The organism is Acidocella aminolytica 101 = DSM 11237, from assembly GCF_900129125.1.
In the GTDB taxonomy this organism is placed as follows: Bacteria; Pseudomonadota; Alphaproteobacteria; order Acetobacterales; family Acetobacteraceae; genus Acidocella; species Acidocella aminolytica.
The window spans coordinates 1-55,719 of record NZ_FQVJ01000011.1 but is presented as its reverse complement, the minus strand read 5'-3'; the positions used below and the strand labels follow the sequence as shown (position 1 = coordinate 55,719).

At 59.5% G+C, this 55,719-nt stretch carries 58 protein-coding genes, 1 other RNA gene and 1 pseudogene (1 of these 60 only partly in view); 18 read left to right on the top strand and 42 right to left on the bottom strand.

The window, feature by feature from the left end:
- Window positions 1-243: the 5' portion of a cysteine desulfurase family protein gene (locus tag BUB54_RS07875; protein ID WP_048878664.1), read on the bottom strand. The gene continues 849 nt to the left of window position 1, outside the view; 243 of the gene's 1,092 nt are visible here — the first part of the coding sequence; the start codon lies at window positions 241-243; its stop codon lies beyond the left edge, outside the window.
- Complete coding sequence (cysE, locus tag BUB54_RS07870) at window positions 240-917, bottom strand: serine O-acetyltransferase (protein WP_048878663.1); 678 nt, start codon at window positions 915-917, stop codon at window positions 240-242. The genes BUB54_RS07875 and cysE overlap by 4 nt, the downstream gene beginning before the upstream one ends.
- A 285-nt stretch (window positions 918-1,202) precedes the next feature.
- Here cysE and BUB54_RS07865 point away from each other — a divergent pair, with 285 nt between their 5' ends.
- Window positions 1,203-1,868 carry an alpha/beta hydrolase gene (locus BUB54_RS07865; RefSeq protein WP_048878662.1) on the top strand — a complete coding sequence of 222 codons (666 nt, stop codon included), beginning with the start codon at window positions 1,203-1,205 and terminating at the stop codon, window positions 1,866-1,868.
- 91 nt (window positions 1,869-1,959) lie between these two features.
- Window positions 1,960-2,811: pseudogene (locus BUB54_RS07860) on the top strand (transposase); the annotation flags it as partial.
- A 134-nt stretch (window positions 2,812-2,945) separates the two neighbouring features.
- Here the strand turns inward: BUB54_RS07860 and BUB54_RS07855 are convergent.
- From BUB54_RS07855 to BUB54_RS07790, 14 genes are all read right to left on the bottom strand, one after another.
- A complete protein-coding gene (locus tag BUB54_RS07855; protein WP_048877683.1) occupies window positions 2,946-3,434 on the bottom strand; it encodes a chemotaxis protein CheW in 489 nt (162 codons plus the stop codon).
- 84 nt (window positions 3,435-3,518) lie between these two features.
- Complete coding sequence (locus BUB54_RS07850) at window positions 3,519-3,857, bottom strand: hypothetical protein (RefSeq protein ID WP_139284834.1); 339 nt, start codon at window positions 3,855-3,857, stop codon at window positions 3,519-3,521.
- 122 nt (window positions 3,858-3,979) lie between these two features.
- The gene (locus tag BUB54_RS07845; RefSeq protein ID WP_048877681.1) at window positions 3,980-4,555 is read right to left on the bottom strand and encodes a chemotaxis protein CheD; all 576 of its coding nucleotides are present in this window, start codon (window positions 4,553-4,555) and stop codon (window positions 3,980-3,982) included.
- A complete protein-coding gene (locus BUB54_RS07840; RefSeq protein WP_048877680.1) occupies window positions 4,552-5,586 on the bottom strand; it encodes a protein-glutamate methylesterase/protein-glutamine glutaminase in 1,035 nt (344 codons plus the stop codon). Before BUB54_RS07840 ends, BUB54_RS07845 begins: the two co-directional genes overlap by 4 nt.
- Window positions 5,583-6,476 (bottom strand): CheR family methyltransferase, encoded by an 894-nt coding sequence (locus BUB54_RS07835; RefSeq protein ID WP_048877679.1) that lies wholly within the window; start codon window positions 6,474-6,476, stop codon window positions 5,583-5,585. Before BUB54_RS07835 ends, BUB54_RS07840 begins: the two co-directional genes overlap by 4 nt.
- Window positions 6,476-6,940: a chemotaxis protein CheW gene (locus BUB54_RS07830; protein ID WP_048877678.1), complete on the bottom strand. Its 465-nt coding sequence runs from the start codon at window positions 6,938-6,940 to the stop codon at window positions 6,476-6,478. Before BUB54_RS07830 ends, BUB54_RS07835 begins: the two co-directional genes overlap by 1 nt.
- Window positions 6,940-9,093: a chemotaxis protein CheA gene (locus BUB54_RS07825; protein ID WP_048877689.1), complete on the bottom strand. Its 2,154-nt coding sequence runs from the start codon at window positions 9,091-9,093 to the stop codon at window positions 6,940-6,942. Before BUB54_RS07825 ends, BUB54_RS07830 begins: the two co-directional genes overlap by 1 nt.
- Before the next feature lie 16 nt (window positions 9,094-9,109).
- The gene (locus tag BUB54_RS07820) at window positions 9,110-9,475 is read right to left on the bottom strand and encodes a response regulator (protein WP_048877677.1); all 366 of its coding nucleotides are present in this window, start codon (window positions 9,473-9,475) and stop codon (window positions 9,110-9,112) included.
- Window positions 9,472-9,771 carry an STAS domain-containing protein gene (locus BUB54_RS07815; RefSeq protein WP_048877676.1) on the bottom strand — a complete coding sequence of 100 codons (300 nt, stop codon included), beginning with the start codon at window positions 9,769-9,771 and terminating at the stop codon, window positions 9,472-9,474. Before BUB54_RS07815 ends, BUB54_RS07820 begins: the two co-directional genes overlap by 4 nt.
- Before the next feature lie 45 nt (window positions 9,772-9,816).
- A complete protein-coding gene (locus BUB54_RS07810; protein WP_052948295.1) occupies window positions 9,817-11,739 on the bottom strand; it encodes a methyl-accepting chemotaxis protein in 1,923 nt (640 codons plus the stop codon).
- An 85-nt stretch (window positions 11,740-11,824) separates the two neighbouring features.
- The gene (cobA, locus tag BUB54_RS07805) at window positions 11,825-12,550 is read right to left on the bottom strand and encodes a uroporphyrinogen-III C-methyltransferase (protein ID WP_048877675.1); all 726 of its coding nucleotides are present in this window, start codon (window positions 12,548-12,550) and stop codon (window positions 11,825-11,827) included.
- A gap of 148 nt (window positions 12,551-12,698) precedes the next feature.
- Window positions 12,699-13,556: a division plane positioning ATPase MipZ gene (locus BUB54_RS07800; RefSeq protein WP_048877674.1), complete on the bottom strand. Its 858-nt coding sequence runs from the start codon at window positions 13,554-13,556 to the stop codon at window positions 12,699-12,701.
- Between the two features lie 127 nt (window positions 13,557-13,683).
- Window positions 13,684-14,226 (bottom strand): NADPH-dependent FMN reductase, encoded by a 543-nt coding sequence (locus tag BUB54_RS07795; RefSeq protein WP_048877673.1) that lies wholly within the window; start codon window positions 14,224-14,226, stop codon window positions 13,684-13,686.
- Between the two features lie 94 nt (window positions 14,227-14,320).
- On the bottom strand, window positions 14,321-15,736 hold the full coding sequence (locus BUB54_RS07790) for an NAD(P)H-dependent flavin oxidoreductase (protein WP_048877672.1): 1,416 nt from the start codon (window positions 15,734-15,736) through the stop codon (window positions 14,321-14,323).
- A 140-nt stretch (window positions 15,737-15,876) separates the two neighbouring features.
- Here BUB54_RS07790 and BUB54_RS07785 point away from each other — a divergent pair, with 140 nt between their 5' ends.
- The 8 genes from BUB54_RS07785 (at window position 15,877) to BUB54_RS07750 (ending at window position 22,019) form a co-directional block, all read left to right on the top strand.
- The gene (locus BUB54_RS07785) at window positions 15,877-16,632 is read left to right on the top strand and encodes a HesA/MoeB/ThiF family protein (RefSeq protein WP_048877671.1); all 756 of its coding nucleotides are present in this window, start codon (window positions 15,877-15,879) and stop codon (window positions 16,630-16,632) included.
- On the top strand, window positions 16,614-17,135 hold the full coding sequence (locus tag BUB54_RS07780) for an SH3 domain-containing protein (RefSeq protein WP_048877670.1): 522 nt from the start codon (window positions 16,614-16,616) through the stop codon (window positions 17,133-17,135). Before BUB54_RS07785 ends, BUB54_RS07780 begins: the two co-directional genes overlap by 19 nt.
- Window positions 17,136-17,251: 116 nt before the next feature.
- A complete protein-coding gene (locus tag BUB54_RS07775) occupies window positions 17,252-17,704 on the top strand; it encodes a GcrA family cell cycle regulator (protein WP_048877669.1) in 453 nt (150 codons plus the stop codon).
- Between the two features lie 208 nt (window positions 17,705-17,912).
- Window positions 17,913-18,158: a cold-shock protein gene (locus BUB54_RS07770; protein ID WP_048877668.1), complete on the top strand. Its 246-nt coding sequence runs from the start codon at window positions 17,913-17,915 to the stop codon at window positions 18,156-18,158.
- Window positions 18,159-18,451: 293 nt separating this feature from the next.
- Complete coding sequence (locus tag BUB54_RS07765) at window positions 18,452-19,861, top strand: leucyl aminopeptidase family protein (protein ID WP_139284833.1); 1,410 nt, start codon at window positions 18,452-18,454, stop codon at window positions 19,859-19,861.
- Window positions 19,862-20,160: 299 nt separating this feature from the next.
- Window positions 20,161-20,541 carry a MarR family transcriptional regulator gene (locus BUB54_RS07760; RefSeq protein ID WP_048877667.1) on the top strand — a complete coding sequence of 127 codons (381 nt, stop codon included), beginning with the start codon at window positions 20,161-20,163 and terminating at the stop codon, window positions 20,539-20,541.
- 91 nt (window positions 20,542-20,632) lie between these two features.
- The gene (locus BUB54_RS07755) at window positions 20,633-21,187 is read left to right on the top strand and encodes a LolA family protein (RefSeq protein WP_244890758.1); all 555 of its coding nucleotides are present in this window, start codon (window positions 20,633-20,635) and stop codon (window positions 21,185-21,187) included.
- 31 nt (window positions 21,188-21,218) lie between these two features.
- Window positions 21,219-22,019, top strand: a complete 801-nt coding sequence (locus BUB54_RS07750) for an exodeoxyribonuclease III (protein WP_048877665.1) — start codon at window positions 21,219-21,221, stop codon at window positions 22,017-22,019.
- Window positions 22,020-22,237: 218 nt separating this feature from the next.
- On the opposite strand, the gene BUB54_RS07745 is transcribed toward BUB54_RS07750, so the two are convergent.
- The 3 genes from BUB54_RS07745 to BUB54_RS07735 all read right to left on the bottom strand — a co-directional run bounded on the left by BUB54_RS07745 (window position 22,238) and on the right by BUB54_RS07735 (window position 24,273).
- Window positions 22,238-22,801, bottom strand: a complete 564-nt coding sequence (locus BUB54_RS07745; RefSeq protein ID WP_048877664.1) for a histidine phosphatase family protein — start codon at window positions 22,799-22,801, stop codon at window positions 22,238-22,240.
- A gap of 2 nt (window positions 22,802-22,803) precedes the next feature.
- The gene (locus tag BUB54_RS07740; RefSeq protein ID WP_048877663.1) at window positions 22,804-23,421 is read right to left on the bottom strand and encodes a glutathione S-transferase family protein; all 618 of its coding nucleotides are present in this window, start codon (window positions 23,419-23,421) and stop codon (window positions 22,804-22,806) included.
- A 72-nt stretch (window positions 23,422-23,493) separates the two neighbouring features.
- Window positions 23,494-24,273, bottom strand: coding sequence for a tetratricopeptide repeat protein (locus BUB54_RS07735; RefSeq protein ID WP_073211455.1), 780 nt, complete (start codon window positions 24,271-24,273; stop codon window positions 23,494-23,496).
- Between the two features lie 220 nt (window positions 24,274-24,493).
- On the opposite strand from BUB54_RS07735, the gene BUB54_RS07730 reads away from it, so the two are divergent.
- The 3 genes from BUB54_RS07730 to BUB54_RS07720 are packed head-to-tail and all read left to right on the top strand — an operon-like array spanning window position 24,494 to window position 26,815.
- On the top strand, window positions 24,494-25,003 hold the full coding sequence (locus BUB54_RS07730; protein ID WP_048877661.1) for a type III secretion system chaperone family protein: 510 nt from the start codon (window positions 24,494-24,496) through the stop codon (window positions 25,001-25,003).
- Window positions 25,004-25,015: 12 nt separating this feature from the next.
- Window positions 25,016-25,822: a pyrroline-5-carboxylate reductase gene (gene proC / locus BUB54_RS07725; protein WP_048877660.1), complete on the top strand. Its 807-nt coding sequence runs from the start codon at window positions 25,016-25,018 to the stop codon at window positions 25,820-25,822.
- A gap of 60 nt (window positions 25,823-25,882) precedes the next feature.
- A complete protein-coding gene (locus BUB54_RS07720; protein WP_048877659.1) occupies window positions 25,883-26,815 on the top strand; it encodes a ribose-phosphate pyrophosphokinase in 933 nt (310 codons plus the stop codon).
- Window positions 26,816-26,875: 60 nt separating this feature from the next.
- Here BUB54_RS07720 and lpxC read toward each other — a convergent pair whose 3' ends face one another.
- Entirely contained in the window at window positions 26,876-27,781 is a 906-nt protein-coding gene (lpxC, locus tag BUB54_RS07715; protein ID WP_082075578.1) for a UDP-3-O-acyl-N-acetylglucosamine deacetylase, read from the bottom strand.
- 228 nt (window positions 27,782-28,009) lie between these two features.
- Between lpxC and BUB54_RS07710 the strand changes: the two genes are divergently transcribed.
- Window positions 28,010-28,330, top strand: coding sequence for a heavy metal-binding domain-containing protein (locus BUB54_RS07710; RefSeq protein ID WP_048877657.1), 321 nt, complete (start codon window positions 28,010-28,012; stop codon window positions 28,328-28,330).
- A 3-nt stretch (window positions 28,331-28,333) separates the two neighbouring features.
- Entirely contained in the window at window positions 28,334-28,612 is a 279-nt protein-coding gene (locus BUB54_RS07705; protein WP_199444659.1) for a hypothetical protein, read from the top strand.
- A gap of 48 nt (window positions 28,613-28,660) precedes the next feature.
- Here the strand turns inward: BUB54_RS07705 and ftsZ are convergent, their stop codons facing one another.
- The 20 genes from ftsZ to BUB54_RS07605 all read right to left on the bottom strand — a co-directional run bounded on the left by ftsZ (window position 28,661) and on the right by BUB54_RS07605 (window position 49,962).
- On the bottom strand, window positions 28,661-30,136 hold the full coding sequence (ftsZ, locus tag BUB54_RS07700; protein ID WP_048877656.1) for a cell division protein FtsZ: 1,476 nt from the start codon (window positions 30,134-30,136) through the stop codon (window positions 28,661-28,663).
- Window positions 30,137-30,186: 50 nt separating this feature from the next.
- Window positions 30,187-31,497 carry a cell division protein FtsA gene (gene ftsA / locus BUB54_RS07695; protein WP_048877655.1) on the bottom strand — a complete coding sequence of 437 codons (1,311 nt, stop codon included), beginning with the start codon at window positions 31,495-31,497 and terminating at the stop codon, window positions 30,187-30,189.
- Window positions 31,494-32,501, bottom strand: coding sequence for a cell division protein FtsQ/DivIB (locus BUB54_RS07690; RefSeq protein WP_048877654.1), 1,008 nt, complete (start codon window positions 32,499-32,501; stop codon window positions 31,494-31,496). The genes ftsA and BUB54_RS07690 overlap by 4 nt, the downstream gene beginning before the upstream one ends.
- Window positions 32,489-33,391 carry a D-alanine--D-alanine ligase gene (locus tag BUB54_RS07685; protein ID WP_175556483.1) on the bottom strand — a complete coding sequence of 301 codons (903 nt, stop codon included), beginning with the start codon at window positions 33,389-33,391 and terminating at the stop codon, window positions 32,489-32,491. The genes BUB54_RS07690 and BUB54_RS07685 overlap by 13 nt, the downstream gene beginning before the upstream one ends.
- Window positions 33,391-34,284 (bottom strand): UDP-N-acetylmuramate dehydrogenase, encoded by an 894-nt coding sequence (murB, locus tag BUB54_RS07680; protein ID WP_048877685.1) that lies wholly within the window; start codon window positions 34,282-34,284, stop codon window positions 33,391-33,393. Before murB ends, BUB54_RS07685 begins: the two co-directional genes overlap by 1 nt.
- Window positions 34,281-35,717 carry a UDP-N-acetylmuramate--L-alanine ligase gene (murC, locus tag BUB54_RS07675; RefSeq protein ID WP_048877652.1) on the bottom strand — a complete coding sequence of 479 codons (1,437 nt, stop codon included), beginning with the start codon at window positions 35,715-35,717 and terminating at the stop codon, window positions 34,281-34,283. Before murC ends, murB begins: the two co-directional genes overlap by 4 nt.
- Complete coding sequence (gene murG / locus BUB54_RS07670; protein WP_048877651.1) at window positions 35,714-36,820, bottom strand: undecaprenyldiphospho-muramoylpentapeptide beta-N-acetylglucosaminyltransferase; 1,107 nt, start codon at window positions 36,818-36,820, stop codon at window positions 35,714-35,716. The genes murC and murG overlap by 4 nt, the downstream gene beginning before the upstream one ends.
- Window positions 36,817-37,932, bottom strand: coding sequence for an FtsW/RodA/SpoVE family cell cycle protein (locus BUB54_RS07665; protein WP_048877650.1), 1,116 nt, complete (start codon window positions 37,930-37,932; stop codon window positions 36,817-36,819). Before BUB54_RS07665 ends, murG begins: the two co-directional genes overlap by 4 nt.
- Window positions 37,932-39,221: a UDP-N-acetylmuramoyl-L-alanine--D-glutamate ligase gene (gene murD / locus BUB54_RS07660; protein WP_048877649.1), complete on the bottom strand. Its 1,290-nt coding sequence runs from the start codon at window positions 39,219-39,221 to the stop codon at window positions 37,932-37,934. Before murD ends, BUB54_RS07665 begins: the two co-directional genes overlap by 1 nt.
- Window positions 39,218-40,306, bottom strand: coding sequence for a phospho-N-acetylmuramoyl-pentapeptide-transferase (gene mraY / locus BUB54_RS07655; RefSeq protein ID WP_048877648.1), 1,089 nt, complete (start codon window positions 40,304-40,306; stop codon window positions 39,218-39,220). Before mraY ends, murD begins: the two co-directional genes overlap by 4 nt.
- Complete coding sequence (locus BUB54_RS07650; protein ID WP_048877647.1) at window positions 40,306-41,640, bottom strand: UDP-N-acetylmuramoyl-tripeptide--D-alanyl-D-alanine ligase; 1,335 nt, start codon at window positions 41,638-41,640, stop codon at window positions 40,306-40,308. Before BUB54_RS07650 ends, mraY begins: the two co-directional genes overlap by 1 nt.
- A complete protein-coding gene (locus BUB54_RS07645; protein ID WP_048877646.1) occupies window positions 41,637-43,019 on the bottom strand; it encodes a UDP-N-acetylmuramoyl-L-alanyl-D-glutamate--2,6-diaminopimelate ligase in 1,383 nt (460 codons plus the stop codon). Before BUB54_RS07645 ends, BUB54_RS07650 begins: the two co-directional genes overlap by 4 nt.
- Complete coding sequence (locus BUB54_RS07640) at window positions 43,006-44,973, bottom strand: peptidoglycan D,D-transpeptidase FtsI family protein (protein WP_052948294.1); 1,968 nt, start codon at window positions 44,971-44,973, stop codon at window positions 43,006-43,008. The genes BUB54_RS07645 and BUB54_RS07640 overlap by 14 nt, the downstream gene beginning before the upstream one ends.
- Window positions 44,974-45,050: 77 nt before the next feature.
- Complete coding sequence (ftsL, locus tag BUB54_RS07635) at window positions 45,051-45,869, bottom strand: cell division protein FtsL (protein WP_073211449.1); 819 nt, start codon at window positions 45,867-45,869, stop codon at window positions 45,051-45,053.
- Window positions 45,866-46,801, bottom strand: a complete 936-nt coding sequence (gene rsmH, locus BUB54_RS07630; RefSeq protein ID WP_048879585.1) for a 16S rRNA (cytosine(1402)-N(4))-methyltransferase RsmH — start codon at window positions 46,799-46,801, stop codon at window positions 45,866-45,868. The genes ftsL and rsmH overlap by 4 nt, the downstream gene beginning before the upstream one ends.
- Complete coding sequence (locus BUB54_RS07625) at window positions 46,798-47,259, bottom strand: division/cell wall cluster transcriptional repressor MraZ (protein WP_139284832.1); 462 nt, start codon at window positions 47,257-47,259, stop codon at window positions 46,798-46,800. The genes rsmH and BUB54_RS07625 overlap by 4 nt, the downstream gene beginning before the upstream one ends.
- A 192-nt stretch (window positions 47,260-47,451) precedes the next feature.
- Window positions 47,452-47,839, bottom strand: an RNA gene (gene rnpB, locus BUB54_RS07620) — RNase P RNA component class A.
- A 13-nt stretch (window positions 47,840-47,852) separates the two neighbouring features.
- A complete protein-coding gene (locus tag BUB54_RS07615; RefSeq protein ID WP_048879583.1) occupies window positions 47,853-48,533 on the bottom strand; it encodes an N-acetylmuramoyl-L-alanine amidase in 681 nt (226 codons plus the stop codon).
- Between the two features lie 2 nt (window positions 48,534-48,535).
- Complete coding sequence (locus BUB54_RS07610; RefSeq protein WP_048879582.1) at window positions 48,536-49,174, bottom strand: LysE family translocator; 639 nt, start codon at window positions 49,172-49,174, stop codon at window positions 48,536-48,538.
- Between the two features lie 8 nt (window positions 49,175-49,182).
- Window positions 49,183-49,962 carry a TerB family tellurite resistance protein gene (locus BUB54_RS07605; protein ID WP_048879581.1) on the bottom strand — a complete coding sequence of 260 codons (780 nt, stop codon included), beginning with the start codon at window positions 49,960-49,962 and terminating at the stop codon, window positions 49,183-49,185.
- 121 nt (window positions 49,963-50,083) lie between these two features.
- Between BUB54_RS07605 and BUB54_RS07600 the strand changes: the two genes are divergently transcribed.
- Window positions 50,084-52,909, top strand: coding sequence for an AsmA family protein (locus tag BUB54_RS07600; protein WP_048879580.1), 2,826 nt, complete (start codon window positions 50,084-50,086; stop codon window positions 52,907-52,909).
- 56 nt (window positions 52,910-52,965) lie between these two features.
- Here the strand turns inward: BUB54_RS07600 and BUB54_RS07595 are convergent, their stop codons facing one another.
- Window positions 52,966-53,292, bottom strand: a complete 327-nt coding sequence (locus tag BUB54_RS07595) for an FYDLN acid domain-containing protein (RefSeq protein ID WP_048879579.1) — start codon at window positions 53,290-53,292, stop codon at window positions 52,966-52,968.
- Between the two features lie 100 nt (window positions 53,293-53,392).
- Between BUB54_RS07595 and aroA the strand changes: the two genes are divergently transcribed.
- Window positions 53,393-54,727, top strand: coding sequence for a 3-phosphoshikimate 1-carboxyvinyltransferase (gene aroA / locus BUB54_RS07590; protein WP_048879587.1), 1,335 nt, complete (start codon window positions 53,393-53,395; stop codon window positions 54,725-54,727).
- Window positions 54,724-55,350, top strand: coding sequence for a (d)CMP kinase (gene cmk, locus BUB54_RS07585; protein WP_048879578.1), 627 nt, complete (start codon window positions 54,724-54,726; stop codon window positions 55,348-55,350). The genes aroA and cmk overlap by 4 nt, the downstream gene beginning before the upstream one ends.
- 99 nt (window positions 55,351-55,449) lie before the next feature.
- Here the strand turns inward: cmk and BUB54_RS07580 are convergent.
- A partial coding sequence (locus BUB54_RS07580; RefSeq protein WP_175556480.1) for a transposase occupies window positions 55,450-55,719 on the bottom strand: 270 nt, incomplete at its 5' end.

Here is a 55,719-nt window from a genome sequence, read left to right as displayed (position 1 = left end):
AGCACCAAGCGCATGGATCGCCAGGGCGTTCGCCTCGGTTGCGCCGGCACAAAAAACCACATCCGCCGGGCGAGCATGGGTCAGGTCGGCCACGCGCTCACGCGCCGCTTCCAGGATTTTCCGGGCGGCGCGCCCGGCTTGATGCACGGAAGACGGGTTTCCACCTGTTTCCATGGTGGCCAGAGCAGCATCGCGCGCCTCTGGGCGCAAAGGCTCGGTGGCATTGGCGTCGAGATAAATCATTTGTGACCGGAAACAGGTTCCTCAACTTGCGGGGTGCGGGCCTGCACGCGCTCTTCCAGCGCCGTCAACTCGCCGCGCAGCAGCTCAATTTCATGGAAAAGCGGGTCGACGCAGGGGTCACAGGGGGTGCCATACGCATCGAAACGGGGTTTGCTTCTGCCGCGTTCAACCGGGCGGGCGGGAATGCCCACCATGGTCGTGCCCGCCGGAACCTCCGCCACCACCACGGCATTGGCGCCAATACGCGCGCCTTCGCCTACATTGATGGCACCCAGTACCTTCGCCCCGGCACCGATAATGACATTATTGCCAATGGTCGGGTGGCGCTTGCCCTGGGCGGAACTGGTGCCGCCAAGCGTAACCTGATGATATATATAGACGTCATCGCCAATCTCAGCCGTCTCTCCAATCACCACGCCCAGCCCGTGGTCAATTACGAAACGCCGCCCCAGCTTGGCGCCGGGGTGGATTTCAATGCCCGTTAGAAACCGCCCGATATGAGAAATAACGCGTCCAGACGTGTCAAACCCCGCCCGCCAGAGCCTCCCAGCCAGGCGATGGATAAGCACCGCGTGCAAGCCAGGATAGCACAGCAGAACCTCAAGATTCGACCGGGCGGCGGGGTCCCGCTCCCGGTAGGCTCGTATCGTCTCGCGCAAAAACATAAGGGGCATGCGAATTTCCGTGGATAAACAGCCCAGAAGCAGTCTATATTAAGAGACCTGAAGAGAATGACGATGAAACAGTGATCCGCGATGTCAGTCACAGTCTTGAAGGAGCATTTAAGTATCTGGACCTTTAGGGTCAACTTTTTCGGCTGAAAACAACAGGTAGATATTTTTTGTCCCGCAGACTGTCCGCACAAAAATTGTTCACTAAATATGCATCCTTGCAAGAGATGAGGGACCCCTATCCCCTTGTTGGGCTGCATTATTAAGCGATGAAAGACGAGTTCGAGTATGCCTGAAGTGATGTTTGCCGGCCCGGAGGGCCGTCTTGAGGGCCGTTATCATCACGCCAAGGAGCGTGGTGCCCCGCTGGCCCTGGTGCTGCACCCCCACCCGCTGCATGGCGGCACCATGAATAACCGCATCACCTATACTATGTACCAGGTGTTTCAGCGCCTTGGCTTTTCGGTCATGCGGTTTAATTTCCGTGGTGTTGGCCGCAGCCAAAGCAAGTTCGACGGCGGTATGGGCGAGATCAATGACGCCGCTGCCGCGCTGGATTGGATGCAGGCGCTGAATCCTGGCCATGGTGGGCTGTGGATTTCCGGCTATTCCTTCGGTGCCTTCGTGGGTATGCAATTACTTATGCGCCGCCCGGAGGTCTCCGGCTGGGTTTCCGTGGCGCTGCCCGCCGCAGGCTATGATTTCGGCTTCCTGGCCCCCTGCCCCACTGGCGGGCTGATTATCCACGGCGACGCAGACGAGCTGGTTCCGGAAAACTCCGTGCGCAAGCTGGTGGACAAGCTGAACCAGCAAAAAGGTGTAGCCATTGACTACCGCGTGTTTGAAGGGGCGGACCATGTGTTCGCCAACCATGCGGAAAAGGTTTCCGAAGCAGTGGAAAGCTATGTCAGCCAGTCCCTCGCCCGGAAGCAAATGGCCTTAGCCGCGGACTAAGAGGCTGCGGCACCAATCAAAAAAGGCGGCCTAAAAAGCCGCCCAGACTGCTGACAAACCGCTGGCGTAAGCCGGGGGGCGGCGGCTGACGGACGCGGCGATTGACGCCGACCGCGCCGCACACGGCAAGTCGCCGCTGAAACGAAACCGAAGGAGCACAAGCCCGAAGAGAAGGAGACCAAAAATCTCCCGCACCGATCCGCAGAGTGGCTACATAATGCGCAACGGTAAGCCCACGGGCTTCTTCTACCTCAATCATCGCACGGAGGATGGGCGCCACGCCATCATCACCGACACCTACACCACGCCGGCAAATGTGCATGACAGCATCGCCTATCTCGGCCGGCTTGATCGCCAGCGTCAACGTTTTGACTTTGATGTGAAGGCCGTGGGACTGGATGCCGGCTATGCCACCGCGGGCATCGCCAAGGGGCTTGAAGACCGCAATATTCCCGGCGTTACCGGCTATCACCGTCCCACCCCGCCCAAGCCGGGGATGCTGGGGCCGAAGGATTTTGTCTATCACGACAACCCGGAGGGCTATATTTGCCCGCAAGGCCAAGTGCGGACCTATGCCACGACGTATCGTGACGGCTACCGACACTATAAATCAGCCCCCGCCATTTGCCGAAGCTGCCCGCTGCTGGCTTCCCGCACGGCCAACGCCAAGTGCACGCGCAGCATCAACCGCTATGTCTGGCGCGGCGCCCGCGAGCGTACCGACGCCAACCGCCTCACCGCATGGGGCAAGGCCGTCTATAAGCGGCGAAAAGAGACAGTCGAGCGATCCTTCGCCGATGCCAAGCAGCTTCTCGGCCACTGCTAGGTCAGGTTCAGAGGCTTGATCGGCGTCACCTGCCAATGCCTCCTCGCCGCCGCCACACAAAATATCAAGAAAATCGCAATGGTGCTCACCAAAAGGCCACATCCAACCATGGTATGAGGGCAGGCCCCCCCCTCACAAATCAGACAATCCACAGCGTCAGATCGGAGATAAAACAAAACCCCGCTCGAAAACGAGCAGGGTTTGTCAGCGGTCTGGCTGGCCTAAAAGGCTGCCTTTTTTGTGTCCTGCGTTCAGGCCGCAGCTTTTTCGGCCATGTCCTGAAGCTGCTCATCCGGGATGACCGACGGAACGGAGAGGATGCTGATAATGCGGCTCTCCATCATAACCAGCCCTTCAACAAAGGATTTCGGCATCTCACTGCCGGTTTCAGGCGTATGTTGGCGCATTTCTTCTGTCACGGTGATGATGTCGCAAACCGCATCAACCAGCAGCCCGGCCGCCCGGTCGCCATATTCAACCACTACCACAACCGAGGCCGGGTTGGGCTCGGCTGCGGGCAAGCCAAGGCGACGGGCAAGATCAACCACCACCAGAACGCTGCCCCGCAGATTGATCATGCCTTTAATGAAATCCGGCGCATAAGGCAGGTGGGTGGAGGCAATCCAGCCCCTGATTTCACGGATGGAGCGAATATCGATCGCATATTCCTGACTGCCCAACCGAACGGACAGAAATTCAGCGCGATGTTCAGTGCCCTTCAAATCAGTCCTGTGCGGCATGGTTTGTTAATCTCCCATTTCAATAAGGCAAGCCAGCTCTGATTTACCGCCCAAGGGCTTAAGATTTGGTAGCCAGCATCACGGCTAGAACAATTCCAACTCACCCGAGATATGCCCTTGCTCCTGCGGCAGAGGTGCGCCTTTCAAACGATATTGCAGCTCAGATAGCGTAATGGAAGCCAGCGCGCGGCGTGAATCCAGCAGCAGATCCTCCGGGAGAAGATCACTGATTTCAAGGATATAACCAGACAATGCCGCCAGTCTTTGCGCGAGCAGATCCAGCGACTGCACGTCACGATGGCATTGTTCATCCAGCGCCAAGCGGCGCACGGCTGGGCTGAGGGTCAGTTGAAAACGCTCTGTAAACTCTCCTAGCTCCCTGAACTCGTCACCAATCGCTGAAAGTATCAGGCGCAGCGGCATGTGATGATCCTTCCCGCTTTTCATGGTTTGCGTCATGCCAGCCCCTTTCCAAACAGTCAGCGTATAAGATGCAGTTTCTATCCTGCCGGTTTATAAAACCTTTCTAAAAATAGGCAGGAAATTTAAAATAGCTCCACTTGGCCAGCCGCGGGCTGAATCGCCGGACGACGAGCAGATTCCTCGCGCATGATGGACTCAGTTTCTTGCGTCAGCAAAGCCTGCCGGGCGCGTCCCCCAACAGGCCAAAACTGGACACGCCGCCCATGCACACCACGCAAACTGCCCCCGACAAGCTCGATACCTTCTTCTTTCAGGAAACGCTCGGCAAAAATGGCGTTGAGTGCGCCAATATCCGTTAGCCCCTTAATCATCGCAGCACCGCCAAAGAGCTTTGCTTTCAACCGCGACTTCACCGCGCCGTGAGACAGCAGATCGTTGATGAGCAACTCCATCAAGTTCACGCCATAACGCTGCGCATCTGCCTTTGGCGCCTGCCCTTTCGCAGTGCTGTCTCCTGGAAGAAGAAAATGGTTCATCCCGCCAACGTTGGCGACAGGGTCCCACAAACAAGCCGCGATGCAGGAGCCTAAAATCGTCGTCAGAACAGTGTGCGGATTATTATCAACATAGTGATGTCCCTGCACAATATTAACGCGCTTATCAGCCGCTAACGGAGAATAAAGCTGAGAGGAATTCATGCGATAGGCACCTTTTGCCGCGCATTAGTTAAATTGAGAATTTGTAGTCCAATCTTTTCTAACGGCCACTGCCGCATAACGGCCCCCAACTCAAATGCGGCACGAGGCATGCCGTAAACAACAGAACTTGCCGCGTCCTGGCCGATTGTTTGCGCCCCCGCCTCACGTAGCGCCAACAAGCCTTGCGCGCCATCGGCCCCCAGCCCGGTAAGAATTACCCCCAAAGCCTGCGCCCCCGCTACTCGAGCCACCGAATAAAACATCACATCCACGGAAGGACGATGCCCATTCACTTTTCCCGCATGGCTTAGATTGATACTATGCAAAGAGCGGCCTGTGATTTCGAGATGCTGATCGCCAGGGGCCAAATAAATATGCCCCACCTCAAGCCGTTGCCCTGTTTCCGCCTCCCGCACACTTGGATGGCAAAGCTTGTCCAGTCGCGCGGCAAAGCTTTTTGTGAATGTAGGCGGCATGTGCTGGCTAATGATCGTCGGCGGACAATTTCTTGGAAATTTCGAAAGAATTTCAATGAGCGCCTCAACTCCACCGGTCGAGGAACCAATTGCCACAATCCGTCCATCTGGGGCATAATTTTGCAATCCAGCCGCTTCACGCGGGCGAGCCAGCGGACGCGGCTTCCGACCCGCCTGCGCAGCAGCTTTTACCCTATCCGCCAATACTGTGAAACTATCCGGTACAGCAGCGGAGGGTTTGGCAACACAGTCAAAGGCGCCAATTTCCAACGCACGCAGGCTGGTTTCAGCCCCAGCTTGCGTTAAGGTCGAGACCATAACAACAGGAGTGGGACGCAACCGCATGATCTTCTCCAAAAAGGATAGACCATCCATATTCGGCATCTCTATATCAAGCGTGATAACATCAGGAGAAAGCAACTTGATAAGTTGCCGCGCTTCATGTGGGTCGGCTGCCTCTCCCACAACTTCAATCTCGGGGTCTGAGCGCAACGTGGCGGAAATGACCGCACGCATGGTGGCTGAATCATCAACAATAACGGCACGGACTGTCATTTTAAACTTCGTCCTCCAGATTTTTTATAGACGGTGACGCCGTCATTCACGACGCAAGACGCCGCTGCACCAGATACGCGCTCCGAATGTCCGATATAGAGCGCCGCGTCATCTTCCAGAAGTGGCATGAAACGAGACCAAACTCGTTCCTGCATCTGATTATCAAAGTAAATAACGACATTCCGACAGAAAATAACCCAAAATTTTCCTTTCATTGGCCAATTACCGATGAGATTTAAATGGCGGAAAGCAATAAGACGGCGTAGTTCGTCCTTAACCTGAAACCGGTCCGTACCGTCATTCAACGGCTTGAACCAGCTACGCCGCATGCCCTCAGGAACAGGCTCCAGCAATGCTGGTTCGTAAATACCTGATGCCGCAACAGCTAAAACATTCGGATCTATGTCTGTTGCCAAAATACGAATATCATATTTGCTGGCATCCGGCATCTCCTTCAACAAAGTCAACGCCATTGAATATGGCTCAGGCCCTGTCGAGCATGCCGCAGACCACATGCGAATACGCTCTCCCGCCTTCGCACGTTCAATAAGTTGTGGCAGAACCTTCGTACGCAGATGTTCAAAATGGTGGGGCTCACGGAAAAAACTGGTCACGTTAGTTGTTAACGCAGCAACCATTTCCTTGCATTCGTCTACTCCGGCGGACGATTGAATTAGCGAACAATAATCATGAAAGCCGGATAGACCAAGTTTGCGAATGCGTTTTGCAAGCCTTGAGTAAATCAAGCTAGCCTTGGCCTGCGACAATGCGATGCCAGCTTCTTGCATCATAATCTCTGAAATAACCTTTAGATCATCTACCGTAAGCCGAAATTCTGCATTCTCAATCAAGCTTCCAACATTTCTCGTTTTTGTAACGCCCGGCGGCATCAAGCCGCCTCCAACTCTTCAGGCGGAAGAACACGATCCAGGGCAATCAGACTAACCATGCGGCCATCCATTGGCAGCAATCCTTTGACAAAGCTTTTCACAAGATCAGACGTAACATCTGGCAAAGGCTGAATAACCGCGCCATTCGCCGCAAGAATATCAGAAACCGCATCAACCAGGATACCAACCTGACGATGCGACAACTGCACAACGATAATAACATTACGTGCCGTTGGCTCACTACCGGGCATACCAAGCCGAATGGCAAGATCAATAATTGGCAACACCGCACCACGCAGATTGATAACGCCTTTCACATATCGCGGTGCTCTCGGCAGAGTGGTCGCAGCTGTCCAGCCTCTAATCTCCCGAACCATCATGACATTGATACAAAATTCCTGCCGCCCTACGCGGAACGCGATCAGCTCATGCCCATCTGAAAGGCTTTGCACCACATCTTCCATCAGGCAGCTCCCCCGCTTATTTCGAGATTGTTCAGTTCTGCCGTATGTGCATTCGATTCAGCACCAGCATTTTGTACCACCGCATCCACATCCACAATCAAAGCCACACGCCCATCACCCATCACTGTTGCAGCGGCAATGCCGGGCACGGCTCTGTAATTTGCCTCCAGACTCTTGATAACAACCTGCCTCTGGCCATGAATGGCATCTACCAAAAGCACGGCGCGGGCACCGCCTTCACCTTCCACCAGCAAGGCAACACTCTGTTCCGGTTCGGCGTGTTGAACGCTGTAACCTAGGCAATGTGCCACATCGACAACTGGAACATACCCACCTCGCAAAGCCAACATGTTTAGGTCTCCATCAAGGGGAAATACGTCTTCAGCGCGCGGCTTTAGAGTTTCCATGATCGCGCCGAGAGGAATAATCAGCGTGTGGTTGTGGGCCGACACCACCATGCCATCCAAAACCGCCAACGTCAGCGGCAAAGACAAAGTGAATGTTGACCCATATCCTGGCCTTGAGGAAATGGAAATGCGTCCACCGAGCGCTTGAATAGATTGACGCACCACGTCCATCCCAACGCCCCGTCCCGAAATATCAGAAACCTTTGCGGCCGTTGAAAATCCCGGCAGGAAGATTAGATTGTCAATCTCTTCATCGCTCAACTGAGCATCCGGCAAGATCAAACCATTTTCAACAGCCTTCTGCCGGACACGCGACCGGTTGATACCCCCGCCATCATCCGCTACCTCAAGTACAATCCGCCCAGAGCGATGCACCGCCGTCAACCGCACCGTTCCTTCCGCCGGTTTACCCGCGGCAATTCTCGATTCTGTAGATTCCAAGCCATGATCTATGGCATTACGAATCATGTGGGTTAACGGATCGGCAATGCGCTCAATAACCGTTTTATCAACTTCAGTCGCCTCGCCTTCAGTAACCAGCCGAACCTGCTTGCCCGTCATCGCGGCAACTTCACGCACAAGACGCGGCATACGCTGGAACACGGAGCGTACCGGCTGAGCGCGAATTGCCATCACGCTGTCCTGGATTTCTCTTGTTAAATGCTCAAGCTCTTCCAACGCCATCGCAACACCGGAAGCACGGTTTATCCCAGCCTCTAACACGCGCTGACTCAGCATTGCCTCATTGATGACAAGCTCGCCAACCAGATCGATCATCCTATCCACACGATCGAGATCGACACGGATGGTCGGCGCAACTGAGTTGGCGGTCTCGGCTTTTGTCACCATGGCCTGAACAGCCGACGCATGAACTAAAGCCTGCTCTACTGGCTTTGGTGCAGCTTCTTCTTTCTTTTTCTCAACAACCTTTACTTCCGTCTCTTCTTCAATTTCCTCCTCCATCGGGGGAAAAAACTCGAATTTAAATCCATTATCTCCGGTGATTACTGTCCCCGGCGCAAACCCTTCCGTTTCCGAGCGGCCAATTTCCAGGCGGCAATCATCTTCAACGAACTCAAATAGTTCGCGAATATCACTTTCTTCGCAATCACTCTTTAGAGTAATCAACCAAGTAAGATAAGCACCTTCGGGATCAAGCTCAAGCAGCTCGGGCAAAAGGCTAGTATCAAGCTTTATCTCTGTTTCACCCAAACGGTTCAATTCACGCAGTAAGAGCGCGGCTTCATTTGCCTTTGCATACAGTGCGGGATAAGGCGTAAACGTAACTTCCCAAACATTATCTTGAGCTTCAGACGGGTCAGCAACCATCTCCTCTTCATGAGACCCCGGTATTTCTTTCTGACCTTCAATTTCGTCGAATGCTTTGACAACATCGGCAACTCGTGCCTGGTCAACAGCACCACCGTCACGTGCGGCACGGACAAGATCAGCCAATATATCGGCAGCACGCAGGAAGATAGCGACGACTGGCGGTGTTGCCTCAAGAGAGCCGGACCTAACCTTATCCAGCGCCGTCTCAAATACGTGTGCGAAGCGAACCAGCTCATCCAACGCAAATATACCTGCACCACCTTTCATGGAGTGCACAGCGCGGAATACGGCGTTAACCGTCTCTGATTCCGCCGTGCCGTTTTCCATGGCGATTAGCCCGCTTTCCAACTCGGAAAGCTGTTCTTCACACTCTTGAAAAAATGTAACACGGATGGCGGCCAAAGGATCTTCCATGATGTCCTCCTTTGCTTCAGGCTGCGACGCGGCGAATGGCATCCACCAGCTTCACCGGATCAAACGGCTTCACAATCCATCCTGTCGCTCCGGCCTCGCGGGCACGGTTCTTTTTTTCGACATCAACTTCAGTAGTGAGAACCAGAACTGGCGTAGCGCGGCGTGCCTCATCCTGACGGACAGCTTGGATAAACCCAAATCCATCCATGCGCGGCATATTTATATCAGTAACAATAACATCAGGCGCTTCAGCAGCCAAAACTTCAAGCCCATGCAGGCCATCTTCTGCTTGGATCACCCGGAACCCCGCCGCAACAAGGGAATGACGAAGCATGTCCCGCATTGCGCGCGAATCATCAACAGTCAGGATCGTCATGCTCATTGCTCGGTCTCCCCGTTTTTGGCACTAACGTGATGCGTTAGCTCGTCGGGTGAAAGCCCCATCAGTGCCAACATATCAATGAAGGGTTCGGAAGGATTCTGCAGAAGCAGGTTATGTCCATCTGCTGCCCAGGCTGCGTGTGCCGCAAGCAGAACCTGCAAACACTGCCCACCCACGCGCTGCACTTGTCCGGCGTCCAAGATCAAATCATGCCCACGCCTTTGTAGAAAATTTTCTAGCAAGCCGGGTGCGGCAACAAGATCCAGTACCGAAGGCAATTCAATCGCGTCTGTCATATTTCCGACCTTCGCTGCCATTTCATAATGTTACGTTAAAAAATACTAGAACTCGTCCCAGTCATCTCCACTTGCGGCAACGGGGACCAGAGTTTTCACCGCAGGCACCTTATTGGCCAGCCTGGCCACAGCCTTTGTCTGACGCGGCACAACACTCCGCGCGGATTTTCTGTTTTCACCAATGCGAAACTGCCCAACCAAACGGGCCAATTCACCCGCTTCGGTTGCCAAGGCATGGCTGGCGGCCGTACTTTCTTCAACCATCGCGGCATTTTGTTGCGTCACCTGATCCATCTGATTCACCGCGCCATTCACTTCAGCCAAGGCTGTCGCCTGTTCCTGTGCGGAACCGGCAATATCGGAAATTAGCACGCTCAATCTGGTAACCTGCTCAACAATCCGGTTAAGCGACTGGCCTGTTTCATTCACCAAACGCACGCCACTTTGCACCTGCACACCAGAGGCACCAATAAGCGTTTTGATCTCCTTGGCCGCATCGGCGGAACGCTGCGCCAAGGCTCGCACTTCCGTGGCGACCACAGCAAATCCACGCCCGGCATCCCCAGCACGCGCGGCTTCCACCCCGGCATTGAGCGCCAAAAGATTGGTTTGGAAAGCAATCTCGTCGATTACGCCAATGATATTGGCAATTTTTTTTGAAGAACTTTCGATCTCTCCCATCGCGGTAACTGTTTCAGTCACCACCGCACCAGATCGTTCAGCATCGCCCTTGGCTTCATTGGCAAGTCCGCGCGCCTCATTCGCACCTTCTGAGGCTTTGCGTACCGTCGCTGTCACTTCATCCAACGCAGCGGCGGTCTGTTCAAGACTGGCCGCCTGCTGTTCCGTCCTGCGGGACAAATCATCAGCACTTTGCGTAATTTCACCAGCGCTGGAGCGTACCCCTTCTGCGTTGGAAGAAATCTGCCGCATGGTCTGCTGCAACACATCCATCGCCCGATTGAAGTCAGCCCGCAGCTTTTCATACTCCGCGGTAAATTCATGATTAATTCGGAACATTAGATCCCCAGAGGAGAGCCGCTCCAGACCATCCGCCAGACTTTCAACCACACGCGCCTGCACGGCGGCGGCGGCTTCACGCGCAGACTCATTACGGACCCGATCAGCCTCGGTTTCAGCCTCGGCGCGTTTGGCAGCTTGCTCTATCCGTTGCTTCTCAATTCCAGCATCTTTAAAAATTTGTAGAGTTCGCGCTATCTGGCCAATTTCGTCTTTGCGGTCCGCGTCAGGTACTGTGAGGGTTAACTCCCCTCCAGCCAAACGTTCCACAACAGAACGCAAGCGGTTAAGCGGAGTGGAAATCCAAAATTTTACGGCAAAGAAAGCTCCAGCCAAACCCAATGCCAAAGCCAAAACACTTAAAATAGAACTAAATTTTGCAACCCGTCTTCCTGCTTCATTAACAGCCATCTGTTTTTTCGCAGCAAACGCAACCAATGATTCTCGGAGAGCAGTAAAATTCTCTGAAATTTTGGGAATATTTGGTTGGCATGAATTTATAAATTCACTTTGCGCCGCAAAATTCCCGGCCAATGATGTTGCATTTTTTGCAAGCGTGATTGATTTGGCACAATCAACCGATATTAGCTTTTGAGTTCTGTTTAACAGATCATTTATTCTCGTCGAGAAATCGGGCGCCAATGGACTGGCTTGCGTCAGATTATATGTAATTTCTTTTCGCGCTGTCTGTATGTCGGCTTCCGCGATCTGATTTTGATCTCCCAATTGAGAAACAAATGTTCCATAAAGCCCCGAAACAAGCTCTCGTTCAGCAGCATAGGCATTTTCTACATTGGCCGCGGCCTGAAGGACGGTATGCTGCAATTTTTTGCTATTCGAAATAGCATCGTTCAGTTGTATTGCCATGAAAATAGTGACTGCAACTGAAATTAGTCCCACGCCCCCCAAAAGCGTCAGGATTTTTATAAAAATCGGTTGGTTTCGCATGGACGACCCTTCTGAACAGAACTGGCGGGGTCACTCGCCCCGCCACGCCCAGCTTGGGCGCTGCTGTTCTTATGGCCGTTGGAATTTAATGATTGGTTTCCAACGCCATGGCCTGCCCCACCAAAACTAACACCGGCCCACGCGGCCGCGCCGCCAAAACCACGCCCGGTAATGTGGCAAGCCCCGCCCGTAAAACTCTCATACCCGGCAGGCTAGCGGATTCCACCGCAATGGCGGGTACGTCTTCTGAAAGACCCGCCTGTAAAAGTTTTTCCACCAAGCCGGGGAGATATTTACTGCCCATATAAATCGCGAGTGTGCCTCCCGCTTGCGCCAAGGCCGTCCAATCATGGGTCGGCAGACCATGATCCGCGCCATGGCCGGTAATAATATGCACCCCGCGCGCAATCCGCCGCTGCGTCAAAGACAGAGACAACCCCGCCGCTGCCGCTGAGGCGGCCGTTACACCTGGCACCACATCAAACCCAACGCCCACCGCCCGCAGCGCCTCCATTTCCTCCGTTAACCGGCCGAAAATAACAGGGTCGCCGCCTTTGAGCCGCACTACCAGCTTGCCGGTCTGGGCATACGCCACCAGCAGGCGGCAAATCTCCGCCTGGGCGGTGGAGGCTTGGCCGCAACGCTTACCTACATCTACTATCTCTGCCACGGGATTGATAAGCGCCAAAATCTCGGGCCCCACTAGGCTGTCGTGCAGCACTACTTCCGCCGTCGCGAGAAGCCGCGCGGTTTTCAGTGTCAGCAGTTCAGGATCCCCTGGCCCGGCACCGGCCAGGAATACGCTCACCATCTTCACCCCCAAAGCAAAGACTGCTCATTGGCGAAACGCGGCGAACTTGCAAGCCTCTGATAACATATTGTGGGATAATCTAAACTTCAGAGACACCGCTTTCTGAACAAAGCCCTTCCATAAATCCCCGCAAATTTGGAAAAGCCTGTCAGGCCACCATCTCCGCCCCGGCTTCCTGCTTGCGCACAGGCGGCAGTTTAATGGCCGAGATCAAAGCCCGCACCTCATTACGCGCTGCGATGTGAGACAACCCCATGGCGATCCCCACATTCGCCTCCCGTACATCCATCAGCGTCAAGCCCTGCAGATATAGCTCGCGGAAAATCACGCGCTCGCCAAACCCTTTCAACGTCCGAAAGCCAATGCGCTTGGCCAGTGATTCCAGCGTTTCCCCAACATCGCGCTTATTCCGCGCCTCCACGGCGGCCAAACGGTTACGCATCACCATCCAGTCAATTTTGCCACGGTCCCGGGTAAAACGGCTCTTGCGGGCTTCCCAGACCATTTCAGAATAGATGCTCGGCTGAATGATATCGTGATTATCCGGGTCAACCTTCGCCAGCATGGAAAAATCGACAAAGCTGTCATTGATCGGCGTAATCAGCGTATCCGCGAAAGAATGACCGTAGCGGGACAGGAAATTATCCGAGCCCGGGCAATCCGCTACAATCACCTCGGCCCCGCCCTCCACCAATTCCGTGGCTGCTTCATCGAAGCGGGCGCGCTCCTCCTCCTCAGCCTCCTGGCGAGTATCCAGCGTGGAACGAAAAACGGGGCGGAAGTCCGGCACTGGCAATTCAATGCCCTTTCTCTCCACAAACGCCTTGCGCGCGGCCAGCGTACCCGCCAGCGTGCCCTGCCGAGCGTCGAGATCCATTGCGCCAACACGGTACCCATCACGCAGCAGCGAGACGATGATATGAATCGAGGTCGTGGACTTACCTGAGCCCCCCTTCTCATTTCCCAAAACGATGAAATACGGTTTCTGGGCCGTCTGCACCGTCATGTCTCGCTCTCCTGCGCGCTGAACTGGGTTACAAGATAGCCAGATTCGACGAGTCGCAACAAAGATTCTTCCCCTGCCACCGGCATCCGCCAAAGCGCAGCCAGTAGCAGGTCTACAGGCTCGTCAATCAGCCACGCCGCACCCGTTCCGCCAGCCCCACAAAAGCCGTGAGGGCCTTGCCCAGAAAATCGCGCGTCGCCTCGTCGGTCAGCTTGCCATCCTGAAATTTCTGCGCAGCCCCGCCAATAAAGACTTCCGGCTGGCAAAGCAGAATCACATTCAGCACGCCCAGCGTCTGGCGAAGCGGATATTGCGCGCGAGCCGTGCCCAGCGCCCCAGGCGACACACCAATAATGGCTGCCGGCTTGCCCGCAAGCGTATTGGCCGGACGGGAGGCCCAATCAATGGCATTTTTCAGCGGAGCCGGAATGGACGCATTATATTCCGGCGTGGCGAAAAGCAGCGCATCCGCTGCGCTAATCTGCTCACGCAGGCGTTCAACCGACGCTGGGAACTTGCCGTCCTGTTCCAAATCTTGGTTCATCAGCGGCAGATCGCCGATCTCGGCAATGGCCAGCTCATGCCCGGCCAGTAAATCCGCAGCAACATGCAAAACCGCCGTATTCCACGACGCTTTCCGCAGACTTCCTGAAATGCCCACAATTTTCATGAATACCCTCCGCTCATCATAAGCGACCACTCATCCAGCAGCACCCTGACTCTGGCTGGCGCGGGGCAGCTTCGCCAGTCTTGCGCAGGAGAGATCATTTACCTGTCAGAATCCGCGCAACCAGTTGCTTCACCGTCGGGATGAAGCCGTTGGAATAAAAAGGGTCCGTGGCAAAACGGTGCGCGTTATGCCCCGCGAACATCAAATTATGGTCCATCGCCGCCTCATCTTCTGGCGCGGCATGGGCAATGTCCTGCAGGGTCTTCTGGATGCAGAAGCTGCGCGGATCGGCCTTCTTGCCATTATCGAATGTGGGCTCATGCTGGGACCAGTTGGAAAAACGGCACTGGCTGAGACAGCCCATGCAGTTCACCTGATCCTGATGAATTTCATTCGCCCTTTCCGGCGTTACGAAAATTAGTGTGGAATCCGGCGTCCGCAGCGCCTCCGTGAAGCCCTCGGCTTCCCAGCCCTTCGCGCGGTCATAATCCGGCGCGGTGAGATACACGGAGCGGCGGCGTGCCCCCACGCCATATTCCACCACATGCTCGCCTACCGGCTCGGGGCTGTAGGCCACCTGACGCTCGCTGCGAGCACGCAACTCCTGCATGAAGCTGTTATTTACCGCCGACGAATAAAACCCCGTGGGCGAAAACCTGTTCAGGAACACGTCGCCCGGCTTGAGCTTAAGCAGACGATCCTTCCAGCTCTGTGGGATCGGGCTCTCCTTGGTCAGCAACGGCCGGGTTCCGAACTGAAACGCGATAGGCCCGATTTCCGGGTTGTTGATATAGTCTTTCCACTCATCCAGCGCCCAAACGCCGCCCGCCATGATAATCGGCGTTTCGTCCAGGCCAAACTGACGCATCACCTTACGCAGCGCGATGAGACGCGGATAAGGGCTTTCCGGCCTTTCCGGGTCTTCGGAATTAGAAAGGCCATTATGCCCGCCCGCAAGCCAGGGGTCCTCATACACCACCCCACCCAGCAGCTCCGATACCTTGGAATAAGCGCGCTTCCACAACGCGGAAAACGCACGGCCAGAGGAGACAATTGGGTAATAATGCACGTTAAACCGCGCGGCGATCTCAGAAAGCCGGTAAGGCATGCCTGCGCCACAGGTAATCCCGTTCACCAGCCCCTTCGTGCGCTCAAGAATACCGGTAATAACCCGTTCCGCGCCACCCATCTCCCACAGGATATTGGCGTGGATGCGCCCTTTGCCTCCAGAAATGTCCCAGGCACGCTGCGCCTGCTGAACCCCGCCCTCAATGGCGAAATTGATCAACTCCTCATGCCGGTCACGCCGGGTACGGCCATGATAGAACTGAGGCAGCAGCTGACCCTCCGCATCAAAGCTATCGGCATTCACGGCGGAGAAAGTGCCAACACCGCCGCTGAGCGCCCAATGGCCCGCGCTAACACCGTTGGACGCCGAAACGCCTTTACCACCTTCAACCAGGGGAAGAATTTCCTGACCACCCATACGGATGGCATTAATCACCGTCATATTAAGCAAACCTCAGAGCCGGGCCGTGCCCCCGCTGGAACACAACTTTACCATATCCCCCCTTATTACCAGATTGACACACGGCGTGAAGTGGTTTCTCGGTTTGGCCTGGGGAGCGGAACCATAATATAAGCTCTGCCATGGATTTAAATTTCTCGGAAGCGGAAGTCCAGCGTTATTCACGGCACATCTTGCTGCGTGAGCTGGGCGGCACCGGTCAGGCCAAACTCAAAGCCGCGAAGGTCCTGGTGGTCGGCGCCGGTGGACTGGGCTCGCCATTAACCCTTTATCTAGCGGCGGCGGGCGTCGGTACAATCGGGCTCGTGGATGCCGATTTGGTCGAACTTTCCAACCTGCAACGCCAGATCGCGCATGGCATGGCCAATCTGGGCCAGCTGAAGGTCGCCTCCGCTGCCGAGTCGCTGGCGCGGATCAACCCGCTGGTAAAGCTGGAAACACATGCCGAGCATCTGGGGCCCGATAATGTCAGCAGGCTGATCAACGGCTACGACATCATTTGCGACGGCACCGACAATTTCACCACCCGCTTCCTGGTGGCGGATGCCTGCGTGGCCGCGAAGAAAACACTTGTTTCAGCCGCCGTGCTGCGTTTTGAGGGACAAATCTCCACCTTCAAACCCCATGCGGGCGGCCCCTGTTACCGCTGCCTCTACCCTGAGCCGCCGCCCGAAGGGCTGGTGCCGCCCTGTTCCGAGGCCGGCGTGCTGGGGGCGGTCACCGGCGTTATGGGCACGCTGCAAGCTACGGAAGTCATCAAGGAAATCACCGGCATCGGTCAATCACTTTCCGGCTTTCTGCTAGTCTGGGATGCGTTGGCGGCAGAGTTCCGCAAGATCAGGCTGAGAAAGGACCCCTCATGTTCCGTCTGCGGCTGATTTTGCTGCTGCTGGCGCCGCTTCTTTGCGCCGCCGCTCCCGACCCCGGCACCGGCCCTGGCCCCGCGCGCGGCATTTCCACCGGCCTGCCGGTACCCCGCTTTGTCAGCCTGCGCTCAGACGAGGTGAATGTCCGGGCCGGGCCGGGTTTCCAATATCCGGTGAACTGGGTTTATCAGCGCAAGGGGCTGCCGATTGAAATTATAGGCGAATTCAATGTCTGGCGGCACATATTGGCGCCGGATGGCGGCACCGGTTGGGTTCATGAAGCCACCATCCGTGCCCAGCGAGGGTTTTACGTCACCGCCACGGAAGCGCCGCTGCGCAGCAGCCCAAATTCCGGCGCCAGTGTCGTGGCGTATCTAAAACACGGCGTCTCGGGTTTTCTGATGCGCTGCACCGCCACCAGCGCCTATTGCAAGGTCGCCACTGAATTCCATAGGGGCTATATCGCCCGCAGCGACTTCTGGGGCGCTTTCCCGGGTGAGACGGTAAAACCGTAAAAAACCAAAGAAAAAAGTTTTCCACAGAAAAGGACTCGGGAAAAGGCTGATACACATTGCCCGCTCGCCGCGCTGCAGCTACTTTATGTAGTAGTTTATAGAAGGAGCCCCACAAGATGGAGTGGACAGATGAGACAATCGCCCGCCTGCGGAGTCTGTGGGCGGAGGGATTGTCAACGGCGGAGATCGGCCGCCGCCTGAACATTTCCAAGAACGCCGTGGTTGGCAAGGCTCACAGGCTTAATCTGCCTGCCCGTCCTTCGCCCATCCGCCGGACAAGCGGAGAGGCTGTTCCACGTCCGGCCCAGCCCAAGCGCACGCAAGGCCCCACGTTGCCGCCGCTCTCATCCTCCGTGAATACCCCGGCCATGCCGGTGCTGCGCGCCATCATTCCCACGCCCAAGCCGCAGCAGCCTCGCGCAACCCCCTGCTGCTGGCCGATTGGCGAACCCGGTAAGCCGAGCTTTCATTTCTGCAATGCATCCGCCGTTGCCGGAAAGCCTTATTGTGAAGAGCACGCCGCCATTGCCTATGTCCGTGTACGGGACAAACGCGAAGACGTGGCCTGAAAAAATGCCAAAACCGAAAAGGCCGGGCCGAAAAAGCCCGGCCTTTTCTTTTGCTTTTTTGATTTTCCGCTGCAATGCAGCATAAACTTTCCAATTGATCACTACACTTAAATGCGCTTAAACTAATTTGCGCTGAATTTATATTCAGCAAAAACGACCTAAGTTCGGAAAACCGGACAAAAAAGACTGGGCAAAGAAAGGCGCTCAAATGGAAACGATCCAGGACAACAACCGTCAGGACGAAAATTCCCTCACTGGCATTGTGAAATGGTTCAACCCCGGAAAAGGTTACGGGTTCATCGCCCCAGACCAAGGGGGCAATGATATTTTCGTACATATCAGCGCGGTCCAACATGCGGGCTTACGCAAGTTGAACGAGGGTGAGCGGGTACGCTTCGCTCTCCAACAACGCGAGGGACGCGTGGCGGCTATCGGCATCGAGCGGCTGCATTAACCCTTCCTCCCAGCCTGCCTCATGGGCAAGCTAAGCATTTACTTTCAAAGCCAGACGCGTCTCACAGGACCGTCTGGCTTTTTATTGTGTCCCGAAAACGAAACAACTCATTGATAAGTAAACAGACTTCTACACCCTTCTCTTTTCCATGAACTTTTACGAAGGGGTTTCTTTATCTAATTCATTATTTTAAACACTGCTCTTAGAAAGCATCTTTTCACATCAAGGCGGGAAGTCTTTTATGTCTTTGAATGTCATGGTTTGGTGGGCCGAGTGGCTTTAAAGGCACAATCATGATTATTGACGCTCTGAATTTCCTAGACATTCCCGCAGGGCTGGCAGCGGACGCCTCCTTATCCCTGCCGCTTTTCGCCACACGCCCCTCCTCATGGGTTGAGGACCTCACCCACCTGCCCGTCAACGCGGCCTCTCAGGCTACTCTGCACGGCTTCAGCGGCGAGGCGGGACAAATTCTGTTGATCCCAGGGGCCAAGGGAGAGTTGAGTGCCGCTGTCATCGGCATGGGAACAGGCCCGGTCTTTTCCGCTTTCGGCGTGGCAGCAGCCGCACTGCCTGCCTCTAGCCTTTGGCATATTGCAGCCAACGAGATTCCCACGCAGGAAGCTGAACTCGGCTTTCTTCTCGGCGCTTACCGGTATCAAACACTCAAAGCGAAAAAGCCGAACTTCGCACGGCTTACACGTGCATCGGACCAAAGCCGGATCATCGCCGGCGCCATCCACCTGACCCGTGAACTCATCAACACCCCGGCCAATCTTCTCGGCCCATCCGAACTCGCTGATTTTGCAATGAGTTTGGCCGCGCGGTTTGGCGCGGCGGCGGAACGTGTCCGGGGCGAAACACTAACCACACGCTTTCCCACCATTCACGCTGTCGGCGCCGGGTCAAACCGCGCGCCGGAAGCTGTCATTTTCCAGTGGCGCGGTAGCAAGGCACAAGACGACGCTCCACTCGTCTCGCTTTGCGGCAAAGGCGTCTGTTTTGATACGGGCGGTTATAATTTAAAGCCCGGCAGCGCTATGCGTCTGATGCGTAAAGATATGGGCGGCGCCGCAATCACGCTCGGTCTAGCCTCCGCGATCATGTCGCTAGATCTGAACATACGGCTCGAACTTCGTATTGGCTGTGTGGAAAACAGCGTTTCGGGCAATGCGATGCGACCGTCTGATATTCTGCGTACCCGCGCAGGCTTAACCGTCGAGGTCGGCGATACAGATGCGGAAGGACGTCTGGTTCTCTGTGACCTATTGCACGAAGCCTGCGAGGCCCAGCCTGATTGGTTGATTGATGTTGCAACACTGACCGGCGCGGCACGCGTTGCTCTGGGTCCCGACATTCCCGCCCTCTTCTGCAATAATGACGACATGGCAGAGACCATTCTGTCCGCAGGACAACATAGCGGCGATCCTCTTTGGCGTCTTCCGTTACATGATGGTTACGCGCATTGGCTGGAAACCCCCTTTGCGGATCTCAGCAATATCTCCGCAAAGCCTTTTGCCGGCGCCATAACTGCTGCTCTGTTCCTGCAAAATTTCATTCCAAAACAAACCCGTTGGGCTCACGCGGACAGTTACGCCTGGAATGACGGCACACACCCCGGTAAACCTGAAGGCGGTGAAGCGCAAACTCTACGTGCTTTCCTGACAGCCATCACAGCCCTTGCAGAAGGTGCAAAAACCTAAATATTTATCCAGAAAGAAAAACATTGCGTTAAAAAAAAGAAACGCGGCTTTAAAGAGCTTTAGCTAAAACATCTGTTTTAATGCAGCTAGTAGTTTCATTTGGTTTCATGAAACTACAACGTAACAGCATGTAGATTTTTCTTACGTTTTGTTAGTGATACGGACAAATAATTTTACACAATCATATTGAAGTGGTTTTGAAACTTCTTATAATATCGTGTACTGATTGTTTGTCTGAACATGAATTTAGGTTTTCCTGAACTTCTGTTTCACGTTTTTCTATCCAAGGAATTTTAACTATGGCGTCTGCTCAACTCTCGTCAGACCAGCTCGTTGGCATCCTTCGAGATACCATTGTCTCGCTTGTGCGGCGGGACGGCGTTGATCTGTCCGCGCGTCAGCTTGGCGTGTTTCTCACCTGCTATCTAACCGAAGGCCCGCACACCGTTCGTGGTCTGGCACAGGAGCTCAACGTCTCCAAACCCGCCATCACCCGCGCGCTGGACCGCCTGACCGAGCTCGATTACGTGCGCCGTAAGGTTGATCCGGCGGACCGCCGCTCCGTGCTGGTGCAGCGCACCGTCAAGGGGGCTGCTTTTCTCCGCGAGACGCGCCATATTATGACTGATGCTCTTGCCACACATAAAACCGAGGCCTCCAGCCGCCGCGCTGCCGGTTAACACCACTCGCCGCCACGTCCTTGGCGTGGCGCTGTTGTGTATGGGGATGAGCCTGCTTGCGCCCACCTGGGCCCAAGCGGCTCCCTTAGCTTTGACACCAGCCGACAAAACGCTGGTCGCCAAGGTGGAAACCTATCTGAACGCACAAAAGGGGCTTACCGCCAACTTCCTCCAGGTGTCGGCTGATGGCGCGACACGGACGGGCAAAGCTTGGTTGCAACGCCCTGGAAAAATGCGTTTCGTCTACGACCCGCCAGACCCGCAACTGCTTGTCGCCGGATTTGGCCTGCTGGTTTATCATGATCCGGCTCTGAACCAGACAACCACCATCCCGCTTAGCTCCACACCGCTCAGCATCCTGCTGGCACCGCATGTAAATTTGGAATCGGCTGGTGTTTACATCACTGCCATCAATCGCCAGCCCGGTCAGGTGGATATTTCCCTGGCGCGGACACACAAGGAAGCCGCCGGATCACTGACGCTTTCTTTCTCGACCGACCCGCTGGAGCTGCGCGCCTGGGTCGTCACAGATGCACAAGGCAAACAAACCAGCGTGCATCTATACGATATTGCCCCCGCCGGACCGTTTCCAAACTCGCTGTTCCAGTATAACCAGCCCAGCGCCCCAAGCACGGTGGGGGGTTAGCCTGCGCGGCAAAACCTTGTAAAAGCCGCACATGCACCTGACCATCGCCACCTGGAACATCAACTCTGTGCGGCTGCGCCAAGCGCATTTGCATCAGCTCGCCGCGCGACTGAAGCCGGACGTCATCTGCCTGCAGGAAACCAAAGTACCTGACGATCTGTTCCCTGAAGCCATCGCCAGTGAGCTTGGGTTTCCTCACCTGCTCAAGCGCGGGATGAAAAGTTATAATGGTGTGGCCATTCTCTCCCGTCTGCCGTTAACCCTGGCAGAAGACACGCCCGACTGGTGTGGCAAGAGTGATTGCCGCCAAATCTCCGCATCCGTTGAATCCCCCGGCGGCCCCGTCACAATCCACGATTTCTACGTGCCCGCGGGCGGAGACATCCCCGACCGCACAGCCAACGAGAAGTTCGCCCACAAGCTTGATTTTCTGGCTGAAACCCGCGCGCATTTCCTGAAATACAAGCCCCGCCGCGCCGTGCTGGTGGGAGATCTGAACATCGCCCCGCTGGAGCAAGATGTTTGGAGCCACAAGCAATTACTGAATGTGGTCAGCCATACCCCTGTTGAGGTCGACGCGCTGAACTCCTGGCGCGAAACCGGGTTTCATGACGCAATCCGGCATTTCGTACCGGCGGATCAGAAGCTTTATACATGGTGGTCTTATCGCAACCGGGACTGGGCAGCCTCCAATCGCGGGCGCCGGCTGGATCATATCTGGGTCACGCCAGATCTGGTGCCCGCCTTGCACAGCCATGAGGTTCTACGAGAAGCCCGGAGTTGGGAGCAACCCTCGGACCATGTGCCTTTGGCCGTCACGCTGGCGCTGTAAAGTAGCGCCAAACGCACATCTCCCCGCCATCCGGCATGGGTGTGAAAATCTTATTTGCTGTCCATATCCCATTCGTGAATGGCTACCACCCGGCCTATCCCAACGGAGCCTTTTCACGAAGGAGTGCGTGGAAATGAAAAGCTTTATGCCCCCGTGCGCTATATTGCTGGTGGCCCTTTGCTTCGGAATCAGCCTCGCCGCTCTAACCAGTTGAGCGTTTAAAGTCCCGTTTCAGCCCCGTCGATTTGCCAGCCCTCATTCCCCGGCGCGCAATAAAGTGGCACGGCGTTACGGGTCAGCCCTTCTTTTGGCAGCCCCATCAGGTCGCGTATCGCCCTGAAGACACCGCCATGCGCGACAATCAGCACCGGCGCCGTTTGCGTCACCAAAACCTGGTTCAACGCCGCCTTCACCCTCAACGTCAGGTCAGGAAAACTTTCCGCCCCTTCCGGCGTATAACGTCCCTCCAACCATTCCGGGAACCAGGGCAAGAGCGGCTTGCCTTCCATGCCACCAAACATCACCTCGCGCAGATCCTGTTCATAGATCACTGGCAGGCGAAGATATTCGTTGATGATTTCGGTGGTCTCACGCGTCCGCAGCATGGGGGAAGAAATAATCGCCGTAATCCCCTGCCCCGCCAGCAATGGCCCGGCGCGCTCCGCCTGCGCCCGGCCTGTCTCGTTCAGCTCAACATCCAGCGCCCCTTGGCTCAAGCCAGCGGCATTGTATCTTGTCTCCCCATGGCGGAGAAACCAGAAGGGCGTTTCAGGCAGAGACACAATCAGACCAGCCCTTCCGCCGCCAGAGCGCGCTGCACCGCCGGGCGGGCACGCATACGTTCAAGATGCCCCTCAAGTGCAGGGGGAATTTGCACGGCGGCGCGCGTAACGGCCCAATGTTCCAGGAAAAACAACGCCGCGTCGGCAATAGAGTAATCACCAAGCAGATACGCCTTTGCCCCCAGCACCTGGGCCATAAGCTTCAGCCCGGTATCAATGATATCACGCCCGGTCTGCTTCACCGCGGGCTCGTCGGCAATGGTCGGCGTGAACATCGCGGGGCGGAAAATCCGCGTGAAGCCCCGCATATGCACGGTGGCGATCATATAATCCAACAATTCCAGGGTGCGCACTTCACCATCAATGGTGCTGGGCAGCAAATTCACCTCAGGGTTGGTTTTCGCTAGATACCAGGCAATCGCGGGCCATTCCGTCACCAGCACGCCATCATCTCGTAATAAAGCTGGCACTTTCGACTTCGGATTGAGTGAAACATAAGGCTCTTTGTATTGCGCGCCCTTGCTGAAATCGACCCATAGCCGTTCATAAGGCTTGCCGATCTCCTCCAACAAAACATGGATTCCCAGCGAACACGCATTCGGCGAATAAAAGAATTTCATGGCGTTCCTCAGATTTACGGCGCTGCCCTGAAATCAGAAACAGCACCGTAAGCGTTTGCGATGATTTGAGAATTACCAGCTATCGGTGTTCAGGTCATCGTTACCGCCGCCCATATCCCAGCTGGGGTCACCCATTAGCCCGTCATCCTGATTGGGCATGAAATCCTGCTGAGGCTGCGCGGCCTGGGCCTCGTTACCCCCCATCAACCCGTCAACAATTCTTTCACCCGCGGCAAACCCGGCCCCGGCCGCCAAGCCGGTGACAATGGAACTGCCAAGCCCGCCGCCCATCGGCCCATACCCGCCTCCAGGACCATAAGGCCCGTTAGGGCCATTGGGACCATAAGGCGCGTTCGGGTTACCAGGATAACGCCGATATCCCAGGTTCATGCCTCCCCGGCGGAAACCGGAGACCAAACGCAACAGAACAAACAATAAAAGCAGCCCACCAATCACCAGCAGCACGGGCGAAACCCCGCCCAGGGCATGGCTCACACCGCCCCCCGCCTTCAGGCCGCGATCAATATGGGTACGCAGCGCGGCCGCTTTTTGCGGGTCCGCGAACGGCAGGCCGGGCGCATATTGGTCAGCCTTGGCCAATGCCTGGGCCGCCGCATTCTCATTCCCGCGCGCATCCTGCGCCTCGGCCGCCAGATACCACGCCACACCGCTTTGCGGATGTTGGTCCAGCACGCCTTTTAGCGCCTGCAATGCCTGAGCGCTCTGCCCGGTATCGATCATTGTCTGGATTTGGCGCGGTGACGCTCCCTGGCTCTGGGCAAAAGCCGGCAAAGCGGGCGCCAGCGCCAGCGCCCCCGCGAGCGCCAGGGAGCGGAAAATATTTTTCGTCATAATCAGCAGTCCTCGAGGCATCCATGGGTGATATGGGGTTAACCCTCCAGAAATCCAATGCGGCCTATTGGTAACAGGTACCAGAAACAAAGCGTAACGGCGTTATTTTTTATATGCGCGGCGCACAAATCCGAATAAAATCCGAGTCGTGGGGAGAAACACTGCGCGGGAGGCCAGAATTGTCTCACCCAGCTTTCCATGGTGACAAGGAGGCCCTGATATGCCCAATCTCGCTCACCCCGAAGACGATGTGATCACCGTCTCCAATCCGCTTGATCTGGTGGAACAGGTCATTTCCGCGAATGAGTGGCTTTTCGACCGCCGCTCAGAATCGGACCTCGCCGCCGAGGCGCAGGGTAAATGGTGTGATTACGGGCTGTATTTCTGCTGGTCAGACGAGATTTCAGTCATGCATTTTTCCGCTGCCTTCGACATGAAGGCCCCGGTAAAACAACGGGCCGCGCTATATGAGCTGCTGGCCAAGGCAAACGAGCGGCTCTGGATCGGCCATTTCGGCATGGATGAGGAAACAGGCATGCCGGTTTACCGCCACGCCATGCTGTTGCGCGGCACCCCCAGCGCGGCGGCGGAATCGATCGAAGACCTGATCGACATCGCCATTACCGAATGCGAGCGCTTTTTCCCTGCCTTCCAGTTCGTGATCTGGGGCGGCAAGAGCGCCGAAGAAGCTTTGGACGCCGCGATGCTGGAGTGCGCGGGAGAAGCATGAGATAGAGCTTTTATGACGACTCTACCTTCTCTTCTGCTCGTCGGCGGCGGCCGGATGGGCAGCGCTCTACTTGCCGGATGGCGCGAGCAGGGCCTTTCCCAGGCCTTTGTTGTGGACCCTTCGCAGGGCGCACAGGCTCTGGCTGGCTCAAACGTTACAGTGCTGGCGGATATCAGCCAGCTTCCCGTTGATTTCACGCCCGAAGCCGTGATGCTGGCGGTAAAACCACAAAAGGCTGCCGAGGCCCTGCCCGCTTATGGGCGCTTCTCGGGAAAGGCTGTGTTCATTTCCATCATGGCGGGCAAAACCGCCCAGGGCATAGCCCAACTTCTGGGCGGCAGTCCCGCTATTGTCCGCGCCATGCCCAACACGCCAGCGGCCGTGCGCCAGAGCATTACCGTGGCCTTTGCCGGCAATGGCGTTTCAGAGGCCCAACGCCGCCTCGCGACGCAGCTTCTCTCCGCCGTGGGCAAGGTCGCCTGGGTTGAGACCGAATCCGCCCTGGCTCCCGTCACCGCCATTTCCGGCGGCGGCCCCGCTTATGTGTTCCTGCTCACTGAGCTGTTGGAACAAGCCGGTCTGGACCAGGGGCTGCCCCCGGAACTGGCCCGAATCATGGCCCGGCAGACCGTCATCGGCTCTGCCGCGCTTCTGGCGGCCTCCACGGAAACACCTGAAGCCCTACGTGTGGCTGTAACCTCCCCTGGCGGCACAACCGCCGAGGCCTTGAAACTGTTGCGCGCAGATGACGCTCTACCCAAAATTTTCAAGGCGGCCATTCAAGCAGCCACCGAACGGTCGAGAGAGCTCTCCGCTTAATTTACTTTACCCCCCCTGGTTGCTACACCCCGCGCGAGCAGAACTCTGGGAAGACCAAGCATGAAAATTGTCGCCTGCAACAGCAACCGCCCCCTGGCTGAGGCTGTCGCTGCTGGTTTGAACCTACCGCTGGCAAAGGCCTCCATCCGGCGCTTCGCGGATATGGAAGTCTTCGTGGAAATCCACGAGAATGTCCGCGGTGAGGATGTGTTCGTCATCCAGTCCACCTCCTATCCGACGAACGATAACCTCATGGAGTTGCTGATTACCTGCGATGCGCTACGCCGTGGCTCCGCCCGGCGCATCACGCCGGTGATCCCATATTTCGGCTATGCCCGTCAGGACCGCAAATCCGGCCCCCGTACGCCAATCTCCGCCAAGCTAGTCGCCAATCTGATCACCGAGGCCGGTGCAAGCCGCGTGCTGACCATGGACCTTCATGCTGGGCAAATCCAAGGCTTCTTCGACATTCCGGTGGACAACCTGCCCGCCGCACCGCTCTTCTCGCGCGATGTGCAGGAGCGGTTTGAGGGCCGTAACCCAATGATAGTCTCCCCGGACGTTGGCGGCGTGCTGCGCGCGCGTATCATCGCCCGGCGTCTGAACACCGACCTCGCGATTATCGACAAGCGCCGCGAGCGCGCTGGCGTGTCCGAGGTCATGAACATCATCGGCGACGTCAAAGACCGTCATTGTATCCTGGTGGACGACATCGTGGATTCTGGCGGAACGCTGTGCAACGCGGCCGAGGCGCTGCTGGCCAATGGCGCGAAATCGGTTGAGGTCTATGTCTCGCATGGCGTGCTGTCAGGCGGCGCTGTCGCGCGCATCGCCGCGTCGCCCATCGAAATGCTGACCATTACCGACTCGATCATGGCGACGGAAGCGGTGCGCCTCGCACATAATATCCGCCAGCTTTCCATCGCCCCGCTACTGGCTGAGGCCATGCGCCGCATCTCCACAGAAAGCTCGGTCAGCTCGCTGTTCGACTAAACCGCCCGACAGGCAAAAAAAACGGCCCCGTTTCCGAGGCCGTTTTTTTGCGCACCAAGCTCAGGCCGCGGCGAGTTGCTTCGGCACTTCCAGCGCGCCCGTTGCCAGGCGATAATTCTCCTGCTCCGCGAACACCGCCCGCAAAAGCTGATTATTCAGACCATGGCCGGTCTTACTGCCAATAAAGCGTCCGCGAATCGGCGCCCCGGCCAGATACAAATCACCAATCACATCCAGCAACTTATGACGCACGAACTCGTCATCATAACGCAGCCCCTCGGGGTTCATGATCTTATCGTCATCCACCACTACGGCATTGGCCAGGGAGCCGCCCCGCGCCAGCCCAGCCTTGTGTAACGCCTCAATCTCGCCGCGCAGCGTGAATGTCCGCGCCCGGGCAATTTCCTCCGCGAAGCCCTCACTCGAGAGATGGAAATGATAAGCCTGCGCCCCAATGGCCCGAGCCTGGAACTCGATAGAGAGCGACACATCGAATCCGGAGCGGCCATCCTGAGGACGCAGCTCGGCAAAGGCACCATCGCGCTCGACCCGCACAGGGCGCAAAATCTCCAGCACCGGGCGCACCCCGCCATGCTCCAGCACGCCCGCACTTTCGACCAGGAACAAAAACGGCGCAGCGGAGCCATCAAAAACGGGCAATTCCGGCGCATCCACCTCCACAATCAGATCATCAACTTCCGCCGCCGCAAGCGCCGCCATCAAATGCTCGATGGTGCCCACCTTGGCATTGCCGGAAGAAATCAACGTGCACAGCCGCGTATCACTCACCTGATCGAACCGCGCCGGAATCTCCGCGCCAACATCCGTCCGGCGAAACACAATCCCGGTATTCACCGCCGCTGGCCGGAGTGTCAGACACACATCCGTCCCGCTATGAAGCCCCCGCCCCACCGCTGAGATCGGCGCTTTCAGGGTCCGGCGGGCGACAACGTCAAAATGCATCATGCTGTACCGGTCATGCAAAGACGACATAGGAATCCTGCCAATTAACTCGAGCGCAATCTACTCGTTGCGGCGCAACACGGCCAATAAATCATTATTTCTGATTATGTCGTCACAACGTTATGTTTTTAAAAGAATTTTCAAAAAAACACATCCTTGTGACACACTTCACCGCTTGTTCAAGACTGCCCTGCATGCTCTGCTTGTGTCGCAACAAACGGAGCGTAAACCATGCTCGTCACAACAACTGAAAATGTCGCAGGCTATAAAATCAGACAAACATTTGGCCAATGTTTCGGTGTCGTGGTCCGCAGCCGCGGAATTGGCGGCAACATGATGGCGGGTCTGCGCTCCCTCGTGGGTGGGGAAATCAAGGAATACACTTCCATGCTCGAGGAAGCCCGCCGTCACGCCACAGACCGCATGGTCGCCAACGCCGCAATGATGGGCGCGAACGCCATCGTGATGATGCGCTTCGACTCCTCGGAGATGGGCGAAACAATGAGCGAAATCGTCGCTTACGGCACTGCTGTTCTGCTGGAGCCCAGTTGAACCATGCTGCGTATTCTAGTTCTCGGGCTGGGTGGAATCTGCAGCGCCATCGGCGCGCTGTCCTTTGCGGTCGGGGCCTGGGGCGGACTCTGGCTGCTGGGTTTTGGGCTGCTAATCTTGCTCGGCACGCTGTTTGAGCGCCGCTACCACCGCAACCTCTCCGCCCCACCCGGCGATGGTTGGTTGCCAACCGGCGAACGCTTCAAAGACCCAACCACCGGCGAGGCTCTTGAGGTTTGGTACAGCCCCCATAACGGCGAACGCCGCTACGTGAAACAATAAAAAACCCTGGGCCAAAACCCAGGGTTTTTTTGGAGAGAGCGTCCGCGCTTATTGGTTACGGCGCAGGAAAGCCGGAATCTCCAGCCCCACCTCATCCACCTGCGCGGGCCGCACGGAAGGGCGTGGCTCTTCATGCGGCGCTTCATCAGTACGCATTGCAGGCTCCTGCCGGTGCGGCTGTGGCGCCGGAGCAGTATTTTTATGCGAGCCAAACCCGAACACAGATTTGAAAATGCTGGTCGGCTTCGGCGGCTCAGGGGCACGCACCGGCGTGGGAGCCGGGGCAGATGCACGCACAGGGGCCGCCGGGCGCGGCGCGGGCTGCTGATATTGGGGTTCAGCCGCCACTGGCGCTTCAGCAGGGGCCGCTTCAGGGGTACGCTCAACATAAGCCTTGGCAACAATCGGCGATGCGGGCGGCTCAGGCACATACCCGGCCGGACGCGACGCCCCCGCCACCTGCTGCTGTGCATTCTGTGTCGAAACAGCCTGCACGAAATTATTATTTTCCGCGCCGCCATTCACCACCTTCAAATTCGGCAAAGCGGCAGGCATAGAATCAATCCCCGTCGCCACCACAGAAACACGGATCCGGCCAGACATAGTTTCATCCAGCGACATACCGAACATGATGTTTGCGTCGGTGTCCACCTCCTCGCTCACGCGGTTGGCGGCTTGGTCGATTTCAAACAGCGTCACATCCGAAGCACCGGTGATGTTAATCAGCAGGCCCCGCGCTCCTTTCATGTTGGTATCTTCAAGCAGCGGATTGCTGATCGCGGCCTCAGCGGCACGAATCGCACGGTCATCACCCTCCGCCTCGCCGGTACCCATCATGGCCTTGCCCATTTCGCGCATCACGGAGCGCACGTCAGCAAAGTCCAGATTCACGATACCGGGCATCACCATCAGATCAGTTACGCCACGGACGCCCATATAGAGCACATTATCGGCCATCTCGAACGCTTCTTTCCAGCCGGTGCGCTCATTCGCGACTTTAAAAAGATTCTGGTTCGGAATCACAATCAGCGTATCGACATAGGCCTGCATCTCAATGATGCCTTCCTCGGCGGCACGCATACGGCGCTTGCCTTCAAACGCGAATGGCTTGGTCACAACACCAACGGTGAGAATATCACGCTCACGCGCCATGCGTGCAATCACCGGCGCCGCCCCCGTACCGGTGCCACCGCCCATGCCGGCGGTGATGAACACCATGTGCGTGTTCTCGAGGTGGCGCGCCAGTTCGTCTGCGGCTTCATCGGCGGAGAGTTTACCGATATCCGGGCGGCCGCCCGCCCCATTGCCTTGCGTGAGATGCGGCCCAAGCTGAATACGCTTTTCAGCCAAGGAGCGTTGCAGCTGCTGCGCATCGGTATTCGCAACAACAAACTCCACGCCTGGGAGATTCATCTCAATCATGTTGTTTACGGCATTACACCCGCCGCCGCCGACGCCGAACACGGTGATGCGCGGTGTGAAATCCGTATGCGTAGGCTTATCGACTGACAGATGTAGAACCATGTGACTCTCTCTCCTCAAACAATATCGGTAAAGAACACGCCGCTTTCATGTCAAACACGATTTTTAAGAAAATCCACAAGACGGCCAAACCAACCGCTTTGTCGTTCCGATTCAAAATCGATATCCTGCATCACCTGCCCATCGCCCGAGGCAAATGCCAACAAGCCGGTCAATGTTGCGAAGTTGGGCGTTGCGGCTGAATCCGGCAGCCCAATCACCCCCGCCGGGCGTCCCAACCGCACTGGGCGTTCCAGAATTTGCGAGGCAAGATCACGCACACCGCCAAGCTGCGAAGCGCCGCCGGTCAACACCACGCGCCCATTTCCCGCACGCCCAAGCCCCGCTGTTTCCAGCCGGTCCTTGACCATTTCAAAAATTTCCTCAGCGCGCGGCTTGATGCAGGAGATCAGATGCGAGCGCGGCACCTGCGCAATCTGGTGTTCCGCCTCCCCTACCGAAGGCACCGGCAGCAACTCGCGCGAATCGTCCGGCGAAGCGTGGCAACTTCCATAAAGTGCCTTCAATCGCTCCGCATGTGCAATCGGCGTTGAAAGCCCCATCGCAATATCAGTGGTCACATGATTGCCTCCTACCGGAAGCTGCGCCGTATGCACCACCTGGCCTTCGTAAAACACCGCCATGGAGGTTGTACCGCCACCCATATCAATCACCGTGGCGCCCAGCTCACGCTCATCGCCCACCAGCGCAGCTAACCCCGCCGCATAAGGTGCCGACACCAGCGCCGCAATGTCCAGCTCACAACGCGACAAGCAAGCCGCCAGCGTACGCAGCGCCGTGCTGCTGCCATCCACCACATGCAGTTGCGCCGTCAAGGTATCGCAGAACAGCCCGCGCGGATCAGTCACGCCCGGCGTTTCATCGGCGGAAAAGTTCAACGGCAGCGCATGAATCGTCACCCGCCCTTCCGTGCTGGCCCGCAGCCGCGCCTCACGCACCACGCGCCGAATATCATCGCTGCTCACAGCCCGCCCATCCACCGGCCATTGCACATTGAACAAGCGCGATTCAGGCTGCCCGCAGGAGAGATTTACATACACGGATTTCAGCCGCATATCCGCCATATCTTCCGCCGCGCCCACAGCAGCGCGAATGGCCCGCTCCGCATCATCCAAATCCACAATCCCGCCAGATTTAATACCCCGGCTGCGCTGCCAGCCAAAACCAAGCGCGCGCAACCGGCCATCAGACTCCGCACGGCCGATCAAACAAGCAATCTTGGTTGTGCCGATATCCAGCACACCGAAGGGGCCGGATTTCACATTTCGGCCGCGCAGCGTTTCCTCTGGCGCTGGCCTCAGACCGCTATCAATAACGGGGGAACGACGCGTGATGCTGTTCATTGTCCCTCCTGCCGTTTCACGGGCGCTTTTCCAGGCGGCGGCGGGGGCGGCGGCAAGGTGTACGGCAACACCACCAAACGCCCTGGCTGACGCAGATCAATCGCTTCCACTGGTCTGTCGAGCAGTTGCATAGAGGCTTGCAGTTTGGTGAGTTGTGCCAGAGCCGCCGCCTCGTCGCCATCCGGCAGTTTCACCACCGTATGATTCTTCAAAATCAGATTCCAGCGCAGCCCATCCACCCGTTCCGCCGCCGCCACATGCGCATAAACGCTGGGTTGGGCTTTTAGCTCTGGAATCAGCGTGCTGGCCTGCTGGGGCGCATCAGCGCCTGAGAGTAACAACAGCGAAGGCTGACGCCGCTTCGCCGCCGCAGCATTCTGGTCCGCGATAACGTCGCCATTTTTGTCGATCAGCTGAAAAATCGGCTGGCCATTCTGAATGGTCTGCCAAATGGCATAAACATCGCGCTCGGTGATATCCACCACCAGCGTGCCCGGCAAAATCCGTTCAACAGTAGCATCCCGCACCGGTCCCAGCGCATCCACGCGCTGCTGAATCCGGGCGAGCGACATACCAAAGGTCGGGTCCCCCGCTTTCACATCCACCGCCGCGGACAAAGCCCGCGGATCAATCGTCGCGGCGCCATGAATCTCGATATGATGGATCCGAAACCCAATCGCGGCCAGCGCCTCGGCCAACAGGCCAGGCTGCTCTACCGGCGCCGGGGCGGGTGGCGCGGCGGCCAGCATCGCATCAGCGGGCGGCGCCGGGTGGGGTTTGGCGCCGGGCAAGGTGCGCACCAGTTCCGCCCCCACTACCAACACGGCCGTCGCGCCCAGAATCCAAAGTCCTGGCTTCAAGCTGCGCTTTACCCGGCGCAGAAACAAGGTGCGCTGGCTCAGCCGGTCCTGCGGCGGCGGGGCTTTCTTGCCACGTGCGCTGCTTCGGCCGCGTTGGCGCGGCGGTGCTTTAACGGGGCGCTCCAATGTTTCTACGCGCGGCATGCAGCCCTCTCCACCATCCAGGCGCAGAGTGCGGGGAAATCCATCCCCTCCAGCGCCGCCTGCTCAGGCAGTAGTGAGGTCGCGGTCATGCCGGGCTGGGTATTCACCTCCAGCAAAATCAGCCGCCCGGTTTCCTCGTCATAGCGTAAATCCGCGCGCGATGCCCCACGGCATCCCAGCGCCCTATGCGCCGCCACCGCAATCTCCTTCGCGGACGCGGCAACATTGTCCGGCACATTCGCGGGCAGCTCATGGCGCGAGCCCCCAACGGCATATTTCGCGTGATAATCGTAGAATTTTTCCGCCGGCATAATTTCCGTCACGGTCAGTGCATGGTCTTCCAGCACCCCTACGGTCAGCTCGCGGCCCGGAATATATTGCTCCACCATCGCCTGCCCAAACTGCCAGTTCGCGGCAATCTCGGCACGATGGTTATCGCCTTCCTTGACGATCGACACACCAACCGAAGACCCTTCATTCACTGGCTTCACCACATAAGGGGGCGGCATCGGGTCCTGTTCGGCTAACTCGGCAATGTCGATGATCTTATGCGGCGCTACCGGCAACCCGGCCGCCGCGAACACCGCCTTCGCCGCCCCTTTATCCATCGCCACCGCCGAAGCGCGCACACCAGAATGTGTGTAGGGCAGACCAAGATAATCCAGAATCCCTTGGATCGTGCCATCCTCGCCAAACCGCCCATGCAACGCATTGAACACGGCATCCGGGCGCGGGGTCAGCGCCGCCAGTAACGCACCCAGATCCTCGCTTACCACAATCTCGGTGACTTCATATCCGGCCTGCCGTAGCGCCCCGGCCACCTGCTTGCCGGAATTCAGCGACACGTCCCGTTCGGACGACATACCGCCCATCAACACCGCTACACGCATCACGCCGGCACTCCAATCCGTTTAATTTCCCAGCGCAGCTTCACGCCGGATTTATCTTCCACACGGCGGCGCACTTCCTCACCCAGCCCCTCCAGTTCAGCCGCCGAGGCACCGCCCAAATTCAGCAGGAAATTACAATGTAAATCCGAAATTTGCGCCTTACCGATGGTCAGTCCCCGGCACCCTGCCGCATCCACCAACTCCCAAGCTTTCTGCCCATCTGGGTTGGCAAAGGTTGAGCCCCCGGTACGGGCGCGGACCGGCTGTGTGGCTTCGCGCTTGGCTTTAATCTCACCCATCCGCGTGGCAATCAGCACGGCATCCCCTGGCTGGGCGCGCATACGGGCGCGCACCACCACCGCATCCGCGGGCAGATTTGAATGACGGTAAGACAGTCCCAACTCCTGCACTGAAAGCCGCCGCAGAGCGCCGCCACGGATCACAATCTCTACCCAGTCCAGCACGCCTGCCATGTCACCGCCATAAGCCCCGGCGTTCATCGCCACCGCGCCGCCAATGGTGCCAGGAATCCCCGAAAGAAATTCCAACCCCGTCAGCCCTGCCGCCGCCGCATGTTCTGAAACCGTGACATCCAGAGCCGCTGCCCCGGCAATAACCCCGTCCGCCTCAATCTCAACATCGCCAAACCCGCGCGCGAGCTTAATCACCACGCCATTAATGCCGCCATCGCGCACAATCAGGTTGGATGCCGCGCCAATCACCGTCAGCGGCATTTCTAGCGGCAGATTACGCAGAAACTCGCACAGATCCTCAACATCCGCCGGGCGCAGCAAAAACTCCGCCGGGCCGCCGACACGAAACCATGTCATCGGCGCCAAGGGTTCATGCTCTTTCAAACGCCCGCGCGGGGCCGGGATCGTGCTGGCTGTCATCGCCGCGCCCCCGCCGCCCGTGCCTGGGTCTGCAAATCCGCCAGTTGCTGGGGCAATGCCGCCGCCCATTGCGTAATATTCCCTGCCCCCAGGCACACCACATAATCCCCATACCGGGCCATGGCATGCACCATCTCGGGCAAATGCGCGGGATCAGCCATCGACACCACGGAGCGGTGCCCGCGCGCGCGCAGCCCTTCAACCAGTGCGTCCTTGTCCACGCCTTCAATCGGCTGCTCGCCCGCCGGATACACATCCGCGACAATCACCGTCCCGGCATCATTCATGCAGGCACAGAACTCCTCGAACAATGTCTGCAAACGGGAATAACGGTGCGGCTGCACAACGGCGATCACATCCCGCGCCCCGGCCTGCCGCGCGGCCTTCAGCACCGCTGCGATCTCCACCGGATGATGCCCGTAATCATCGATCACGGTAATCCCGCCCGCCTCGCCGGTCTTGGTGAAGCGCCGCTTCACCCCTGCAAAGTTCGCCAGAGACGCCTTGATATGGGGCTCGCCGATTTCCATTTCCAGCGCCACTGTAATGGCCGCCAGCGCGTTCTGGACGTTATGATTCCCCAGCATCGGCAGCTTAAACGGCCCCATCCGCCGCGCCCGGCCGGTGATGCGGTCAGAGATCCGCACCTCAAAAGTCGCCCCCTCCTTGGAGGAAATAATCCGCTCCGCGCGTACATCCGCCTGCGGCGAAAACCCGTAGGTAATCACACGATGATCCGAGAGGTCCGGGATCAACTGCTGTACGGCGGGATGGTCGATGCAAAGCACCGCGAAGCCATAAAACGGAATATTGGCGACAAATTGCCGATACCCCGCCTCCATCGCCTCCTTGCTGCCCCAATGGTCCAGATGTTCCGGGTCCATATTCGTCACAATCGTGATCACCGCCGGCAAACGCAGGAACGAGCCATCCGACTCATCAGCTTCCACCACCATCCAATCGCCGGAGCCCAAACGGGTGTTGGAGCCATACGCATTGATGATGCCGCCATTGATCACGGTCGGATCAAACCCCGCACCCTCCAGCACCGCCGCCACCAGCGAGGTTGTGGTCGTCTTGCCATGCGTGCCACCAATCGCCACGGCCCATTTCAGGCGCATCAGCTCGGCCAACATTTCCGCGCGCCGCACCACCGGAATCAATTTGGCGCGTGCCGCCAACACTTCCGGGTTGTCCTTGGGCACGGCGGTGGAAATCACCACCACCTGCGCGGCGCCCAGATGTTTCCCATCATGCCCTACCGCCACGGGAATCCCAGCCGCGCGCAAGCGATGCACATTGGCGTTTTCCGAAAGGTCTGACCCCTGCACCCGATAACCCAGCTCATGCAGCACTTCCGCGATCCCGGACATGCCGATCCCGCCAATGCCCACAAAATGTATCGGCCCGATGGAAAGCGGCAGCGCCCTCATGCTTTCGCCCTTTCCTGCACGATATCCGCCAGCCTCGCCGCCGCCTGGGGCTGCCCCAGCTGTGCCGCCATCGCCGCCACCTTCGTCAAACGTTCAGGATTCATCAAAAAAGTCTCGATCTCTTTCGCCAAATTTTCAGGTGTGAGCCCTGCCTGGTCCAACCGCAACGCGCCGCCATGGACCGCCAGCGCATCGGCATTCGCGCGCTGGTGGTCGTCTATGGCGTTGGGCAAGGGAATGAAAATCGCCGGGCGCCCCGCCACCGCAATCTCCGCCACCGAGGACGCCCCCGCCCGCGCGACCACAAGATGCGCTCGCTTCAACAACCCCGCCATATCCTTGAAAAACGGCGAAAGCTCGGCTTTGAGTCCTGCCTCATCCAGCAAGCGCCGCGCGCCTTCAACATCATCCGCGCGGCATTGCTGCGTCACACGCAAATGCTGGCGCAACGCTTCCGGCAACAACGCCAAAGCCTGCGGCACCAGCGTTGAAAACACCTTCGCCCCCAACGAGCCGCCAATAATCAGCAGTTCAATCTCCTGCTCCGGCGCCGCGTATCCCTGGCCATAAAGTGCCGCAATCGCCGGGCGGACCGGGTTACCCACCGCCACGGTTTCAATCCCGGCAGACACACGCTGCGTCTCAGCAAAATTCAACGCCAACAGATTAGCAAAGAGACTCAAAAACCGGTTGGCCCGCCCCAGCACGCCATTCTGCTCATGCAGCACCACGAACGGCTTTGCCCCCACCAAACTCGCGGCAGCCAGAACCGGCGGCACGGACGGATACCCGCCAAACGCCACCACCGCCCTCGGCTTCAGCCGGCGCAAAATCCCCCGCGCCTGCACCACACCCCGCGCCAGCGCCAAAGCCCCTTTGGCGGCGCGCGAAACCCCGCGCCCGGCCAAACCCGCGCCCGCCACCACATGTTTTTCCGTCTGCGCGAAAACCGGCGACGCCAGCCCACCGGAGCGCGCATCCGTCAGCAGCACCACCCTCTCGCCACGCGTCAGCAATTCCGCCGCCAACGCCTCAGCCGGGAAAAAATGCCCGCCCGTGCCCCCCGCCGCAATCACGATGGGCCTATACACCCCCACCGTCATTGCAAATCTCCCGCATGTCGTTTTCGGGTCAGGGCCAGCAAAAATCCCATCTGGATGGACGTGCCCAGCACGGCACTCCCTCCGTAGGAAATAAACGGCAAGGTCATGCCCTTGGTGGGGATCAACGAAAGCGACGACGCCATATTGATGAACGCCTGCAACCCGAACCCGGCGATCAACCCGCCCGCAGCCAGCACCACAAACAAATTCGGCTCCGCCAGCAGCCGCACCAGCGCGCGCAGCACCACCGCCGCGAATACCGCGATGATAAAGGCGCAGAAAAACAGCCCAAACTCCTCACCTGCCACGGCGAACACAAAGTCCGCGCGCGCATCGGGCAAAAACCGCTTCACCTGCCCCTCACCCGGCCCCAGCCCGAATATGCCGCCATTGCCAAACGCCATCAGAGCCGTCTGGGCCTGGCTGCCCTTGGGGGGATGAATGAACATCATCACACGCGTGTGGACATGGGTGATGAAAAAGAACGCGTAAATGCCAGCCAGCACCACCAGCCCCGCCCCCACGGCCACCCATTTCATCTCCAGCCCATCGAGATAAAACTGCGTGAACACCACCATGGTGAACAAAAAGGTCATGCCGATGTCCGGCTGCATCCTCAGCAGCGCTATGGTGGCCAGAAACACGCACAACGCCGCGCGCTTGCCCGGAAACCCCGGCGTGCGCCGCGCCTCGGCAATGCACCAGGCCACCACGATAATAAAGGCCGGTCGCAAAAACTCCGAAGGCTGAATGGTAAAGCCTGGCAAGGAGATCCAGCGTTTCGCGCCATCCACCTCGGTACCGTGCATCAGCGTAAAGGCAGTGAGCAGGTAGAACACAATCCCCATGCCCAGCGCCGCCAGCTTCACCTGCCGCAGAGAGAGCATGGAGAGTCCCAGCATGATCAGCCCGCCCGTCACCAGAAAGACGATCTGCTTGATCATCGCCAGCATACGCGGGTCTGTCAGATGAGCCGAAAGCCCCGGCGAGGCCGCCAGCGCCAGCACGTACCCAATGCCAATCAGCACCGCCAACGCCATCAGCGCCACGCGGTCCACGCTCCACCACCAGCGCCCCAGAACGGACGTATCAGCGCGTGAGAGCGGCGGCATCACTGCCCTCCTTTCGCTAAGGCCACGAAGCGTTCGCCCCGCACCTCAAAATTCGGAAATTGGTCGAAACTCGCCGCCGCCGGGGAAAACAGCACCACGCCTCCGCCTGCCTTAGCCGCCATGAACGCGGCGGGCACCGCCTGCTCCAACGTGCCGACATATTCATTCGCCACCCCGGCCTCGTGCAACCGCCTGGCGAACGCCGCGCCATCCTGGCCGATCAGAAACGCCTTCTCGATACGTGGAAAATACGGCGCCAGCTCCTCAATCCCGCCGGCCTTGGCCACCCCGCCCGCAATCCAGACAAAGCGTCCATACACCCCCATGGCCCGGCTGGCGGCGTCGGCATTGGTGGCCTTGCTGTCATTCACAAACCGCACCCCCTCGCGCGCGGCAACTTCCTGCGCGCGGTGCGCCAGACCCGGAAAACTCTTAATTCCCGCCGCAATCGTGGCTTCATCCACGCCCAGCGCGCGGGCCATGGCAGCGGCAGCCAAGGCGTTTTGGGCATTATGCGTGCCGCGCAGCGCCCTCGCCCCGGTCTCATGCCCAACGCCTGAAATCTCCACCAGCTTCGCCGGGCGCGTCCGCAGCCAGGCGGCCATCTGGCGGGAAGGCTCGTCATCCATCCCGATCACCGCCGTGCAGCTTTCATCCTGGCGCGCGAAAATCTCCCGCTTCGCGGCCCCGTAACCGTCCATGTCACCATGCCGGTCCAGGTGGTCGGACGAAAGATTCAGCATAACCGCTGCATCGAAGCGCAAGCTTACGAGTCTCTCCAACATATAACTGGACATTTCGAGCACATAGACGCCGTTATCAGGCAACACCGGCAAAGAGAGCGCCGCCGGGCCAAGATTAGCGCCCGCCGCATTGGGAATCCTCGCCAGTGTCAGAATATGCGCCAGCAAAGCCGTGGTGGTGGATTTGCCGTTGGTGCCGGTAATTCCGGCAAACCGCGCCCTGGAGCCCAACGCCCGCACCGCTTGGTAGAGCATCTCGGCATCCGTGAGAATCGCAATCCCCTGCGCGCGTGCCCAGGCGGCTTCCTGATGCGGCTTCGGCAAAATATGCGGAATCCCGGGCGAGAGCAGCAGTGCGTCGAATCGGCGGCCCGATTCGCTCGGGCGGCCCAGCGCAAATCCTTCAGCGGCGGCGGCATCGCGGCTGGTCTCGCCATCATCCCACAGCAGCAGTTCCGCCCCCCAATCGCGCAAACGCCGGGCAGCGGGTAACCCGGCCCGGCCCAGCCCGACAATGGCAAATCTTTTTCCTGCGAACGGGCTCATCTGATCTTCAAGGTAGCAAGCCCCACCAGTCCCAAAATCATGGAAATGATCCAGAACCGGATCACGATGGTTGGCTCCGCCCAGCCTTTCTTCTCGAAATGATGATGCAGCGGCGCCATCAGAAACACGCGCTGCCCAGTGCGCTTGAACCAGAATACCTGCACGATGACGGAGATCGTCTCCACCACGAACAGCCCGCCGACAATCGCCAGCACAATCTCATTCTTGGTCGCCACCGCCACCGCCCCCAGCGCCCCGCCGAGGGAGAGCGAGCCGGTATCGCCCATGAATACCGCCGCAGGCGGCGCGTTGAACCACAGGAACCCCATCCCCGCCCCAATCAGCGCGGCGAGAAACACGGTTAGCTCCCCCACGCCCGGCACGAAGTGAATTTCCAGATAGCCCGCGAAAATACGGTTGCCGACCAGATACGCGATCAACCCGAACACGGCGGCGGCAATCATGGTCGGCACGGTGGCCAGACCATCCAGCCCATCGGTGAAATTCACCGCATTGGCCGAACCCATCATCACCAGCAGGCCGAAAATGGGGAACATAAAGCCCAGCGGAATCAGAAAATTCTTCACAAACGGCACCGCCACGCCATCCGCAATGCCCGGCGGCATCAGATGCGTCATCCACAAGGCCGCCACCAGCCCAATCGCCGCCTCGCCCAACAGCCTAATACGCCCCGGCACGCCCTTGGTGTTGCGCTTGGTAAGCTTCAAGAAGTCATCCGCGAAGCCAATGCCGCCATAGCCGAACGTCACCATCAGCGTCGCCCACACATAGCCATTGGACAAATCCGCCCAAAGCAGGGTGGAAGCCCCCAACGCCAGCAGAATTAACGTTCCGCCCATGGTGGGCGTGCCTTTTTTCTCGATTAGATGCCGCTCCGGCCCGTCAGAGCGGATCGGCTGGCCATGGCGCTGCATGGCGCGCAGCTTGCGAATCAGCTTCGGCCCGACCCAGAAGCTGATAATCAACGCCGTCAGACACGCCCCCCCCGCCCGGAACGTAATGTACCGGAACAGGTTGAACGCATGAATATACCCGGCAAGCGGGAGCAGGAACCAGTAAAACATCAGCCGGGGCTTTCCAGGGCAGAAATCACGTCGCGCATACGGCTGCCGAGGCTGCCTTTCACCAACACCGCATCGCCATCCCGCAATGCGGCCTGGACCATGGGTGCCAATGTCACCGCGTCCGGCGCATGCGCGCCCTGAATGGCGCGGGGCAACGAGTCGAACAAAGCCCCGCAATGCGGCCCGGCGGTAAAAACAATATCCGCCGCATCACGCAAACCCGGCGCCAGAGCCAGGTGCTCCACTTGGGCATGTTCGCCCAGTTCCAGCATATCGCCCAGCACCGCCACATGCCGCCCAGGCTGCAGCTTTAACACCGAAAACGCCGCCCGCATGGACGCCCCGGAGGCGTTATAGCTTTCATCCAGCAGTAAAATCTGCCCGCCACCCGGCAGCGCCAGCATCCGCCGCGCCCCGCGCCCCGCATAAGGCGCGAAACCAGAGAGCGCATCAGCGGCCTTTTCCACATCGAGCCCCAAAGCAGCGGCGGTGGTCAGCACGGCAAGCGCGTTGCTGGCCATGTGCCGCCCCGGCGCAGCAAGCCGGAAACAAACCTTCCGGCCCAAAATCTCCGCCGCGACCTCGGCATTTTCCGGCCCGCTCAGCACGTCCAGCAACCGCGCCTCGGGGCCGTTGAACAACAGCGCGCAATGGCCCGCGGGCACCGCCTCACGTAGCACCTGCACATAGGCCGTATCGCCCGGCAACACCGCCTTGCCCGCCGGGGCCAGCGCGGCATAGATGCTGGCTTTCTCCTTGGCGATGGCCAGTTCTGAGCCCATCAGCCCCAAATGCGCCCGGTCCACGCAGGTCACAATCGCCACATCAGGCCGCACCAACGCCGCCAGCGGCGCAATCTCACCCGGATGGTTCATGCCGATCTCGAAAATGCCGAACTCTGTTTCCTGGGGCATCCGCGCCAGGGTCAGCGGCACGCCGATATGGTTGTTAAAACTCGCCTCCGCCGCATGGACCTTGCCAAAAGCCGAGAGCGTGCGCCTCAACATCTCCTTCACCGTGGTCTTACCCACCGAGCCGGTCACCGCCACTGCCTTCGCGCCAGACCGTACCCGCGCCGCCTGGCCCAACGTTTCCAATGCCTTCAGAACATCCGGCACCATAATCGCCTGTCCCGACACAGGGCGGGACACCAACGCCGCCGCCGCACCCTTGGCGAACGCCTCAGCCACAAACTCATGCCCATCCCGGGCGCCGGAGAGCGCGACGAATAAATCCCCCGCTTTCAGCGTCCGCGTATCGATGGAAATGCCGGACACATCCCACCCCGCCCCGAACAAGACCTTCAGTTCGTCAGCGGTCCAGAGCCCGCTCATGGAGCCCCTCCCAACTCACGGATCACCAAAGCATCGTCAAACGGGATCACCTCGCCTTTCACGATCTGCCCCTGCTCATGCCCCTTGCCGGCCACCACCAGCACATCGCCCTCACGCAAGCCGTCCAAAGCGGCGGCAATGGCGGCGCGGCGGTCGGCAATTTCCACCGCGCCCGGGCAAGCGGTCAGAATGGCCCGACGGATCGGCGCCGGGTCCTCGCTGCGGGGGTTATCATCAGTTATAATAACCACGTCCGCGCCTATCATGGCGGCCTCACCCATCAGCGGGCGTTTGCCCGGGTCGCGGTCCCCGCCCGCGCCAAACACAATATGCAGCCGCCCGGTGGCATGCGGACGCAGCGCCGCCAGCACACGAGCAATGGCATCTGGCGTATGGGCATAATCAACATAAGCTGCGGCGCCGTTGGGCAGCACCAAGGCGCGCTCCAGCCGTCCGCGCACACCGGCTAGGTGCGGCAGGTACGCAAGCGCGTCACTTACCCCCGCCGCCTCGGCCAGACTGGCCGCCAGTGCCGCGTTATCCGCCTGGAAACGCCCTGGCAGATGCAGTTCCACCGCTTTTCCATTCACCTGCACAAGCTGGCCATCCGGGCGCGGCTTCACCCGGTCCACGCTCACAAGTTCAAAACTCTGCTCACACGCAGCGGCTCGTTCCCGTAACTGAGACAAAATCTCCGGCGCCAAATCCGCCATCACTCGCGCCGCGCCGCCGCGTTTCAGCAGTGCCGTGAACAGACGAAGCTTGGCGGCGCCGTACGCGTCCATCGAGCCATGATAATCAAGATGGTCCCGGGTCAGATTGGTAAACCCGGCGGCGCAGAAGCGAAGCCCATCCAGCCGATGCTGGTCGAGCCCGTGGCTGGACGCCTCCATCGCCACGTCATTCACACCTTCACGCGCCAGCCCGGTCAAGGTTTTCGCCAAGGTCACAGGGTCCGGCGTGGTCAGGCTGCCCGAGGGGTCATGCCCCGGCGCGATCACCCCCAACGTGCCAACAGACGCCGCCTTGCGCCCGGCCAGCGTGAAGATCTGCCGCAGGAAGTCCACCGTGCTGGTTTTACCGTTGGTGCCGGTCACGGCCACCAAGCGCTCAGGCAAAGCGCCGTAAAATTCCACCGCGAGTTCGGCCAGCTTGGCGCGCGGGTCAGGGGCAGTGATCAAACGGCGCGGCGGCACACCTGGCGGCCAGGCGGTGCCTTCCGGCGCCAGCACGGCAATAGCGCCTTTGGCCACGGCCTCGGCAATAAAATTGCGCCCGTCAACCTTTACCCCCGGCAAAGCCGCAAAGAGGTAGCCTGACCGCACCGCGCGGCTATCGGCTGTTATACCCACAACCCCTTGCATCTCAACCTTGCTCATCCCCCGTGTCCCGTTCGGTCATGTGACTGCCCATCATTGGTGAAACCGGTGCCAGAACTTTCTCGTGCCTTGTCTTGTGCGCCTTTACGTCGGCCGGACGGGCGGAAGCCCCTTCCGGCCCGCGCGCATCAGCAGCGGCCTGGGGCGGCTTTTTGCCCATCAGCTCATAAGCAAAGGCGTTCGCCCCTGGCGGCAGCGGATCGTTGGGGCCCAGCGCGCGCTGCCCTGGCGGCGGCGAGGGGTTCAACGGCACGCTCAGCGAGGCATCCAGCTTCGCCAACTCGTCCCCTGTGGAGGGCACAATCCCGAGCATCGGCCCCATCCGGGCGATAATCCTTGAGACCGTGGGCGCCGCGATATAGCCGCCGGTGGTGAAGCCATGCGTGGTGGCATCCGGCTTAGGCTGCATCACCAGCACATAAACCAAATATTGCGGATCCTGCATCGGGAACGCCGCCATGAAGGAGGCATTGTTCGTATGCCGCAGATAACGGCCATTCGGCCCCACCACCTGCGCCGTACCGGTTTTGCCGCCCACCACATAGCCCGGCACCGCCGCATATTCGCCGGTGCCGAACAGCACCACATTGGTCATCATCTTGCGCATGATCTCCGATGTGGATTGCTTCATGATCCGCACGCCCTGCGGCTGTGGGCCGTTCGCGTCCACTTTCAGCAGCGTCGCATGGTAGCGCAGGCCGCCATTCACAATCGGGATGGTGGCGGTGACCAACTGCAAGGGCGAAATCGCGATGCCGGCGCCGAAGGACACCGTCATCGTCGCAGCCAGCCCCCAATTACTTTTGGAGGGAAACAACGGCAGCGGCGGGCCGGGGAGCTGCACATCAAGCGGCTTGAAAAACCCCTGTTTCTCGTACCAAGCCTGCTCAATCTTGGGCCCTAAGATGGTGGCAATCCGCGACGCGCCGATATTGGAGGACACGTTGAGAATCTCCGGCACCGCCATCCAGCGGTGCGCGGGCTCGAAATCGGTAATGTAGAAATGCCCTACGCGCAGCGGGTGAGTGGTGTCGAAATAATCCCACCAATGCACTATGCCACTATCCAGCGCCATCGAAATGGTTTGCAGCTTGAACACCGAGCCCGGCTCATAAAGCCCGCTCACGCATCGGTTGAATTGCGCGTTATGGCTGGCGTCACGGTAATCATTCACGTCGTAATCCGGCAGGCTGACCATCGCCAGCACCTCACCAGTTTTCACGTTCATGACGATGGCGCAGGCCCCTGGCGCTTGAAACTCCTTCACCGCCGAGGCCAGTTCGTTATGCACGATGCTCTGAATTCCGGCATCGATGGAAAGCTGCAAGGGCTGCGTATCGGTGGTGAGGCGCTTATTGAAATATTTCTCGACCCCGGCCAGTCCGGTTGAATCGATGTTCACCCCGCCCAGAATATGCGCAGCGAGGTCACCGTCCGGGTAGTGGCGTTCTTCCCGATCCTCGAAATACACGCCCGGAATCCCGAGCGAGTTCACCGCTAGCTCCTCCTGCGGGGTAAGGCGGCGGTCAAGATACACGAACTCCCGGCGCTTCTCCACGGGCACGCCCGCCCCCAGAACATGGGCAATCCAGGCTTCATTCGCGCCCGGCAGCACATTCACCAGCAGCGCCGCCGCCGCCCGCGGGTCCGGCACCTGGCGCGGATTGGCATAGAGCGAGGCCCCGGGCAGGGACACAGCCAGGATGGTGCCGTTACGGTCCACGATATCAGCCCGCGAAGGCGGCGGGGGCATCACGCTGAACTTGGGCATAAGCGCCGCAATCTGCGCTTGGCTTGGATAAATCGGCGAAATCACCGTCGCCCAGATCAGCTTGAGCGCCACAAGGCTGTAAAGGCCGATGAACAGAAGCGCAGCCATCACAATCCGCCCGCGCGCACGCTCCAACGCCCCGCGCTGGTTCAGGTCGGAGCCGGTTACCCGCACCTGTTCCATGTTTGGCGCTGCATCACCACGACCAGCAGCCCCCTTCCGTCGGGAAGGAGGCTGGCCGTCTGGCCGGAAATTTAAAGTCAATTTTGGCTCCCGGTCTGCGCCATTCCCAGGAGAGAACCGCCGCCGAGGGGCAAATCAGGCTGCGGCGGGGGCGCCGGGCGGGGCGGGGCGGGCATTGTGGCTGTGGCACGCACCCGCACCACCCGCGCGCCCAAAGGCTGGGTGGGGCGATGCGGCACCGACGCCACCGCGCGGGCCTGCGCCACATGCGGCGTCACATAGATCACTGAAGCCGCCTGCACCTGATGCGGCGCGGGCGGCGGCGGCACCGGCAGATGGCGCGGCGCGGCGTTGAGGCTGGCCAGCCGTTCAACCTCATGATGCGGCACTGGCGGGGGCGGCGGGCTGATTGGCGGCATTGGCAGCACGGCGGCAGGAGCATCGTTGTCGGCCACTTGCTCCGGCGCGGCGGGTTGGGCCGCATTCGTTCCAGCCTGCGCGGCGCTGGCCAGATGCCCGCGCACCTCAATCGCCGGACCAGCCGGGCCGGAAGCACCGGGCATGGCGGGCACCATATCCTCAGGATTGCTGAACGGCGCCGGACTGCCAGGCGCGGGCAAGCTGTTGGCCAAAGAGGCCAACGTGACAAGCTGGCCAGGCTTCATCGGCTGCAGGCCGGTGAATTGCGAGGCTAGCTGGGCAATGCGGGAAGGGTCAGCCTCCAACGCCCATTGCGCCTTCAGCACGCGGATCGACTGCTCATCATGACGGCTGGATTCAGCCAGCTGCTCCAACCGGTTTTCCAGCGTACGGCTGTTATGTTTGACCACGAACAGATACGCGCCCGAAAGAGCGAACAAAAGACCTGTTAGGAAGGTAAAGGGACGCACGATCATGCCGCCAGCCTTTCCATGGCGCGCAGCTTGGCGCTGCGGGCACGCGGATTGGCCCGCGTTTCCGCTTCACCGGGCAGCACCGGGCTTTTGGTCACCAGTCTGAATTGCGGCAGCGCCACCGGCTTCAGCCCAGCCGGGTCGTGACGGGAGGCGGCAGGCACACGCCCGGCGCAAGCTGCGAAGAAATGCTTCACGATCCTGTCCTCCAGCGAATGAAAACTGACCACCACAAGCCGCCCGCCCGGCCGCAGCAAAGCCGCCGCCTGTTCCAAAGCCGCTTCGATATCCGCCAGCTCCTCGTTCACGGCGATCCGCAGGGCCTGAAAGCTCCTGGTCGCCGGATCGATGCCAGATTTATCCGGTCTTACAACGCTCCGTATCACGCTGGCCAAATCCGCCGTTGTCACAAATTTATGGACACCGCGCCGCTCAACGATCGCTTTTGCGACCCGCCGCGCAGCTTTTTCGTCTCCATATTTATACAAAATATCAGCCAGCTCAGATTCGGCACAAAAATTAACGATTGCCGCGGCGTCGCGCCCATCACGGCCCATTCGCATATCCAAAGGCCCATCCTGGCGGAATGAGAAACCGCGCGCTGGATCATCAATCTGGTATGAGGACAACCCAAGATCGAACACCGCGCCGTCCAACCCCACAGCCTCACGGTCCGCCAGAAGCTCTGAAATTTCGCTGATTCTGCCAAGCACAACCTCAAACCGGCCGGGATATTCGGCCTTCATTTTCTCGCCCCTGGCCACGGCTTCCGGGTCACGGTCAATGGCATAGAGGCGACAATCCGCGCGCTCCAAAATGGCGCGGGAATAGCCGCCGCCACCAAACGTGCCGTCCAGATACACCCCGCCATCGGCCGGTTGCAGGGCTGTCACTGCTTCCTCCAGCAGCACGGAAATATGTGAATATTCCGTCATACTGCCGCTCCGAAGCTAAGTTTGGGCGCCATGGCGCGAGACGCCACGCGGAAGGCCTTGCCCGCCTCCGGCTCCCAGATCAGGAAATGATCGCCGCGCCCCATGAAGAACACCGCGTTGGAGAGATTGGCGAAATCCGCGAGATAGCCGGTGATCAGGATACGCCCCTGCCCGTCCAGCTCCACCTCCTCGGCATCGGAATAGACCTGGGTTTGCAGCCCCACCTGCTCACGGCTCATTTCGGGCATTGCATCCACCTTGGCCTGGAAACGTTCATAATTCGGCAACGGCCACGCCTCGACACAGCCTTCGATGAAAGAGGGACGCAGGATCAGCGTCATATCCGCATGGTCTTTCCAGGCAGCACGAAACGACGCCGGGACAGATACCCTTCCCTTCGCATCGCGTTTGTTTTCGTAGCTGCCAAAGAACTGCTTCATCGCCTCGGGCCGTGACACCTCATCTCTGCTCCACGCTCTACCACTTCATGGGAAAGCATGGGTTATTAACCCACTACCATGCCCCCCAGCCACCGGCAAGGAGAATCGCCCCCTCCCGCGTCCCGAAAACGCCAGCATCCGCGCTGATTTTCGTGGATTCTTTGTCATCCGTTCCTGCTCTGTCTCGTGTTCACGACAAAGCAGGAATAATGATCCAGACGGCCTGTAAGCCGGGTTCTGTCCACACCCGCGAGGGGCGCTGGACGGCCATTCCTCTGGGACGGGTGTCGCCACCCGCCTCAAGCAACCAACCCGGGCGGCAAGCCGGAAACCGCTTCGCGCCCCTGCGTTGCCGCAGGACGCTGGCCACCCCTATTCGGTTTTGCTCCCGGTGGGGTTTTCCTTGCCCTTTCCGTTACCGGAAAAGCGGTGCGCTCTTACCGCACCCTTTCACCCTTACCACGGCAAGCCGTGGCGGTTTGCTTTCTGTGGCACTTTCCCTGGGGTCGCCCCCGCCGGCCGTTAGCCGACACCGTATTTCCGTGGAGCCCGGACTTTCCTCCAGCGGTTACCCGCCGGCGGCCGTCCAACCGTCTGGATCGGCGCGGTGCCTAAGGCCGATTACCCTGCCCGTCAACAAGCCGCCGCAGCGCCGCAGCGCGCCCGCCCGTAGGCTCGTCAGCCAAACCGCTGAGATGATTGGGAAGAAAATGACGCTGAAAAGCCAAGATGACATCTTTTTCAGGCAAACCTATATCGTAGCCGATCGCGGCCAGATCCGCCCGCAGATCGCCCGGCGGGTCAGACGCCTCCGTCCATACCCCCACGCCATGCTCCGCCAGCCACGCCCAGCCGAACAGTTCGCCAGGGTCCTGCTTACGGTTGGGGGCTATGTCTGAGTGCGCCACCACATTGCGCGGGGCGATGCTATGGCGGGCGATAATGCCCTGGGCAAGTGCGCGCGCCGCCTGCATCTGCGCCGCCGGAAACGGTCTGTACCCCCATTCATGGCCGGGATTCACAATCTCGATGCCCACTGAGGCATCATTGAGCATCCGCTGGCCGCGCCAATAAGAAATCCCGGCATGCCAAGCCCGTTTGGCCTCCGGCACAAGATTGTAAACCGTGCCGTCCTCATCCACCACATAATGCGCCGAGACCTTCGCGCGCGGGGATTTCAGCAGCGTGATCGCCGAATGCGCCGTGGGCATACCGGTGTAATGCATCACCAGCACGGAGACCGGACCATCCCGCTCGTCGAAATTCGGCGAGGGGTCAAAGATCATGTCCATGCTCACAAAGCCGGGCGGCGCGTGAATAAAAGTCCCAGTCCGAGACCGATCATCAGCCCGCCCGCTGCTTGCCGCAGCCTTGCCACCGCCCCGTCATGGCGCAGCAGCCCGCGCTTCAGCCAAGCCGCCGCCAACGCGATCAACCCGTCGGAAACCGTGTAGATCAGCACCGTCATCACCCCAAGCGCCAGAAATTGCAGCGCCACCCATCCGGCGGCGGAGTTAATAAATTGTGGCAGAAAGGCGAGAAAAAACGCCGCTGTCTTAGGGTTGAGCGCGGAAACGGCCATTCCCTCCCGCCAAACGCGGCGCAGGCTGGTTTTGGACGCCGTCGTGCTGAGCATCGAAGAGGCATCCGCGCGGGCTTTCAAAATCGTGCCTAGACCAAGCCAGACTAGATAAACCGCCCCGGCCAACTTCAAAACCACGAATAGCCGCGCGCTGGCCAGCACCAGTGCAGAAAGCCCCGCCGCGCCCATGAGAACCTGAAGCAGCCCGCCCGTACCTGTGCCAAGGCTGGAGGCCACCCCCGCCGGCGCGCCACCGGCCAGGCTGCGGCTGACCACAAAAGTCATGCCCGGCCCTGGCAACAGCGCCAGCATTACCGAAGCCGCGAAAAACACACCCAGATGGTGAAACATGGCCCCGCCTAAATGCCCCGCTCACGCTTGATGGCATCGTAAGCGGCGTTGATCCGCGCGACTTTCTCAGAGGCCGCCTTCACCACCGCCGGGGCGGCGCCACGTGCCGCCACGCTGTCCGGGTGGTTTTCACGCATGAGCTGCTTCCAGCGTATCCTGATTTCCTCCACACTGGACTGGGCTTTCACGCCCAGCACCAGATATGGGTCCTCAGACGGGCGCTGGGGTGGCGGCACGCCCTGCCCCGCCCGGCGCGCCGCCGCGTCGTTCAGCCCGAAGCCGAACGCCACGCGGGAGAGAAAATCCGCTTCTGCGGCATTCACCGGCCCATCCGCCCGGGCGATCTGGTACAGCCCGGCCAAAACCTGCTCCAGCACTGTTTTGTCATCGGAAAAAGCTTGGCCGATCTGTGTGGCGTAGCTTTCGAACCCGGTCGGGCTTTCGCGCGCGCTGTCGAACAGCCGCGCCACCTCGGCCATATTGCCGGGCGGAATAGCGAAGCTGCGCTTGAACGCGTCAATCTCCGTCCGGCTCACCGGCCCATCGCACTTGCATAGTTTTGCAGCCAAAACGGTAACGCCCACGGCAAAAATCTGGTCCCGCCGCCCGAGCATGGAGGCGACTTTCAGCGGGTCAAACGGCATGGCCCGCCCGGCAAAGCCGGAAGCAAAGCCATGCAGCTTACCTTCATCCGCGGCATGGCCCAAGGCCGCGCCAAACAGCGCACCGAAAGGCCCACCCATGGCAAAACCCGCCATGCCGCCAATAAACTTGCCCCAATAACTCATGTTTTCTGCCTATCACAGCGGCACCCTTGAACCCAACAACACAATAGGACATTGACCTTAGAAGGATTTAGCGGGCGCATGCTCTCCATTTGATGAACAATAAACGGATTAGCGGTTTCAGGTGATACGTAAACACCTTTTCTGGGCTGTGCCGCTGGTGCTTGTGCTGGCGGTGCTGGCGGCCTTGCTGGCCCTGCCCTCTTTTGTGGCCGCGCCCGCGCACCGCGCGGCGGTGGAAGCCTTTGCCTCCCGCCTAACTGGTCGCGAGGTGCATATCAGCGGCAAGCTCTCTTTGTCTTACTGGCCGCAGCCGGAAATCATCGCCACGGGCATCACCATCACCGGGCCGGACCATGAGACCATCACCGCCAAGGCTTTGTCGCTGGACCTTGCCCTGGCGCCGCTGTTGCACGGTCAGCTTGCCGTGCGCACGCTGGACCTTAACACCCCTTCAATCTCCTTCCCATGGCCCATGCCGGGCGGCATCAGCGCCGTTGCCCCGCCGCCCTGGCTGGCGGCTTTGCACGCCCATATCAATAACGGGCTGGTGCGCTTTGGCACCGTGGATTTCACCGGCGTCAACGCGGACCTGTTCACCGGCGCCTATGGCAGCGTCAGCGTCTCCGGCGATGGCAAGCTGGCCGGGCATAAAATAACGCTCGGCCTCTCGGTGGGGGAAACCGCCGATGACGGCTCGGCGCAACTTTCCATACACACGGCGCTGGACGGCGCCAAGGCGGACCTTTCCGGTACTCTGGATTCGCGCAGCCTGCTGGATGGGCTGCTCAAACTGCAATTACCCGGCGGCATTACAGGTACCGCGCAGATTCAGGCGGACGCAAACAGCATCACCGCCCCCACCCTCAATTTCGCCCTGGGCCAGGGACGGCTGGACGGCAATGCCAAGCTCACCTTCGCCCCCCTGGGCTTCAACGCCAACCTTACCGGGCACGGCCTGAATTTCAGCCATTTCAACGGGGCGGAAACCATCTGGCCGCGCGCTTTGCCCACTCGCATCCAGTTGAATGCGGACCAGCTGATGCTGGCGGGCAAGCCGTTTCCGGCCTTGCAGGCCACGCTTGAGACAGGGCCCAAAGGCACTTCCATCAACGGGCTGAACATAGCCCTGTATGGCGGCGCCAGCCTGGGCGGGACACTCAAGCTGACGCCGGAGGATGGACTTTCCGGCCATCTCAGCCTCGCCGCACCGGATTTGAACGCCCTGGCCGCAGGGCTGGGCTTGCCCGCTGAAAGCGCCTGGCGCGCCGCCTTCCTGCAAGCCGATCTCGGTGGCAGCCGCGACTCGCCGGTGCTGAAATCCATCACCGGCACGCTCGGCGCCGACCATGTGAACGGTCAGTTGCGCCTTTCCGGCAACCACGCCGCCTTCCAGCTTGGGTTCGATCATCTAGACCTGACACCCTTGGCCACCTGGCTGGGCCAGAAGCCGCTGGCGGGCCTTCTGACCGTGGATGGCGAACTGACCGCCGCCCATGCCGAGGCTGGCCCCGTGAAACTCAGTAATCTGTTCGTGGATGCCGCGCTGGATGGCACACTGAACATCCGCCGCGCCACGGCGGATCTTTATGGCGGCATCGCCGGTGGCAGCGTCACACTGGACAAGGACTTCAAAGTCACTTCCGCCCACGCGTTTCTGGACCTGCCCTCCGCCGCGCCCCTGGCGGCCCTGTTGCCCGCCGGCATAAAGCTGCCGCCGGACCTGCTGAAGCCGCATTTCAGCCTAGTGATGGCCGCCGCCGGGCCGCCAACCGCCCTGACCGCGAGCGCCGTGGCGCGGCTGGGTCATTTCACATTCACCGCCGCACCAGTCATCAATCTGGTTCAACAAAGCGCCCGCGGCGCGGTCTCTTTGCGCCACCCCAACACCATTGAGGCCCTGCAATTACTCGGGGTGGAGAAAGGCTGCTCACGCATGGCGCCGCTGCCGGGCTACCCGTTCCAGGGCGTCAAGCTGCCCTGCATCGCCGAGGCTGATACCCCCGCCCTCGCCTTTCCCGGCCCTGGAGCACTGTCCTTGCGCGCGCGCTTTACCTACACGCCGGACCAGTACGGGCTGAATGATTTTGTACTCAGCGCCGGGTTGTTGAATGCCTCCGGCCAGTTCATGGTTCATAAAGGCCGCCTGAGCGGGCAGATAAATGCCGGAACCCTAGCCTTGCCCTCCTTGCCCGCCAATCTGCAAATGCCGGACAGCTTGCCGGTTTCCGGCAGCGTGGCCCTCTCGGCCGACCATGTGCTGTATGCGGGTACACAGATTTTTGGCCCCGCCGCGGGTATTTTGAGCCTAGCGCCGGATCAGGCCAGCTTCAAACTCACCCAGGCCAGTATCGGCAATGGCAATCTCACCGGCAGTATGTCATTGAAATTCTCCGCCAAGGCTCCGCCCGCTTTAAGCGCCAAATTCCTGGCCGAAGGGGTAGATGCCAGCAAGCTGAATCTGCCGCAGAGCTTTCCGCTCACCCTCTCCAGCGGCCAGATTAGCGCCACCGCCAGCCTTACCGCCTCCGGCTATACCGCCAAGGCCTGGGAGGCGACCCTGGGCGGCAGCGCCACCATCACCGCCAGCAACGGCACGCTGAACGGGTTGTCTCTGCCCGGCATCGTTACGGCGCTGGGCGAGGCCAAGCACATGCCGTTCAGCAAGCTGCTCACCAGCGGGGCCACGCCCTTCACCACGCTGACACTGGCGGGCAATTTCGCGCAGGGTAATTGCAGCCTGACCCAGGCGCAGCTCACCGCCCCCTCCGGCAGCGTCACCGCCAAGGGCGGCATTGATTTGTTCGACGCCACGCTGGCCCTGCGGCTGGATGCCAAGCCCAACGTGAAACCACCGCTCACCCTCACCACACGGCTGATCGGCGCTTGGGCCAAGCCCAACCGCAGCAGCGATTCCAGCGCCGCCTACGACTGGAAGCCCGCCCCATGAAAAAACCCCTCCGGCCGGGCCGGAGGGGTTTTTTATAACGTCACGCGCCGGGCGGCTTAGCGCTCGTCGTCATTGCTTTCGGTCTTTACGTCAATATCGGCGTCGATCACGTCGGAATCATCGTCCAGATCGTCGGAATCCTCCAGGATATCCTCATCGTCACTATCATCGGGCACTTCCACATCCACGTCATCGGAATCATGCGCGGGCTTGACGGTCTTCTTCTGCTCTTCCGGCAGAGGTGCGGCGCGCTTCAGGCGCGGCTGCTCAATCGGCTGCTCGGTTCCGCATTTCGGGCATACGGCGGGTTCCTTGCCGAGATCAAAGAAGCGCGCGCCGCAGGAGACGCAGGTGTGTTTTTCGCCTAATTCGGGTTTTGCCATGTCAAACCTCGGGTGGTGGGGCCGTATTTAATCAAGGGCGGCGCGATGCCACGCCATTGCTTCTATGTCAAACGGCTTCAGCCATGCTAAGCGCGCGCGCATGGATCAGCATTCTCCCCGCCCCCATCTCTCCCGCCGCCCCGTCAAAGGGCTTTCCGGCCGTCTCAGCGTGCCGGGCGACAAATCTATCAGCCATCGCGCCTTGATGTTTGGCGCACTCGCCGTCGGCCAGACCCGCATTTCCGGTCTGCTGGAAGGCGAGGACGTGCTGCGCACCGCCGCCGCCATGCGGGCGCTGGGCGCTGAAATTTCCCGCGATGGCGCGGACTGGCTGGTGTGCGGCCGTGGAATCGGCGGGCTGGTTGAACCGGCAGACGTGCTGGACATGGGCAATTCCGGTACCGCCGCGCGGCTGCTGGCCGGTATTCTCGCCACCCACCCGTTTTATGCGGTGATGACCGGCGATGCCTCGCTGCGCAAACGCCCCATGGGCCGAGTGGTGGACCCACTTTCCGCCAGCGGCGCGCAATTTTTCGCCCGTGCGGGCAACCGCCTGCCGCTGACGATTCTCGGCGCGCGCGACCCGCTGCCGCTGTTCTATCGTCTACCTGTGGCGTCCGCGCAGGTGAAATCCGCCGTGCTGCTCGCTGGGCTCAACGCGCCGGGCTACACGGAGGTTGAAGAACCCGAGCCCACCCGTGACCATTCGGAAAACATGCTCCGCCATTTCGGCGCGGAAGTCACCGTGACGCAGGCTGGGGCAGGCCGCCATATCCGCCTCAAGGGCCAGCCTGAGCTGCGCGCCGCCGACGTGGACGTGCCGGGCGACCCCTCCTCCGCCGCCTTCCCCGTGGCCGCCGCCCTGCTGGTGCCGGGCAGTGAAGTCACCATCGCCAATGTCGGGCTGAACCCTCTGCGCACCGGGCTGTTCCAGACCCTGCGCGAGATGGGCGCGCGGCTGGACGTGCCCAACCAGCGCACCGAGGGCGGTGAGAAGCTGGGAGATATGACCGTCACCTACTCAGAGCTGCGCGCCGTGGACGTGCCGCCAGAGCGCGCCCCCAGCATGATCGACGAATACCCGATTCTCGCCGTGCTCTGCGCCACGGCACGTGGCACCTCCCGCCTGCGCGGCCTTTCTGAGCTGCGGGTGAAGGAATCAGACCGTCTCGCGGCCACCGCCGCGCTGCTGCGCGTGAATGGGGTAGAGGTGGAGGTTGATGGCGATGACCTGATCATACACGGCACCGGCACCATTCCCGGCGGCGGGCTGGTGGAGACGCACATGGACCACCGCCTTGCCATGTCCGCCCTGGTGCTGGGGCAAGCCGCCTCAGAGCCTGTGCGGATCGACGATGCCAGCTTTATCGACACCTCCTTCCCCGGCTTTCTCAAGCTGATGCGCGGGCTGGGAGCGGAGATGGCGGCCTCATGATCATCATCGCCATTGATGGCCCGGCCGCCGCAGGCAAGGGAACACTCGCCAAGCGCCTCGCCAAGACGCTGAAGCTGCCTTACCTGGACACCGGGCTGCTCTATCGCGCCACTGCCAAGCGCGTGCTGGAGTCAGGCGGCGATCCCACGGACCCGCTGGCCGCCACCGCCGCCGCCTGGGAACTGAGCGAGACGGACACCGCGCGGAAGGACCTGCGGGATGCCTCGACCTCCATGGCCGCCAGCCAAGTCGCCTCTATCCCCGCCGTGCGGGAGGCACTGCTCGCTTATCAACGCTCTTATGGTAGCGCCAATGGCGCGATTCTAGATGGGCGGGATATCGGCACGGTGATTTTTCCGCAGGCCGACGTTAAATTATTCGTCACCGCCAGCGTGGAAGCCCGTGCCAAGCGCCGCCAACTAGAGCTGGACGGCAAAGGTCAGCACTTGACCCTGGCGGAGGTGATTGCCGATGTCGCGGCGCGTGACGAGGCCGATCGCACCCGCGCCACCGCCCCGCTGATCCCGGCCGAGGACGCAATCCTGATCGACACCACCAACCTCAACGCGGACGAGGCTTTTGCCCACGCGCTGGCGATTGTGAAAGAAAAAGCCGCCCTGTGAGGCGGCTCAGACTGGTGACAAACCCCGTCATTTTTGGCGGGGTTTTGTTTTATTTATTGTTTGGCTTGTAATTGTTCTGTTTGTGAGGGGTTTTCCCTCTCAGGCCGGGCTTGGCGTTGGTGCTTTGGTGAGTGCCATGGCGATTTTTTTGATATTTTGTGCGGTGGCGGCGAGCAGGCATTGGCAGGTGACGCCGGTTAAGCCTCGGAAGCGTGCGTAGCGGTGTCCGAGGAGTTGGTTGGCATCGGCGAAGGACCGCTCGACCGTCTCTTTTCGTCGTTTATAGATGGCCTTGCCCCATGAGGTGAGGCGGTTGGCGTCGGTCCGCTCGCGGGCCTCGCGCCAGACATGGCGGGTGATGCTGCGCTC

Bases quoted from the DNA above. Each gene is read 5' to 3' on its own strand.
- BUB54_RS07705 (WP_199444659.1), top strand. From the start codon at position 28,334: ATGCTGCGTATTCTAGTTCTCGGGCTGGGTGGAATCTGCAGCGCCATC.
- BUB54_RS07825 (WP_048877689.1), bottom strand. From the start codon at position 9,093: ATGGAAGATCCTTTGGCCGCCATCCGTGTTACATTTTTTCAAGAGTGT.
- BUB54_RS07665 (WP_048877650.1), bottom strand. From the start codon at position 37,932: ATGCCGCCGCTCTCACGCGCTGATACGTCCGTTCTGGGGCGCTGGTGG.
- rsmH (WP_048879585.1), bottom strand. From the start codon at position 46,801: ATGACGGAATATTCACATATTTCCGTGCTGCTGGAGGAAGCAGTGACA.
- murC (WP_048877652.1), bottom strand. From the start codon at position 35,717: ATGAGGGCGCTGCCGCTTTCCATCGGGCCGATACATTTTGTGGGCATT.
- BUB54_RS07840 (WP_048877680.1), bottom strand. From the start codon at position 5,586: ATGACAGTCCGTGCCGTTATTGTTGATGATTCAGCCACCATGCGTGCG.
- BUB54_RS07795 (WP_048877673.1), bottom strand. From the start codon at position 14,226: ATGAAAATTGTGGGCATTTCAGGAAGTCTGCGGAAAGCGTCGTGGAAT.
- BUB54_RS07780 (WP_048877670.1), top strand. From the start codon at position 16,614: ATGTTCCGTCTGCGGCTGATTTTGCTGCTGCTGGCGCCGCTTCTTTGC.
- BUB54_RS07710 (WP_048877657.1), top strand. From the start codon at position 28,010: ATGCTCGTCACAACAACTGAAAATGTCGCAGGCTATAAAATCAGACAA.
- BUB54_RS07800 (WP_048877674.1), bottom strand. From the start codon at position 13,556: ATGACGGTGCAGACGGCCCAGAAACCGTATTTCATCGTTTTGGGAAAT.
- murD (WP_048877649.1), bottom strand. From the start codon at position 39,221: ATGAGCCCGTTCGCAGGAAAAAGATTTGCCATTGTCGGGCTGGGCCGG.
- BUB54_RS07760 (WP_048877667.1), top strand. From the start codon at position 20,161: ATGGCGTCTGCTCAACTCTCGTCAGACCAGCTCGTTGGCATCCTTCGA.
- mraY (WP_048877648.1), bottom strand. From the start codon at position 40,306: ATGTTTTACTGGTTCCTGCTCCCGCTTGCCGGGTATATTCATGCGTTC.
- BUB54_RS07650 (WP_048877647.1), bottom strand. From the start codon at position 41,640: ATGAGCGGGCTCTGGACCGCTGACGAACTGAAGGTCTTGTTCGGGGCG.
- BUB54_RS07845 (WP_048877681.1), bottom strand. From the start codon at position 4,555: ATGAATTCCTCTCAGCTTTATTCTCCGTTAGCGGCTGATAAGCGCGTT.
- BUB54_RS07820 (WP_048877677.1), bottom strand. From the start codon at position 9,475: ATGAGCATGACGATCCTGACTGTTGATGATTCGCGCGCAATGCGGGAC.
- murG (WP_048877651.1), bottom strand. From the start codon at position 36,820: ATGACGGTGGGGGTGTATAGGCCCATCGTGATTGCGGCGGGGGGCACG.
- BUB54_RS07730 (WP_048877661.1), top strand. From the start codon at position 24,494: ATGCCCAATCTCGCTCACCCCGAAGACGATGTGATCACCGTCTCCAAT.
- BUB54_RS07735 (WP_073211455.1), bottom strand. From the start codon at position 24,273: ATGACGAAAAATATTTTCCGCTCCCTGGCGCTCGCGGGGGCGCTGGCG.
- BUB54_RS07855 (WP_048877683.1), bottom strand. From the start codon at position 3,434: ATGCCGCACAGGACTGATTTGAAGGGCACTGAACATCGCGCTGAATTT.
- BUB54_RS07645 (WP_048877646.1), bottom strand. From the start codon at position 43,019: ATGAGCAAGGTTGAGATGCAAGGGGTTGTGGGTATAACAGCCGATAGC.
- BUB54_RS07765 (WP_139284833.1), top strand. From the start codon at position 18,452: ATGATTATTGACGCTCTGAATTTCCTAGACATTCCCGCAGGGCTGGCA.
- BUB54_RS07605 (WP_048879581.1), bottom strand. From the start codon at position 49,962: ATGAGTTATTGGGGCAAGTTTATTGGCGGCATGGCGGGTTTTGCCATG.
- BUB54_RS07790 (WP_048877672.1), bottom strand. From the start codon at position 15,736: ATGACGGTGATTAATGCCATCCGTATGGGTGGTCAGGAAATTCTTCCC.
- ftsA (WP_048877655.1), bottom strand. From the start codon at position 31,497: ATGAACAGCATCACGCGTCGTTCCCCCGTTATTGATAGCGGTCTGAGG.
- cobA (WP_048877675.1), bottom strand. From the start codon at position 12,550: ATGGTGAGCGTATTCCTGGCCGGTGCCGGGCCAGGGGATCCTGAACTG.
- BUB54_RS07720 (WP_048877659.1), top strand. From the start codon at position 25,883: ATGAAAATTGTCGCCTGCAACAGCAACCGCCCCCTGGCTGAGGCTGTC.
- BUB54_RS07770 (WP_048877668.1), top strand. From the start codon at position 17,913: ATGGAAACGATCCAGGACAACAACCGTCAGGACGAAAATTCCCTCACT.
- BUB54_RS07830 (WP_048877678.1), bottom strand. From the start codon at position 6,940: ATGGAAGATGTGGTGCAAAGCCTTTCAGATGGGCATGAGCTGATCGCG.
- cysE (WP_048878663.1), bottom strand. From the start codon at position 917: ATGCCCCTTATGTTTTTGCGCGAGACGATACGAGCCTACCGGGAGCGG.
- murB (WP_048877685.1), bottom strand. From the start codon at position 34,284: ATGACAGCCAGCACGATCCCGGCCCCGCGCGGGCGTTTGAAAGAGCAT.
- proC (WP_048877660.1), top strand. From the start codon at position 25,016: ATGACGACTCTACCTTCTCTTCTGCTCGTCGGCGGCGGCCGGATGGGC.
- BUB54_RS07685 (WP_175556483.1), bottom strand. From the start codon at position 33,391: ATGCGTGTAGCGGTGTTGATGGGCGGTATGTCGTCCGAACGGGACGTG.
- BUB54_RS07595 (WP_048879579.1), bottom strand. From the start codon at position 53,292: ATGGCAAAACCCGAATTAGGCGAAAAACACACCTGCGTCTCCTGCGGC.
- BUB54_RS07810 (WP_052948295.1), bottom strand. From the start codon at position 11,739: ATGCGAAACCAACCGATTTTTATAAAAATCCTGACGCTTTTGGGGGGC.
- BUB54_RS07750 (WP_048877665.1), top strand. From the start codon at position 21,219: ATGCACCTGACCATCGCCACCTGGAACATCAACTCTGTGCGGCTGCGC.
- BUB54_RS07610 (WP_048879582.1), bottom strand. From the start codon at position 49,174: ATGTTTCACCATCTGGGTGTGTTTTTCGCGGCTTCGGTAATGCTGGCG.
- BUB54_RS07815 (WP_048877676.1), bottom strand. From the start codon at position 9,771: ATGACAGACGCGATTGAATTGCCTTCGGTACTGGATCTTGTTGCCGCA.
- lpxC (WP_082075578.1), bottom strand. From the start codon at position 27,781: ATGATGCATTTTGACGTTGTCGCCCGCCGGACCCTGAAAGCGCCGATC.
- BUB54_RS07775 (WP_048877669.1), top strand. From the start codon at position 17,252: ATGGAGTGGACAGATGAGACAATCGCCCGCCTGCGGAGTCTGTGGGCG.
- BUB54_RS07640 (WP_052948294.1), bottom strand. From the start codon at position 44,973: ATGGAACAGGTGCGGGTAACCGGCTCCGACCTGAACCAGCGCGGGGCG.
- BUB54_RS07865 (WP_048878662.1), top strand. From the start codon at position 1,203: ATGCCTGAAGTGATGTTTGCCGGCCCGGAGGGCCGTCTTGAGGGCCGT.
- cmk (WP_048879578.1), top strand. From the start codon at position 54,724: ATGATCATCATCGCCATTGATGGCCCGGCCGCCGCAGGCAAGGGAACA.
- BUB54_RS07740 (WP_048877663.1), bottom strand. From the start codon at position 23,421: ATGAAATTCTTTTATTCGCCGAATGCGTGTTCGCTGGGAATCCATGTT.
- BUB54_RS07690 (WP_048877654.1), bottom strand. From the start codon at position 32,501: ATGCCGCGCGTAGAAACATTGGAGCGCCCCGTTAAAGCACCGCCGCGC.
- aroA (WP_048879587.1), top strand. From the start codon at position 53,393: ATGGATCAGCATTCTCCCCGCCCCCATCTCTCCCGCCGCCCCGTCAAA.
- BUB54_RS07850 (WP_139284834.1), bottom strand. From the start codon at position 3,857: ATGCCGCTGCGCCTGATACTTTCAGCGATTGGTGACGAGTTCAGGGAG.
- BUB54_RS07835 (WP_048877679.1), bottom strand. From the start codon at position 6,476: ATGCCGCCGGGCGTTACAAAAACGAGAAATGTTGGAAGCTTGATTGAG.
- ftsZ (WP_048877656.1), bottom strand. From the start codon at position 30,136: ATGGTTCTACATCTGTCAGTCGATAAGCCTACGCATACGGATTTCACA.
- BUB54_RS07785 (WP_048877671.1), top strand. From the start codon at position 15,877: ATGGATTTAAATTTCTCGGAAGCGGAAGTCCAGCGTTATTCACGGCAC.
- ftsL (WP_073211449.1), bottom strand. From the start codon at position 45,869: ATGATCGTGCGTCCCTTTACCTTCCTAACAGGTCTTTTGTTCGCTCTT.
- BUB54_RS07615 (WP_048879583.1), bottom strand. From the start codon at position 48,533: ATGGACATGATCTTTGACCCCTCGCCGAATTTCGACGAGCGGGATGGT.